The organism is Actinoplanes sp. NPDC020271, from assembly GCF_044388125.1.
Classification (GTDB): domain Bacteria; phylum Actinomycetota; class Actinomycetes; order Mycobacteriales; family Micromonosporaceae; genus Actinoplanes.
Map to the genome: position 1 here is coordinate 1 of NZ_JBIRWQ010000011.1, position 55,987 is coordinate 55,987.

General features: G+C 70.4%; 57 protein-coding genes (1 of these 57 cut by a window edge). 39 read left to right on the forward strand and 18 right to left on the reverse strand.

Going from position 1 to position 55,987, the window contains the following annotated elements; genetic code table 11:
- Positions 1 to 79: 79 nt before the first annotated feature.
- The gene (locus ACH442_RS23770) at positions 80 to 250 is read right to left on the reverse strand and encodes a hypothetical protein (protein WP_396340285.1); all 171 of its coding nucleotides are present in this window, start codon (positions 248 to 250) and stop codon (positions 80 to 82) included.
- A gap of 322 nt (positions 251 to 572) precedes the next feature.
- On the opposite strand from ACH442_RS23770, the gene ACH442_RS23775 reads away from it, so the two are divergent.
- The 7 genes from ACH442_RS23775 (at position 573) to ACH442_RS23805 (ending at position 7,841) form a co-directional block, all read left to right on the forward strand.
- Entirely contained in the window at positions 573 to 1,268 is a 696-nt protein-coding gene (locus ACH442_RS23775) for a response regulator transcription factor (RefSeq protein ID WP_396340286.1), read from the forward strand.
- Positions 1,265 to 2,299, forward strand: coding sequence for an ATP-binding protein (locus tag ACH442_RS23780; RefSeq protein WP_396340287.1), 1,035 nt, complete (start codon positions 1,265 to 1,267; stop codon positions 2,297 to 2,299). The genes ACH442_RS23775 and ACH442_RS23780 overlap by 4 nt, the downstream gene beginning before the upstream one ends.
- A 48-nt stretch (positions 2,300 to 2,347) precedes the next feature.
- Complete coding sequence (locus tag ACH442_RS23785) at positions 2,348 to 2,731, forward strand: hypothetical protein (protein WP_396340519.1); 384 nt, start codon at positions 2,348 to 2,350, stop codon at positions 2,729 to 2,731.
- Complete coding sequence (locus tag ACH442_RS23790; RefSeq protein ID WP_396340288.1) at positions 2,728 to 4,353, forward strand: cation acetate symporter; 1,626 nt, start codon at positions 2,728 to 2,730, stop codon at positions 4,351 to 4,353. The genes ACH442_RS23785 and ACH442_RS23790 overlap by 4 nt, the downstream gene beginning before the upstream one ends.
- 65 nt (positions 4,354 to 4,418) lie before the next feature.
- Entirely contained in the window at positions 4,419 to 5,102 is a 684-nt protein-coding gene (locus tag ACH442_RS23795; RefSeq protein ID WP_396340289.1) for a hypothetical protein, read from the forward strand.
- Positions 5,103 to 5,478: 376 nt separating this feature from the next.
- Positions 5,479 to 6,258: an ABC transporter ATP-binding protein gene (locus ACH442_RS23800; protein WP_396340290.1), complete on the forward strand. Its 780-nt coding sequence runs from the start codon at positions 5,479 to 5,481 to the stop codon at positions 6,256 to 6,258.
- Positions 6,249 to 7,841: an ABC transporter permease gene (locus ACH442_RS23805; RefSeq protein ID WP_396340291.1), complete on the forward strand. Its 1,593-nt coding sequence runs from the start codon at positions 6,249 to 6,251 to the stop codon at positions 7,839 to 7,841. The genes ACH442_RS23800 and ACH442_RS23805 overlap by 10 nt, the downstream gene beginning before the upstream one ends.
- A gap of 368 nt (positions 7,842 to 8,209) precedes the next feature.
- Here the strand turns inward: ACH442_RS23805 and ACH442_RS23810 are convergent, their stop codons facing one another.
- Positions 8,210 to 8,491 (reverse strand): hypothetical protein, encoded by a 282-nt coding sequence (locus tag ACH442_RS23810; protein ID WP_396340292.1) that lies wholly within the window; start codon positions 8,489 to 8,491, stop codon positions 8,210 to 8,212.
- A gap of 100 nt (positions 8,492 to 8,591) precedes the next feature.
- On the opposite strand from ACH442_RS23810, the gene ACH442_RS23815 reads away from it, so the two are divergent.
- From ACH442_RS23815 to ACH442_RS23850, 8 genes are all read left to right on the forward strand, one after another.
- Complete coding sequence (locus ACH442_RS23815; protein WP_396340293.1) at positions 8,592 to 9,098, forward strand: flavin reductase family protein; 507 nt, start codon at positions 8,592 to 8,594, stop codon at positions 9,096 to 9,098.
- Between the two features lie 109 nt (positions 9,099 to 9,207).
- Positions 9,208 to 9,564 (forward strand): DUF485 domain-containing protein, encoded by a 357-nt coding sequence (locus ACH442_RS23820; protein WP_396340294.1) that lies wholly within the window; start codon positions 9,208 to 9,210, stop codon positions 9,562 to 9,564.
- Positions 9,564 to 11,231: a cation acetate symporter gene (locus ACH442_RS23825; RefSeq protein WP_396340296.1), complete on the forward strand. Its 1,668-nt coding sequence runs from the start codon at positions 9,564 to 9,566 to the stop codon at positions 11,229 to 11,231. Before ACH442_RS23820 ends, ACH442_RS23825 begins: the two co-directional genes overlap by 1 nt.
- A gap of 132 nt (positions 11,232 to 11,363) precedes the next feature.
- A complete protein-coding gene (locus ACH442_RS23830) occupies positions 11,364 to 12,497 on the forward strand; it encodes an LCP family protein (protein WP_396340297.1) in 1,134 nt (377 codons plus the stop codon).
- A gap of 28 nt (positions 12,498 to 12,525) precedes the next feature.
- Positions 12,526 to 12,861 carry a rhodanese-like domain-containing protein gene (locus tag ACH442_RS23835; RefSeq protein WP_396340298.1) on the forward strand — a complete coding sequence of 112 codons (336 nt, stop codon included), beginning with the start codon at positions 12,526 to 12,528 and terminating at the stop codon, positions 12,859 to 12,861.
- A complete protein-coding gene (locus tag ACH442_RS23840; protein WP_396340299.1) occupies positions 12,858 to 13,646 on the forward strand; it encodes a glycerophosphodiester phosphodiesterase in 789 nt (262 codons plus the stop codon). Before ACH442_RS23835 ends, ACH442_RS23840 begins: the two co-directional genes overlap by 4 nt.
- A gap of 48 nt (positions 13,647 to 13,694) precedes the next feature.
- Positions 13,695 to 14,876 (forward strand): sensor histidine kinase, encoded by a 1,182-nt coding sequence (locus tag ACH442_RS23845; protein WP_396340300.1) that lies wholly within the window; start codon positions 13,695 to 13,697, stop codon positions 14,874 to 14,876.
- A gap of 49 nt (positions 14,877 to 14,925) precedes the next feature.
- A complete protein-coding gene (locus tag ACH442_RS23850; RefSeq protein ID WP_396340301.1) occupies positions 14,926 to 15,798 on the forward strand; it encodes a DUF5926 family protein in 873 nt (290 codons plus the stop codon).
- Positions 15,799 to 16,020: 222 nt separating this feature from the next.
- Here the strand turns inward: ACH442_RS23850 and ACH442_RS23855 are convergent, their stop codons facing one another.
- Positions 16,021 to 17,217: an arginine deiminase gene (locus ACH442_RS23855; protein WP_396340302.1), complete on the reverse strand. Its 1,197-nt coding sequence runs from the start codon at positions 17,215 to 17,217 to the stop codon at positions 16,021 to 16,023.
- Positions 17,218 to 17,508: 291 nt separating this feature from the next.
- Here ACH442_RS23855 and ACH442_RS23860 point away from each other — a divergent pair, with 291 nt between their 5' ends.
- The 5 genes from ACH442_RS23860 to pheA all read left to right on the forward strand — a co-directional run bounded on the left by ACH442_RS23860 (position 17,509) and on the right by pheA (position 20,911).
- Positions 17,509 to 18,246 (forward strand): hypothetical protein, encoded by a 738-nt coding sequence (locus ACH442_RS23860; RefSeq protein WP_396340303.1) that lies wholly within the window; start codon positions 17,509 to 17,511, stop codon positions 18,244 to 18,246.
- 83 nt (positions 18,247 to 18,329) lie between these two features.
- Positions 18,330 to 18,791 (forward strand): hypothetical protein, encoded by a 462-nt coding sequence (locus ACH442_RS23865; protein WP_396340304.1) that lies wholly within the window; start codon positions 18,330 to 18,332, stop codon positions 18,789 to 18,791.
- A gap of 83 nt (positions 18,792 to 18,874) precedes the next feature.
- Positions 18,875 to 19,264 (forward strand): ACT domain-containing protein, encoded by a 390-nt coding sequence (locus ACH442_RS23870; protein ID WP_396340305.1) that lies wholly within the window; start codon positions 18,875 to 18,877, stop codon positions 19,262 to 19,264.
- Between the two features lie 37 nt (positions 19,265 to 19,301).
- Complete coding sequence (locus ACH442_RS23875; RefSeq protein WP_396340306.1) at positions 19,302 to 19,907, forward strand: hypothetical protein; 606 nt, start codon at positions 19,302 to 19,304, stop codon at positions 19,905 to 19,907.
- Positions 19,908 to 19,963: 56 nt separating this feature from the next.
- Positions 19,964 to 20,911, forward strand: a complete 948-nt coding sequence (gene pheA / locus ACH442_RS23880) for a prephenate dehydratase (protein ID WP_396340307.1) — start codon at positions 19,964 to 19,966, stop codon at positions 20,909 to 20,911.
- Positions 20,912 to 21,180: 269 nt separating this feature from the next.
- Here pheA and ACH442_RS23885 read toward each other — a convergent pair whose 3' ends face one another.
- Together ACH442_RS23885 and ACH442_RS23890 are read right to left on the reverse strand one after the other, a co-directional pair.
- Positions 21,181 to 21,528, reverse strand: a complete 348-nt coding sequence (locus ACH442_RS23885) for a metallopeptidase family protein (protein ID WP_396340520.1) — start codon at positions 21,526 to 21,528, stop codon at positions 21,181 to 21,183.
- An 80-nt stretch (positions 21,529 to 21,608) separates the two neighbouring features.
- Positions 21,609 to 22,037 carry an OsmC family protein gene (locus tag ACH442_RS23890; protein ID WP_396340308.1) on the reverse strand — a complete coding sequence of 143 codons (429 nt, stop codon included), beginning with the start codon at positions 22,035 to 22,037 and terminating at the stop codon, positions 21,609 to 21,611.
- Between the two features lie 45 nt (positions 22,038 to 22,082).
- Between ACH442_RS23890 and ACH442_RS23895 the strand changes: the two genes are divergently transcribed.
- The 4 genes from ACH442_RS23895 to ACH442_RS23910 all read left to right on the forward strand — a co-directional run bounded on the left by ACH442_RS23895 (position 22,083) and on the right by ACH442_RS23910 (position 25,748).
- Positions 22,083 to 22,718 (forward strand): hypothetical protein, encoded by a 636-nt coding sequence (locus tag ACH442_RS23895; RefSeq protein ID WP_396340309.1) that lies wholly within the window; start codon positions 22,083 to 22,085, stop codon positions 22,716 to 22,718.
- 54 nt (positions 22,719 to 22,772) lie between these two features.
- Entirely contained in the window at positions 22,773 to 24,035 is a 1,263-nt protein-coding gene (serS, locus tag ACH442_RS23900; RefSeq protein ID WP_396340310.1) for a serine--tRNA ligase, read from the forward strand.
- A 109-nt stretch (positions 24,036 to 24,144) separates the two neighbouring features.
- Entirely contained in the window at positions 24,145 to 24,957 is an 813-nt protein-coding gene (locus ACH442_RS23905; protein WP_396340311.1) for a Cof-type HAD-IIB family hydrolase, read from the forward strand.
- The gene (locus ACH442_RS23910; protein WP_396340312.1) at positions 24,957 to 25,748 is read left to right on the forward strand and encodes a Cof-type HAD-IIB family hydrolase; all 792 of its coding nucleotides are present in this window, start codon (positions 24,957 to 24,959) and stop codon (positions 25,746 to 25,748) included. Before ACH442_RS23905 ends, ACH442_RS23910 begins: the two co-directional genes overlap by 1 nt.
- A gap of 233 nt (positions 25,749 to 25,981) precedes the next feature.
- Here the strand turns inward: ACH442_RS23910 and ACH442_RS23915 are convergent, their stop codons facing one another.
- Positions 25,982 to 26,521, reverse strand: coding sequence for a bacterial proteasome activator family protein (locus tag ACH442_RS23915; protein WP_396340313.1), 540 nt, complete (start codon positions 26,519 to 26,521; stop codon positions 25,982 to 25,984).
- Positions 26,522 to 26,563: 42 nt separating this feature from the next.
- Positions 26,564 to 27,403, reverse strand: a complete 840-nt coding sequence (ddaH, locus tag ACH442_RS23920; RefSeq protein ID WP_396340314.1) for a dimethylargininase — start codon at positions 27,401 to 27,403, stop codon at positions 26,564 to 26,566.
- 68 nt (positions 27,404 to 27,471) lie between these two features.
- On the opposite strand from ddaH, the gene ACH442_RS23925 reads away from it, so the two are divergent.
- Entirely contained in the window at positions 27,472 to 27,936 is a 465-nt protein-coding gene (locus tag ACH442_RS23925; RefSeq protein ID WP_396340315.1) for an Lrp/AsnC family transcriptional regulator, read from the forward strand.
- A 233-nt stretch (positions 27,937 to 28,169) separates the two neighbouring features.
- On the opposite strand, the gene ACH442_RS23930 is transcribed toward ACH442_RS23925, so the two are convergent.
- From ACH442_RS23930 to ACH442_RS23940, 3 genes are all read right to left on the reverse strand, one after another.
- Positions 28,170 to 29,243 carry a T3SS (YopN, CesT) and YbjN peptide-binding chaperone 1 gene (locus tag ACH442_RS23930; protein ID WP_396340316.1) on the reverse strand — a complete coding sequence of 358 codons (1,074 nt, stop codon included), beginning with the start codon at positions 29,241 to 29,243 and terminating at the stop codon, positions 28,170 to 28,172.
- A 63-nt stretch (positions 29,244 to 29,306) separates the two neighbouring features.
- Positions 29,307 to 29,552 (reverse strand): DUF6457 domain-containing protein, encoded by a 246-nt coding sequence (locus tag ACH442_RS23935; protein ID WP_396340317.1) that lies wholly within the window; start codon positions 29,550 to 29,552, stop codon positions 29,307 to 29,309.
- The gene (locus ACH442_RS23940) at positions 29,549 to 30,130 is read right to left on the reverse strand and encodes a molybdenum cofactor guanylyltransferase (protein ID WP_396340521.1); all 582 of its coding nucleotides are present in this window, start codon (positions 30,128 to 30,130) and stop codon (positions 29,549 to 29,551) included. Before ACH442_RS23940 ends, ACH442_RS23935 begins: the two co-directional genes overlap by 4 nt.
- 261 nt (positions 30,131 to 30,391) lie before the next feature.
- On the opposite strand from ACH442_RS23940, the gene fdhD reads away from it, so the two are divergent.
- The gene (gene fdhD / locus ACH442_RS23945; RefSeq protein WP_396340318.1) at positions 30,392 to 31,222 is read left to right on the forward strand and encodes a formate dehydrogenase accessory sulfurtransferase FdhD; all 831 of its coding nucleotides are present in this window, start codon (positions 30,392 to 30,394) and stop codon (positions 31,220 to 31,222) included.
- Positions 31,223 to 31,372: 150 nt separating this feature from the next.
- On the opposite strand, the gene ACH442_RS23950 is transcribed toward fdhD, so the two are convergent.
- Both ACH442_RS23950 and ACH442_RS23955 read right to left on the reverse strand, forming a co-directional pair.
- Complete coding sequence (locus ACH442_RS23950) at positions 31,373 to 32,374, reverse strand: DUF4192 domain-containing protein (protein WP_396340319.1); 1,002 nt, start codon at positions 32,372 to 32,374, stop codon at positions 31,373 to 31,375.
- 89 nt (positions 32,375 to 32,463) lie between these two features.
- The gene (locus ACH442_RS23955; protein ID WP_396340320.1) at positions 32,464 to 32,967 is read right to left on the reverse strand and encodes a GNAT family N-acetyltransferase; all 504 of its coding nucleotides are present in this window, start codon (positions 32,965 to 32,967) and stop codon (positions 32,464 to 32,466) included.
- Between the two features lie 56 nt (positions 32,968 to 33,023).
- Here ACH442_RS23955 and ACH442_RS23960 point away from each other — a divergent pair, with 56 nt between their 5' ends.
- The 5 genes from ACH442_RS23960 to ACH442_RS23980 all read left to right on the forward strand — a co-directional run bounded on the left by ACH442_RS23960 (position 33,024) and on the right by ACH442_RS23980 (position 40,428).
- On the forward strand, positions 33,024 to 33,899 hold the full coding sequence (locus ACH442_RS23960) for a fructosamine kinase family protein (RefSeq protein ID WP_396340321.1): 876 nt from the start codon (positions 33,024 to 33,026) through the stop codon (positions 33,897 to 33,899).
- 165 nt (positions 33,900 to 34,064) lie between these two features.
- Positions 34,065 to 35,066, forward strand: a complete 1,002-nt coding sequence (gene moaA, locus ACH442_RS23965; RefSeq protein WP_396340522.1) for a GTP 3',8-cyclase MoaA — start codon at positions 34,065 to 34,067, stop codon at positions 35,064 to 35,066.
- Positions 35,067 to 35,087: 21 nt separating this feature from the next.
- Positions 35,088 to 35,330 carry a MoaD/ThiS family protein gene (locus ACH442_RS23970; RefSeq protein WP_396340322.1) on the forward strand — a complete coding sequence of 81 codons (243 nt, stop codon included), beginning with the start codon at positions 35,088 to 35,090 and terminating at the stop codon, positions 35,328 to 35,330.
- A 578-nt stretch (positions 35,331 to 35,908) separates the two neighbouring features.
- Positions 35,909 to 37,237: a metallophosphoesterase gene (locus ACH442_RS23975; protein ID WP_396340323.1), complete on the forward strand. Its 1,329-nt coding sequence runs from the start codon at positions 35,909 to 35,911 to the stop codon at positions 37,235 to 37,237.
- Positions 37,238 to 37,302: 65 nt separating this feature from the next.
- Complete coding sequence (locus tag ACH442_RS23980) at positions 37,303 to 40,428, forward strand: UvrD-helicase domain-containing protein (RefSeq protein WP_396340324.1); 3,126 nt, start codon at positions 37,303 to 37,305, stop codon at positions 40,426 to 40,428.
- On the opposite strand, the gene ACH442_RS23985 is transcribed toward ACH442_RS23980, so the two are convergent.
- Positions 40,415 to 40,861, reverse strand: coding sequence for a prepilin peptidase (locus ACH442_RS23985; RefSeq protein ID WP_396340325.1), 447 nt, complete (start codon positions 40,859 to 40,861; stop codon positions 40,415 to 40,417). The genes ACH442_RS23980 and ACH442_RS23985 overlap by 14 nt on opposite strands.
- 127 nt (positions 40,862 to 40,988) lie before the next feature.
- Between ACH442_RS23985 and ACH442_RS23990 the strand changes: the two genes are divergently transcribed.
- The 4 genes from ACH442_RS23990 to ACH442_RS24005 all read left to right on the forward strand — a co-directional run bounded on the left by ACH442_RS23990 (position 40,989) and on the right by ACH442_RS24005 (position 45,093).
- Positions 40,989 to 41,597 (forward strand): hypothetical protein, encoded by a 609-nt coding sequence (locus ACH442_RS23990; RefSeq protein WP_396340326.1) that lies wholly within the window; start codon positions 40,989 to 40,991, stop codon positions 41,595 to 41,597.
- A gap of 107 nt (positions 41,598 to 41,704) precedes the next feature.
- Entirely contained in the window at positions 41,705 to 42,910 is a 1,206-nt protein-coding gene (locus ACH442_RS23995; RefSeq protein WP_396340327.1) for an AAA family ATPase, read from the forward strand.
- A 27-nt stretch (positions 42,911 to 42,937) separates the two neighbouring features.
- Positions 42,938 to 43,546, forward strand: coding sequence for a DoxX family membrane protein (locus tag ACH442_RS24000; protein WP_396340328.1), 609 nt, complete (start codon positions 42,938 to 42,940; stop codon positions 43,544 to 43,546).
- Positions 43,547 to 43,680: 134 nt separating this feature from the next.
- The gene (locus ACH442_RS24005) at positions 43,681 to 45,093 is read left to right on the forward strand and encodes a glycosyltransferase family 87 protein (RefSeq protein WP_396340329.1); all 1,413 of its coding nucleotides are present in this window, start codon (positions 43,681 to 43,683) and stop codon (positions 45,091 to 45,093) included.
- Positions 45,094 to 45,667: 574 nt separating this feature from the next.
- On the opposite strand, the gene ACH442_RS24010 is transcribed toward ACH442_RS24005, so the two are convergent.
- Genes ACH442_RS24010 through moaC form a run of 4 tightly spaced genes read right to left on the reverse strand, consistent with a single transcriptional unit; the run spans position 45,668 to position 48,287 of the window.
- The gene (locus ACH442_RS24010; RefSeq protein WP_396340330.1) at positions 45,668 to 46,093 is read right to left on the reverse strand and encodes a molybdenum cofactor biosynthesis protein MoaE; all 426 of its coding nucleotides are present in this window, start codon (positions 46,091 to 46,093) and stop codon (positions 45,668 to 45,670) included.
- A complete protein-coding gene (locus tag ACH442_RS24015) occupies positions 46,090 to 47,316 on the reverse strand; it encodes a molybdopterin molybdotransferase MoeA (RefSeq protein ID WP_396340331.1) in 1,227 nt (408 codons plus the stop codon). Before ACH442_RS24015 ends, ACH442_RS24010 begins: the two co-directional genes overlap by 4 nt.
- Positions 47,317 to 47,325: 9 nt before the next feature.
- On the reverse strand, positions 47,326 to 47,823 hold the full coding sequence (locus tag ACH442_RS24020; RefSeq protein WP_396340332.1) for a molybdenum cofactor biosynthesis protein B: 498 nt from the start codon (positions 47,821 to 47,823) through the stop codon (positions 47,326 to 47,328).
- Positions 47,796 to 48,287 carry a cyclic pyranopterin monophosphate synthase MoaC gene (gene moaC, locus ACH442_RS24025; protein WP_396340333.1) on the reverse strand — a complete coding sequence of 164 codons (492 nt, stop codon included), beginning with the start codon at positions 48,285 to 48,287 and terminating at the stop codon, positions 47,796 to 47,798. The genes ACH442_RS24020 and moaC overlap by 28 nt, the downstream gene beginning before the upstream one ends.
- Before the next feature lie 428 nt (positions 48,288 to 48,715).
- Between moaC and ACH442_RS24030 the strand changes: the two genes are divergently transcribed.
- The 4 genes from ACH442_RS24030 (at position 48,716) to ACH442_RS24045 (ending at position 53,952) form a co-directional block, all read left to right on the forward strand.
- The gene (locus ACH442_RS24030) at positions 48,716 to 51,244 is read left to right on the forward strand and encodes a putative bifunctional diguanylate cyclase/phosphodiesterase (RefSeq protein WP_396340334.1); all 2,529 of its coding nucleotides are present in this window, start codon (positions 48,716 to 48,718) and stop codon (positions 51,242 to 51,244) included.
- Positions 51,241 to 52,470 (forward strand): glycosyltransferase 87 family protein, encoded by a 1,230-nt coding sequence (locus ACH442_RS24035; protein ID WP_396340335.1) that lies wholly within the window; start codon positions 51,241 to 51,243, stop codon positions 52,468 to 52,470. The genes ACH442_RS24030 and ACH442_RS24035 overlap by 4 nt, the downstream gene beginning before the upstream one ends.
- 29 nt (positions 52,471 to 52,499) lie before the next feature.
- Entirely contained in the window at positions 52,500 to 52,898 is a 399-nt protein-coding gene (locus ACH442_RS24040; protein WP_396340336.1) for a zf-TFIIB domain-containing protein, read from the forward strand.
- Between the two features lie 688 nt (positions 52,899 to 53,586).
- Positions 53,587 to 53,952, forward strand: coding sequence for a YbaB/EbfC family nucleoid-associated protein (locus tag ACH442_RS24045; RefSeq protein ID WP_396340337.1), 366 nt, complete (start codon positions 53,587 to 53,589; stop codon positions 53,950 to 53,952).
- A 653-nt stretch (positions 53,953 to 54,605) separates the two neighbouring features.
- Here ACH442_RS24045 and dnaB read toward each other — a convergent pair.
- Positions 54,606 to 55,987, reverse strand: partial view of a replicative DNA helicase gene (gene dnaB, locus ACH442_RS24050; protein WP_396340338.1) — the 3' portion only. The gene runs 52 nt beyond the window's last position; 1,382 of the gene's 1,434 nt are visible here — the last part of the coding sequence; the start codon falls outside the window, past its right edge; its stop codon occupies positions 54,606 to 54,608.

Consider the following 55,987-nt stretch of genomic DNA (forward strand, 5'->3'; position numbering starts at 1 on the left):
TCTCGCCCGCCGGCTGACGGACGAAAACACCCCAACCTGGCGAGACCCTCAAATCGCATAACACCACAAAATACGTTAATCAGACGTCCTCTAAGAACCACCCCCGGTCGGTCAACTGCTCGTCGTCGAAGGTGATCCCGACTCTGAGCACGACCGGAACACTCGCACCGGCGGGCAGGGCGGAACGGACCGCGGCTTGCAGCCCTTGGCGGGCCTCGAAGCGCCGCTCGACTTCGACGGTGTACGGCATCCCGCGATCATCTCCACAGTTCGTTCACATTTCGACCCCAAGCCCTCCGCGACCGATCAATAAGCTGCTGCCTGCACGACGCGGGCCGGTGAGTCACGGGGGCGCACCGACCGGCGTCGCGCGGCAATGCGGCAGGCTGGGCATGTCAGCACGGCGGCCGACCCGAGGCGCGGTGACCATCCACGAGGCACGGCGGCCAACCACAAGGCACGGCGGCCAACCACAGGGGCGGCGGCCAACGGCAAGGGACGGCGGCCAACCGCAAGGACGGCGAGGGGCAGCGGCCCACCGCAACGGCCGCAAGGACCGCGAAGGGGCGACGATGGAGACGACGGCGGAGCGGCGAGTTCTCGTCGTGGAGGACGACCGGGCCATCGCCGACGCCGTGGCCGCCCGGCTGCGAGCCGAGGGCTTCCTGGTCCAGGTCGTCGGGGACGGGCCGAGTGCGGTCGAGTCGGCCCGGCAGGACCCGCCCGACGCGATCGTGCTGGACGTCATGCTGCCCGGCTTCGACGGCCTCGAGGTGTGCCGCCGCATCCAGGCGGAACGGCCGACCCCGGTGCTGATGCTGACGGCCCGCGGTGAGGAGACGGATCTGCTGGTCGGGCTCGCGGTCGGCGCCGACGACTACATGGCCAAGCCGTTCTCGATGCGGGAGCTGGCGGCCCGCGTCCATGCCCTGCTGCGCCGGGTGAACAAGGTGGCGGTGGCGCCGAAGGCCGGTCCGCCGACGCTCCGCCTCGGGGACTTGGAGATCAATCAGGCCGAGCGGCGGGTGCTGCGGGCCGGGGCGGAGAAGCATCTCACGCCGACCGAGTTCGACCTGCTGGTTCACCTGGCCCGGGCGCCGCGCACGGTGCTGCCCCGGGAGCGGCTGCTGGCCGAGGTGTGGGGCTGGGCGGACGCGTCGGGCACCCGTACGGTCGACAGTCACATCAAGGGGCTGCGGCGCAAGCTGGGGGCGGACCTCATCCGTACCGTCCATGGGGTGGGTTATGCCCTGGAAGTTGATCGATGAACGTCCACGAGGTGGCCGCGAAGTTGTTCCGGTGGCTGCCGCGTCCCCTGGACCCGGTGCGGTCGATCAAGGCGAAGCTGTCGCTGGCGCTCGGGTTCGCGGGCGGGATCGGTCTGCTGGTCTTCCTGTGGAGCATCGACTTCTACCGCGTCGACGTGCTGTGGATCGGGATCGCAGCCGCGCTGGGCCTGGTCACACTGCAGGTGATGGCGCATGGCGCGACGATTCCGTTGCGCGAGATGACGGTCGCGGCCCGGCAGATGGCCCGCGGCGACTACACCCATCGGATCGAGACCCGTTCCCAGGACGAGGTCGGTGAGCTGGCCGAGGCCTTCAATCAGATGGCCGCGGATCTGGCTGCCGCGGACCGGCGGCGGCGCGAGCTGATCGCGAACGTGTCGCACGAACTCCGTACGCCGATCACCGCTCTTCGCGGCCTGCTGGAGAACATCGTCGACGGGGTGGCCGACACCGATCCGGAGACGATGCGCACCGCTCTGATCCAGACCGAGCGGCTCAGCCGGCTTGTCGCTGACCTGCTGGATCTGTCGCGCCTGGACGCCGGGGTGGTGCCGATGCGGCGTGAGCTGATCGACGTCCCGGAGTTCCTGGACGAGGTGGCCCGGGAGGCGAAGGTCAACGCCGACGGCATCGGCCAGGACGTACGGTTCGACATCGCCGCCCCCGCCCTGGTGCTTCCCGGCGACCGCGAGCGCCTGCACCAGGTCTTCGCGAACCTGCTGGACAACGCGACCCGGCACAGCCCGCCGGGCGGCCTGGTCACGTTGCGGGCCGAGCGCCGCGACGAGCATGTGCTGCTCGTCGTCACCGATCAGGGCGACGGCATTCCGGTGGCGGACCGGGAGCGGGTCTTCGAGCGGTTCACCCGTGGTGAGCGGCCGACCGGCGGCGGCACCGGCCTGGGCCTGGCCATCGCGCGCTGGGTGGTGCAGCTCCACAACGGAACGATCGCCGTGGTCGAGCCGTCCGAGCGACGCGGCTGTCACATCCACGTACGTCTACCGCTGTGAAGTCAGTCAGCTCTTGACATTCGGGCCGTGACGGCGAGACTGCCGGACATGGCCGACAATCCGCCGCCTCCGCGTACCCGGGTGGTGCTGGGCGAAGCCACCGCCCACCGCCGTCCGGCCGATCCGGCCCGCACCGACCTCGCCGACCAGACCCCGATCAGTGAAGCTCTGGTGAAAGGCCTGGTCCGGGCCCAGTTGGCGCTCGCGTTGCGGCTGTCGCTGGTGGTGCTGGCCGGGCTGGGGGCGCTGCCGCTGCTGTTCGCGGTCGCTCCGGCGGTCGGCGGGTTCAAGGTCTTCGGGATGCACCTGCCGTGGCTGCTGCTCGGCGTGCTGTCGTTCCCGTTCCTGGTGCTGGTCGGAGTGGCCTACGTGCATTGGGCCGAACGCAACGAGCAGGATTTCGCCGCCGTGATCCGTCGTCCCGAGCGATGAACCCGTACCTGGTCCCGGGCCTGGTCGTGGTCGTCCTGGTGACGATCGCGATCGGGGTCTACGGTCTGCGGTTCGCCCGCACCACCTCGGATTTCCTGGTCGCCTCCCGCAGTGTCAGCCCGTCGTGGAACGCGGCCGCGATCAGCGGCGAGTACCTGTCGGCGGCGTCGTTCCTGGGTGTGGCCGGTCTGGTGCTGCGTTACGGCGCCGAGGTGCTCTGGTACCCGGTCGGGTTCGCCGCCGGTTACCTGGCGCTGCTGCTCTTCGTGGCTGCCCCGCTGCGCCGGTCGGGGGCGTTCACGCTGCCCGACTTCTGCGAGGTGCGACTGCGGTCGACCCGGTTGCGCCGGCTCGCCACCGCGTTCGTGCTGTTCATCGGCGCGCTCTACCTGCTGCCGCAGTTGCAGGGGGCGGGGCTGACGTTCGCCACGGTCACGGGTGGGTCGTACGCCTGGGGTGCTCTTCTGGTCGGCATCGTGGTGACCGCGAATGTGGCGTTCGGCGGGATGCGCGCGATCACTTTCGTGCAGGCGTTCCAGTACTGGCTGAAACTGACCGCGCTGGCCGTGCCGATCCTGTTCCTGATCTTCCAGTGGCAGTCCGACGGCCGTCCCGCGGTGACGCCACCGGCCGGTGCGGTGTTCCACGCGGCGACCAGCGTGGTGTTCGAGAAGGACGCGGTGCTGGACGGGGTCGGCCCGGTGCACGCCGGCGAGACGGTGCACTTCGCGGCCGGTGACCCGGTGCCGAAGGTGAGCACGGTCGACGCGACGTTCGGCGCGGACTGGCTGCAACCGGGTGGCGAGTCGGGCCTGTTCGGCACGTACTCCCTGATCCTGGCCACGTTTCTGGGAACGATGGGGCTGCCGCACGTGCTGGTGCGGTTCTACACGAACCCGGACGGCGCGTCGGCTCGGCGCACCACCCTCGTCGTGCTGGCCATGGTCGGCCTGTTCTATCTCCTTCCCACGTTGTACGGCGTTCTCGGGCGCATCTACACCCCTCAGCTGCTGATGACCGGCCGGACCGACGCCGTCGTGCTGCTGCTCCCGGAGGCCGCCCTGGGTGGCGGGCATCTCGGGCGGCTGCTCGGCGCCCTGGTCACCGCGGGTGCGCTGGCCGCGTTCCTGTCCACCTCGTCGGGCCTGCTGACCAGCATCGCCGGGGTGATCTTCACCGATGTGCTGCCGCCCGGACGGTCCGGCTCGGTGCGCGACTTCCGGGTGGCCACGGTGCTGGCGGCGGGCGTACCGACGACGATGGCGGTCTTCGTGTCCGACATGGACGTGTCCCGGGTGGTGGGGCTGGCTTTCGCGGTGGCCGCGTCGAGCTTCTGCCCCCTGCTCGTGCTGGGGATCTGGTGGCGCAAGCTGACCGACGCCGGTGCCATCGCGGGCATCCTGGTCGGCGGCGGATCCGCGGTGGTGGCCGTCTTCGTCACCGTGCTCGGCGCGGATCTGCCGAGCAACCTGGCCGAGTTCGTCGCGCAGCCGGCGGCTTGGACCGTGCCGCTCGCGTTCTTCGTCATGGTGGTGGTATCGCTGCTGACCAGCCGTCGTGTGCCGGCCGACGTCGGTGCGACGATGCTGCGCCTGCACGCACCCGAGTCGCTGAGGTCCTGACGCATTTAAGGATCTTTAAGGTACGGCCGTCAACCGCACCTGATCGGCGATCCGTAAACACGGGCATGAGGAGATCACGCAGCAGTGCATACAAGCGGCCCGGCAGCGGACTCAGCGGACGCAACCGCAAGATCGCGATCGGGGTGGCGATCGCCGCCCTCGCCGGTGGCGGGATCGCCGTCGGCACCGGGATGAGCAACGCGTCCACCACCTGTGACGGGCTCGACAACTCGCTGCGCGAGACCCTCTCCTTCATGGCCGACCAGCGGGCGCACCCCAACGCGCAGACCGACGCGGTGCTGGCGAACCGGCAGGCCGTGGTCGACCTGATCAACCTGCAGCGTCAGCAGGCGGGCTGCACCACGAACATCGCCGCGCCGCCGGCCGCGACCAAGCCGGCGACGACCGCTCCGGCCAAGGCCGCGACCACCGCCCCGACCAAGGCCGCGACCACGCCACCAGCGGCCGGTAACAATGGGGCCGCGAACGGGACCGGCGCCGGCGAGGTGGTGTGCAAGGGCTCGACCGTGACCCTCTCCGGCGAGGCGGGCGCGCCGTTCGCGTCCAGCGGCACGTTCCCGATCGGGACGAAGCTCAAGGTCACGAATCTGGACAACAACAAGAGCATCACCGTGACCGTGCAGACCACCTCGGGCAGCTGCGTGCTTCTCAACAACTCCGCGTTCGAGCAGGTCCGTGAGGCCGGCAAGTTCCTCGTCCGGCGCGCGGTGATCGAAAAGGTCGGCTGAACCGCGCTGACGTGATCGGGCCCGGGTCTTTCGCGTTTCCCCCGTTCTGCCGCGGAACACCCGGGCCCGTTCGTGCGCCGCGAAAAGCTCCGCCTATTTCCGTGACGCAGCAAGTAATCAGCAGATTTCGGGCGACCGCGCCAGATCTTGCGCCAATCACCGCCGGGTCAGCAACTCGGCGAAGCGCGGCTGTGAGAATGGCTACACCCGCATCAGAAATGTCAATTACCTCGGCCTATTGGCGACAATTCCTCCATTGTGGAAAGCGGCGTTTATCGGCCGAACCGGCAGGTCAGCGTGCCCGGGCAGCCATAACGCCGGCCGGCGCAGGTGAACGGTCTGGTCCCGGCCCCTGTGCCCGACTAGGTTGCAGAGCATGACGGTGCCGGCACCACGAACGGACGAGCCGGCCGCAGCGATGGCGTTGCGCGGGTTGGTCAAGCACTTCGACACGAAACTCGCCGTGGCCGGCGTCAGCCTGGACGTTCCGGCCGGCTCGTTCTTCGGCCTGCTCGGCCCCAACGGCGCCGGCAAGACCACCACCCTCTCCATGGCCGTCGGCCTGCTGCGGCCCGATGCCGGTCAGGCCTTCCTATTGGGGTACGACGTCTGGCAGTCCCCGATCGAGGCGAAATCGCTGGTCGGCGTCCTCCCCGACGCGATGCGCATGTTCGAGCGCCTGAGCGGCCCCGAGTTGCTGGCGTACCAGGGCCTGCTCCGGGGCATGCCGCCCGCCGTCGTCGACCAGCGCGCCCGTGACCTGCTCGACGTCCTCGAGCTCGGCGTCGGCAACCGCACCCTGGTGATCGACTACTCAGCCGGCATGAAGAAGAAGATCGGTCTGGCCTGTGCCCTGCTGCACGCGCCCCGGCTGCTGGTGCTGGACGAGCCGTTCGAGGCCGTCGACCCGGTGTCGGCCGCGCTGATCCGGGACATCCTGCAGCGGTACGTGGCCGGCGGCGGCACGGTGATCTTCTCCAGTCACGTGCTGGAGGTCGTCGAGCGGCTCTGCTCACACGTCGCGATCATGTCCGACGGCGTGCTGCGGTTGCAGGGCCCGATGGACACGGTCCGCGCCGGCCGCTCGTTGCAGGACGTTTTCGTGCAGGTGGTCGGCGGCCGGGTGGCGACCGGGTCGGAGCTGGCGTGGCTGTGAGCGTGTGGCCGTTCGTCCGGCTCAAGCTCCGCCTCACCGCGAACGGCCTGCGCGGCCGCCCGGGCCGGGTGGCGCTCTTCGTCGCCGGTGCGTTCGCCGCGACGATTCTCGCCGTCCTCGGGTACGCCGGGTTCGCGCTGCCCGGGCTGCTGGACGCACCGCACGCCGCCGAGATCCTGCTGCCGTTCGGCGGTGCGCTGCTGGTGCTCGGCTGGCTCTTCCTGCCGCTGCTCTTCTTCGGGGTCGACGAGACCCTGGATCCGGCCCGGTTCGCGCTGCTGCCGCTGCGCCGCCGCACGCTGATGGCCGGGCTCGCCACGTCCGCGCTGGTCGGGCTGCCGGCGCTGGCCACACTCGCGGCCACGGCCGGGACGGTGGACACCGCGGCCCGGCTCGGCGGGCCGCTCGCCGCGCCGGCGCAGGCCGTCGGCGTGCTCGGCGGCCTGCTGCTCTGTGTGCTGCTGAGCCGGGCGGTGACCAGCGCGTTCGCCACCGCGCTGCGGTCTCGGCGGGCGCGCGACCTGGCGACGATCATGCTGGCCGTGGTGGCCGCGTCGGTCGGGCCACTGCAGTTGCTGCTGCTGGGGCTGCTGGACCGGGCCGACTGGGACAGCGTCGCCGGGATCGCCGAGGTCGTCGGGTGGACCCCGCTCGGTGCGCCGTACTCGATGGGGCTGGACGTGGCGGCGGGGCGGGGCTGGGCCGTACCGCTGAAGCTGTTGATCGGTCTTGCCGCCGTCGGCGGCCTGCTGCTGTGGTGGAGCCGGACGCTGGAACGAGCGATGACCGGTTTGTCCACATCGGGCGGGCGCCGGATGGCCGCACGCGTCGATCGCACCCCGGTCGACCAGCTGATGTTCCGCTGGTGGCCGCGCACCCGGTTCGGCGCGCTGGTCGCCCGCGAGACGCGGTACTGGTGGCGGGAGAACCGTCGTCGCGCCGGCGTGGTCGCGATGCTGATGGCCGGGCTGTTCCTGCCGCTGGCCTCGACGTTCGGGCCGGGCTCGGGGGTGGCCGGCCCGCTGGCGTTCATCGTCGGCGCGATCGCTCCGGTCGCGCTGGCCAACCAGTTCGGGTACGACGGCAGCGCCTACGCCACCAACGTCGCGATCGGGATCCCCGGCCGACTGGAGATCCACTCGCGGGTGACGGCTCACGCGCTGATCACGCTTCCGCTGCTGGTGGTCGTGGCGACGGTGGCCGGGCTGCTCTCCGGCGAGCCGGCCGCGATCCCGGCGCAGCTCGGCACGCTGCTCGCGGTCTACGGCACCGGGCTGGCGGTGCTGCTGCCGATCTCGGTCCGTGGCGCCTACGCCCTGCCCGAGTCGACCGGGCCGTTCGCGGTCTCCTCCGGCGCCGGCCTGGCCAAGGGGCTGCCGAGCATCGCCGGCATGCTGGGCGGCATGATCGGGGCGCTGCCGGTCGTGCTCGCCGGTTCGATGCTCGGCCCGGCCTGGACCTGGGCGGGGTTGCCGATCGGCCTCGGTTACGGCGTCGCGGCGTACCTGATCGGCGCCGGAATTGCCGGGGACATGCTGGATCGCCGCATGCCGGAAGTGCTCGCCGCGGTCACCGCCCGCTAGCTTTTTTGCGGCTTCAGCCCCGCGATTCGCACAGCAGAACCTGGTCACCGCATTCTTCGAAGACCATCCCGGCGTACGAAAATCAGCCGCCGTTCCGTTGCCTCCCCGGACGGTCCCAACACATATCCGTCGATCCACAGCCAACCCGCATAGGTAGGCCTCGAATCGACACGAATCACGCGGAACGTCAACGCGCGATTGCCCGCGAACTGAACGCTCGCGGCGGCCCCGACGTGAAACACCTCACCTGCACGTGGCAGGTCGTCCGCCATTTCGCCGCACCCCTGTACGACATTACACAGAATGTGTAATGCACGGACATCCCCCGCATTGTCCACTTTCGAGGGACAATGCGGGTTCTATCGGGGCTACGGGCGATTGACCGTGCGGGGCCCGCCGTTGCGCGGCGCGGGAATCCGGCTCGCCCGGATCGGCCGCAACCCCTCCTGCCGGACGAAGATGCGCCGCCTCTGCAACGCGTTCCCGGCCGGCCCGACCACGTATCCGTCCAGCCAGATCCAGCCGTCGTAAGTCACCCGCGGGTCGACCCGGATGATCCGGAAGGTCAGCGCCCGGTCGCCGGAGAACTGCACACTCGCGTCGGCCCCGACGTGAACGACGTCGCCCGGCCGCAACACCACCTGGGGCATGCGCCGTCCCCTTCCCGCCGAAGGTCCCCAGAAGAAAATAGCCGTTGATCAATTAAAAGTGATAGGCGCGTGCACGATCTGTAATCGGGAGAATGTTCGTATGACGATCCACTCCACCGATCCGTTCGCCGTTCCCGATGGGGAGAAGTCGCCGGTGCGCCGGCTGCGCGGACGGCTGGCGTCCCCGGTGACGCTCTGGACCACACCGGGGCCGTCCGGCCTGACCGTCTCGTCCACCCTGGTCGCCGACGGGGATCCGGGGCGGGTGCTCGGGCTGATCGACGAGGAGAGCGACTTCTGGGACGCGGTGTCGCAGGCCGGCCGGTTCGCGATGACCCCGCTGACACCGGCCGACCGGCAACTCGCCGACCGGTTCGCCGGGCTGATGCCGTCACCGGGTGGACTGTTCGCCACCGGGGAGTGGCGGGAGACGCCGTACGGGCCGGTGCCCGCGCACGCCGGCGCGTGGGTCGGCTGCACCCTCGACACCAGCCGGCCGTGCGGCTGGGCGCTGCTGGTCGAGGGCGTCATCGCATCGGTTCAGTTGGATACCGCGACGGCGCCGCTCGTCCACTTCCGTGGCCGGTACGCCGAACTCGACCGCTGAGCGCAGTCAGACCGCCACTCAGCGCAGACGCCGACCGGTGGCGCGGGGCGGGCGGCTTTCCTTCGTACGGTCCCGGAAAAGTCCGCCCGCAAACGAAGGTGGTGACACCGTGCCGGCCACCCCCGAGAAGTATCTCGAGGTGCAGAACTCCGACGAATTCAGTTGGCTGCGCCATACCCTTCGCAGGTTCATCTTCCCGACGACCATCGCGTTCATCCTCTGGTACGCGCTGTACGTCCTGCTCACCGCGTACGCGCGGGACTTCATGGCGATCAAGCTGGTCGGCAACATCAACGTCGGCCTGCTCCTCGGTCTGCTGCAGTTCGTCTCGACGTTCGTGATCGCCTGGTACTACTCGCGGTTCGCCGCGCAGAAGGTCGACCCGCTCGCGGACGACATCTACAACAGCATCGACGGCGACACCCGCTCCACCACCACGGCCAGTGAAGAGGGGAGCGTGCGCTGATGTTCCTCGCGGCCGAAGCCTCGTCCAGCACCTCACGCACGCTGACCATCACGCTGTTCCTGATCTTCGTGGCGATCACCCTGGGCATCACGATCTGGGCGAGCCGGCAGACCAAGACGGCGACCGACTTCTACGCCGGTGGGCGCCAGTTCTCCGGCTTCCAGAACGGCATGGCGATCGGCGGCGACTACATGTCGGCGGCGTCGTTCCTCGGCATCGCCGGCCTGATCGCGCTCTACGGCTACGACGGTTTCCTCTACTCGATCGGCTTCCTGGTCGCCTGGCTGGTGGCGCTGCTGCTGGTCGCGGAGTTCCTGCGCAACTCGGGCCGGTACACGATGGCCGACGTGCTGGCGTTCCGGATGCGTCAGCGCCCGGTGCGTACGGCCGCCTCGGTCTCCACCGTCGTGGTGTCGATCTTCTACCTGATCGCGCAGATGGTCGGCGCCGGCGCGCTCGTCTCGCTGCTGCTCGGGATCACCGCGGACCAGAAGTTCCTGGGCATGGACGCGGCCACCGCCAAGGTGTTCACGATCATCCTGGTCGGCGCGCTGATGATCGTCTACGTGGTCGTCGGCGGCATGAAGGGCACCACGTACGTCCAGATCGTCAAGGCGTTCATGCTGATGACCGGCGCCCTGGTGATGACGATCATGGTGCTCGCCCACTACAAGTTCAACCTGTCGACGCTGCTCGGTGACGCGGCCGCGCAGTCCGGCAAGGGAGCCGCGTTCCTGGAACCCGGGCTGCGTTACGGCGTGGAGACGGCCGGCGACGCGACGAAGACGTTCTACAGCAAGATGGACCTGCTCTCGCTCGGCCTCGCGCTGGTGCTGGGCACGGCCGGTCTGCCGCACATCCTGACCCGGTTCTACACGGTGCCGACGGCTCGCATCGCCCGCAAGAGCGTGCTCTGGGCGATCGGCATCATCGGCGTCTTCTACCTGTTCACCCTGGCCCTGGGCTTCGGCGCGGCGGCTCTGGTGGGCGGCAAGGCGATCACCGCGCAGGACAAGGCCGGCAACACGGCCGCGCCGCAGCTGGCGCAGAAGCTGGGCATCGACTACCTGGGTGGGGAGACCGGCGGCGCGGTGCTGCTGGCGATCATCGCGGCGGTCGCGTTCGCCACGATCCTCGCGGTGGTGGCCGGCCTGACCCTGGCGTCGTCGTCGAGCATCGCGCACGACTTCTACGCCAGCGTGATCAAGAAGGGTCAGGCGTCCGAGCGCAACGAGGTCAACGTCGCCCGGATCTCCGCCCTGGGGATCGGCGCGATCGCGATCGCCCTGTCGATCTTCGCGCAGAGCCTGAACGTGGCGTTCCTGGTCGCGCTCGCCTTCGCGGTGGCCGCCTCGGCGAACCTGCCGGCGATCCTCTACAGCCTGTTCTGGAAGCGGTTCAACACCTCGGGCGCGCTCTGGTCGATCTACGGCGGCCTGCTCTCCGCGGTGATCCTGGTCTTCTTCTCGCCGGTGGTGTCCGGCTCGGCCACCGCGATGTTCCCGCACGACGACTGGCACTGGTTCCCGCTGTCCAACCCCGGCATCATCTCGATCCCGCTGGGCTTCTTCTTCGGCTGGCTGGGCACCGTGCTCACCAAGGAGACCGACGCCGAGAAGTACGCCGAGCTCGAGGTCCGGTCCCTGACCGGTCACGGCGCCCACTGATCCTTCCCCGCACAAACCCGGGCCGGTGTCGTCGCCGCGCCGGTCCGGGCCCAAAACCCGGCTTCTCCCACCTTCGTGCCGCACCACTCGCCGCACACCGGATCAGGGGTCATTCCGACCTAATGTGGTCTCATGTCTGCGACCACCTCTCCCAGCGGCAACTCCTCCGGACGGGCCTCCGTCCCGCCGTCCGGGCCGGCTTCCGGCCGGTCTGCGGGACCAGGCGACCGGGGACACACCTACGGCAAGGGTCCGGGCAACGGCCCGCGGGTCCGCCCGCGCTGGGGCCGCATCGCCCTCGTCGCCGGTGGCGTGGTGCTGATCCTGGCCATCGCCGGTGGCATCTTCGCGTTCAACTACGTGAGCGGGATCGACAAGGATCTCAAGCGCACCAACGCGTTCTCCGGGCTCAGCGCGGACCGGCCGGCCAAGGCGGTCGACGGCGCCGTCAACATCCTGCTGGTCGGCAGCGACTCGCGCGACCCGGACACCAAGGACGACGACGCCACCGGGTGGCGCGCGGACACGCTGATGGTCATGCACGTGCCGGCCGACCACAAGAGCGCGCAGCTCATCTCGATCCCGCGGGACCTGTGGGTGGTCGTGCCGCGCAGCAACGACGCGGCCTGCACCGACGGCTCCCGCGCCAAGATCAACGCGTCCTTCTCCTTCGGCGGCCTGCCCCGCGCGGTGCACACCGTCGAGTGCCTGACCGACGTGAAGATCGACAACGTGATGGCGATCGACTTCGGCGGTTTCAAGGAGGTCACCGACGCGCTCGGCGGTGTCGACCTGAAGGTGGACCAGACGATCACGTCGATCCACCCGCCGCACCGGGTGTTCAAGAAGGGCATGATGCACATGAACGGGGCTCAGGCCCTGGACTGGGTGCGTCAGCGCTATCAGTTCGCCCGCGGTGACTTCGCCCGCATGCAGCACCAGCAGGAGTTCCTCAAGGCGCTGATGGACAAGGCGGCCAGCAGCGGCACGCTGACCAGCCCGGGCAAGCTCGACGACTTCCTCAACGCGGTCGCCAAGGCGGTCACCGTCGACCAGGAGTTCTCGCTCAAGGACATGGTGTTGCAGTTCCGGAACCTGCGCGGGGAGAACCTGACGTTCCTGACCACGCCGAACAAGGGCAGCGAGACGATCGGCGGCCAGTCCGTGGTGGTCTCCGACCGGGAGAAGGCGCTGGCCCTGTTCAAGGCGGTCAAGGCCGACACGATGTCGCAGTGGCTGGCCGCGAACCCGGTCAAGAAGTCCTGACCGAGGCCGGGGTCGTACGCTGGGAGCCGTGTTCGGACCTCAGGTACCCAGCGTTACCCCCGATCAGGTCGGCCCCGGCGCCTACCTTCTCGACGTCCGCGAGCCGGACGAGTGGACCGGCGGCCACGCCCCCGGCGCCCACCACCTCCCGATGATGGAGGTCCCGGCCCGGATGGCCGAGGTGCCCACCGACGGCGAGGTCGTGGTGATCTGCCGCGCCGGCGGGCGCTCCGGCCAGGTGGTGAACTATCTGATGAACAACGGCTGGGACAACGTGCGCAACCTCGACGGCGGGATGAAGTCGTGGGCCGCCGCCGGCAAGGAGATGGTCAGCGAGGACGGGCAACCGGCGCGGGTGCTGTGACCGGCTACCGGCCACTCGTCTTCGCACACCGTGGGGGTGCTGACGCGCTGCCCGAGCACACCCTCGGGGCGTACCTTCGCGCCCTCGAAGAAGGTGTGGACGGCTTGGAGTGCGATGTGCGGCTCACCCGGGACGGGCACCTCGTCTGTGTCCACGACCGGAACCTGAGCCGCACCAGCAACGGCCGGGGCCTGGTCAGCCGGCGCACCCTCGCGCAGCTCGACGAGTTCAACTACGGCTCCTGGCACCCCGGTTACCCGGGGGACGAGGAGCCCTCCGACCTGAGCCGCCTGCTCACCCTGGAGCGGCTGCTGGAGGCGGTGCGCGGCTGCGGTCGCCGGGTGCGTCTGCTGATCGAGACCAAACACCCTTCGGTGTACGGGGCCGAGGTGGAGCGGCGGCTCGTCAAGATGCTCCGGCGGTTCGGGCTGGCCGAGCCGAAGCCGGACGATCCCGTACAGGTGACGGTGATGTCCTTCGCGGCGCTCGCCCTGCGACGCATCCGCGCCCAGGCGCCCGGCGTGCCGACCGTCTACCTGATGGAGCTGTTGCCGCCGATGGCCGGGAAGGCCCGCCTGCCGTTCGGGGCGCGGATCGCCGGCCCGAGCGTCGAGCTGATCCGCAACCGGCCGGGGCTGGTGCAGGCGATACGCGCGGCCGGCCACCGGACGTACGTGTGGACCGTCAACGAGCCGGAGGACGTGGAGATGGTGCTCCGCCATCAGGTGGACGGCGTGATCAGCGACCGGCCGAAGTTCGTCCTGGACCGCCTTGCGCATCTGTGACCGTGGTCACAGCTGCCGAACACTGAGGGGCGAGGCAGACTCGCAGACATGCCGGAAAGTCCCGACTACCCAGCGCTGACCCGGGGTCAGATCGCGGTCCTCGACCGCGTCAACGCCGGCGAGTCCGGCCTGCCCGTGCTGCAGCAACTGGTCCTGCTCGCGCAGGAGGTGCTCGGGGCGCGCGGGGCCGGCTTCGCGGAATATTCGGACGGCCACGGCCGGATCATCGCCGCCACCGGGGTGTGCGAGCCGGCCATCGGCCGCCGCGTCGAACGCCCCCTCCAAGTGCCCGGCCGCACCCTGCTGGTGTCGCTCAACTCGGTGAACGACGAGTTCGCCCGCCAGATCGAGGGCGGCGACCTGCGGCACATGCTGGGCGCGCGATGCGAGGCCGGTGGCACGTTCGCCGGGTCGTTGCACGTCTACTTCGGCGCCGACGCAGGCGAGCCCGGGGCGGAACACCACACCGTGCTGGAACTGCTCGCCGCGCAGATCGGCCGGCTCTACGGGATGGGCACGGGCCTGCCGGTGCACCCGGTGACCGCCCCCGCGCACGCCGACCGCGACCTCTGGGTGGCGGTCACCAGCCATGAGCTTCGTACCCCGGTCACCGTGATCAAGGGGTACGCGGACACGCTCACCAACCACTGGGAGACGCTCGGCGAACCCGGTCGCCGCGAGGCCGTGCGGGTCATCGGGAACCGCGCCGGCGAGCTGGCCCGGCTCGTCGACCGGCTGCTCTCGGCGGCCAGCGACGGGGTGCTCGGCTCCGCCCCGGCCGGGCCGTTCGACCTGGTCGAGGCGTTGCGGGCGGCGACCGAGGAACTGCCGGCCGACCTGCGACGGCGGTTGAAGCTCGCCCACATGCCGGGGGACCTGCCGAAGGCGTACGGGAATCGGGATTCGATCGTCATGATTCTCACCGAGCTGATGACGAACGCGGAGAAGTACTCACCGGCGGACACCGTCGTCGAGCTCTGCGCCGGCACCGACGACGACACGCTGCGCTTCCGCGTGTCCGACCGGGGCGCCGGCATCGCGCCCGAGCACGTCGAGCGCGCGTTCGAACGCTACTGGCAGGCCGACGGCGGCGACCGGCACCACCACCCGGGCGCCGGCCTCGGCCTCTACCTGGTGCGACGCATGGTCGAGCGCCAGCACGGCTGGGTCTCGCTGCGTCCCCGCGAGGGCGGCGGCACGGTCGCCGAGGTCCGGCTCCGCCGCGCCTAGGTGGCCCACGTCACGGGTTTCCGATGGGCACCGCCTACGCTGGTCCCTCGTGAGCAAGCGTCGTAAGTCCCAGTCCGAGCCCAAGACCAAGGTGCGCGACATCTTCGTCGCCCGCCCGTTCGAGGGTCTCACCGACGAGCCCGAGTGGGTCGCGCTGCGTGAGCTGGTCCCGGCCGCCTCGGCCAAGCTGACCCTCAAGCCGGAGATCATCGAGGAGTTCGGCGACCGCCCCGTCACCCTCTCCACGGTGCTCCCGATGGCCTGGCCGGCGATGTCGCGCCGCGACGGGCAGGTCTTCATCGGCCTGCAGCGGCATGTCCAGTCCGGTGACGTCTCCCGCGACCTGGCCGTCGCCATCCTCGCCGGCCTGCGGACCACGCCCGGCGACCCGGTCTCGGTGCCGGCGCTGCCCGGTGAGGGCCCGCGCCTGCAGGACGTGCTGGTCGACGGCCCGCTCGAGATCACCATGCAGGACGGCTTCGAGTACTGGCTGGACACCGACCAGCTGCAGGACGCCAGCGTGAAGGCGTCACTGGAGCGGGCGAACGCCTCGATCTACCCGACCGTGCGCCTGGCCGCCGCGAAGGCCGCCTACTGGTGCCGGATCGCGCCGGACAAGGGGCACGTCCGCTGGGTGCTCAGCGAGGGCGAGGACCAGGCGCTGGACGCTCTGGCCCGGCTCTCCGCCGCCGGTGAGCTGGTGCTGCGCGACGACACCAAGTTCGCCGGCATGTTCCGCGCGCACGGCTTGCTGGTGCCGGTCTGGGACATTCCGGGTGAGCCGGAGGCCGCGGACTGGGAGGCGCCGCTGGCCGACTTCGCCAAGCGCTACCAGGACACGCTGGCGATCACCGAGCCGCTCGACGCCGCCGGCCGCCGCGCCAAGCAGGGCCTCATCGGACGCCAGCTGACGCTCCGCTGAAGATCAACTTCAAGATCTTCATTGCCTGTCTCCGCTGTGGTCCAGATCGTCGCTCCCGCGGGGGCCCTTCCGGGCTGAGCAGGGCGCAGGGCGCCCAGAACGCTCAGCCCTCCAGGGCGGCCTCCGTGGGTGGGCACGGTCCGGGCAGCAAACCCGCCGACACACTCGAGCCGGCCGGTCAGTGCCGCGAGAGTCACGCCGATCCTGACCTCCCTGTCCGGTTCAGCGGGGCAGGGGGTCGCGCTGCACGGGGCAGCTCATGCAGCGTGGGCCGCCACGGCCGCTGCCGAGCTCCGAGCCGCGGATGGCGATCACCTCGATGCCGGCGTGCTCCAACTGGGCGTTCGTCTCGACGTTGCGCTCGTAGGCCACGCAGAGCCGGGGGGCGAGGGCGAGCGTGTTGTTGCCGTCGTCCCACTGCTCACGTTCGGCTGTGACCGGGTCCAGGCCGGTGTCGATGACGCGCAGCCGCTCGATGCCCATCGCCTCGGCCGCGGCTTCCAGGAACGGGCGCGGAGGCCGTACCCGCAAATGATCTTGATCGTCGCCGGCGCTGATCGTCCAGGCCTGCAAGGTGTCGGCGACGTTGGGGTACATGACGACCGCATCGACGTCGACCATCGTGCAGACCGTGTCCAGGTGCATCGTGGCGCGCTCCTGCGCGATCGGCACGGCCAGGACGGTGTGCGCGAGCCCGGCCGCCAGCACCCGGCGGGCCAGCCGCTCGGCGCCGGCCGGAGTGGTCCGCTCGCCGACGCCGATCGCCAGCACGGACGGCGCCAGCACGAGCACGTCACCGCCCTCGACGTGCTCGAGCGCCGGGTCGTAGAGCAGGTCGGCGCCGGCGAAACGCGGATGGAAGCGGTACACCGCGTGGGTGAGCGTGGTCTCCCGGCGCCGTGCCGGCATCGCGAGGCTGGTCACGGCCACGCGGTCACGGACCCAGACCGACGAGTCCCGGGTGAAGAGCAGGTTCGGCAGCGGGTCGATGAGGAAATCGTTCGGCAGGAGCATCTCGTAGACCAGGCTGCCCCCGGCCGGCTTCACCTCCTCGTGGGACAGGCCGGCGACGAGCACCTCGGCCAGCCGCTCCGGAGGCTGATCGGCGAGATAGTCCGCGATCCCGGCGCGCAGGCCGTCGCCCAGCCGTCGATCGGCGAGGACACCGGCGGTCAGCTCGGCCCGCGCCTGCGGCACGGCGAGGGTCTCGGCGAGCAACTGAGAGAGATAGAGCACTTCGACGCCACGGGAGCGGAGTGCCTCGGCGAACTGATCATGCTCTTCCTGAGCGCGGCCGACCCAGGGGATGCCGTCGAAGAGCAGTGAGCCACTGTTCCGCGGCGTGAGCCTGGCCAGCTCTTTTCCCGGTCGATGGAGCAGGACGGTGCGCAGGCGGCTGACTTCGGAGTCGACGTACACCAGGCCGACGTTAGTCCGTACCGAACGCTATCGCCCGGTCACGTTCTGATCTAGATCCTGAGACAAGCATGCACCGATCGGGCGACGGGGATAACTTGGCACCGTGCGACGAAACCCCGGACCGCAAGTGCGGAGTAGCACCATCCGCAAGAAGACGTTGTCCGTGAATGCGGTATTCATCCACACTTCTTTCTCTTTCTTTCCACTCCGCCACCCTTCTCCGTGAGGGTCTGAGCACGTACGGTGATTGGAAAGAGAGCCAGCCCGATAGACCTTTTGCCGGAGGTCGCAGTGACTGTCTTCCCCGCCCGCCCTGCACTGCCCGTGCCCTCAGCCAACCGCGCACTGACGCCGGTCGGCCATGCGGCGCCTCCCGCAGCTCTCGAGCCGCGGTTGACGCCCATGGAGTGGGCCCGGCGCCGTCGCGCTGATCGTGACGCCCGTCGCATGGAAGCAGCCGGCGCACGTGCGCTGACCCGCCTCGACCGACTCGGGTCGGCCTGGCACATCGTGGACTGGCCGCGCGGCGACCTGTCCCAGTCGTACTACGAGCCCGACCCCGCCGATGAGCGGGCCGGATTCCTCGCCATCGGCCCCGGTGGCGTCTACGCCGTGACCGTCGCCGACCACGGCCGGTCCCGTGTCCTGATCGCCGGTGACGTCGTGCAGATCAACGGCAAGCGCCCGCAGTACGTGGCCGAGGCGCGTCGTGACGCGCGGCGCGCCGCGAAAGCGCTCTCCGCCGCGGTCGGCCTGAACGTGCCGGTCACCCCGGTCCTGACGTTCGTCGGTTCCGGCGTGATCAGCGTCCACGGCCTGCCGAAGGACTGCCTGGTCGCCACCGACAAAGAGCTCGACCGGCTGCTGCTCGCCGGAGGGGCTCGTATCTCCGCGGCCACGGCGAGCAAACTCTCAGCCGTAGCCAGCAATCCGGCCACCTGGGCGAACGCACCCTATCGGCCGGCCGGCGACTACCGTTGGTACAGCAACGGACAGACGGCCGCTGACAAGCGGCCGACCCGCCGGTAACGTTCCTTGCGACGCCGTCGTCGGTGACGCCCCGGTTTCCCGGGGCGTCACCCGGACGACGCGACGGAAGCGAGGAGGAGCGGGTGGCGCATGTTGAGCTCTCCCTCTCGGGAGCGTTCGTCCCCCAGGCACGCACACCGGCCGAGGCCGAATTCGTCACCAGCATCGAGCGCTGGGCAGGCACCGTGGCAATCGCCGACGAGCCATGCCTGATCGTCGACGCGGGTGGGGCGATCCTGGCCGTCTCCCCGTCCGGCAGTGACCTGCTCGGGCTGGGCAAGCCGACCGACGCGATCGGGAAAAGGCTGACCGCGACGCTGCAGCTGATCGACTTCACGGCCGGCGCCGGGCCGCTCGAGGGCCAGGAGGCGGAGAACATTCCGCCGCTGCTCGCGGTCCGCAGCGAGCGGCTGGCCCGGGGTCTGATGCGCGTGGTGCCGGATGCCGAGAAGCCGCCGCTGACGGTCGACGCCGTCGCCACACCGCTGCTGGCCGGTGACCGGGTCGCCGGTTCGCTGACCTTTCTCTCCCTGGTTCACTACTGACGTCCGGTTTGCCCGTGGCGGTGTGGTGTTCACCGCATCAGGTAACCATTGGGTGTTACCGATCCGTAACGTAGTCTGCCGTCATGCTCGATCTAGACCTGTTACCAGGGGAATACGCGGTGTGCCGCCTGTCGGCCGGTTCGTCCTTGCCCGCTTCCCTGACCTCGGGTCCGGACGACAAGAGCGTCATCTCGGTGACCTGGGGTGTCGACGAGATCTCGATCATCTGCCCGTCCGACCGGATACCGGACGGGGCCGAGACGGACACGGCGTGGCGATGTCTGCGCGTGGCCGGCCTGACCACCGCGATGACCGGGATCCTGGCCTCGCTCGTGGGGCCACTCGCGGATGCCCGAGTCAACATCGTCACGTTCTCCACGTATGACACGGACTATCTGCTGGTGCCGACGGTGCGACTGACCGAGGCGGTCAACACGCTCACCGCGGCCGGGCACCGCATCGCTCGTTCCTGATCTGGCACTGTCCGGGTAAGGCTCCTACCATGACCGGGTGTCCCCGCACACCCGCTTCATCCCCCTCGCTGTCGGCGCTCTCCTGCTGACGGCGGCCTGCGGTGCGCACGACGAGACCCCGCCCGTCGCGCTGCCCTCCGCCGCACTGCCCTCCGCCCCGAGCCCGCTGCCCTCGTTCGCCCTGCCGCCGCCGACGTTCACACCGGTCTCACCGGGTGGCGTGCCGACGACGACCTGGGTGCCGCCGACGTATGCGTATCCGACCGGCACGACGCCGACGGCCACGGCCACGAGCTCTCCGACCGCGGCCCCGCTGACCAAGTCGCCGACGCCGACGCCGGCGCACGCGGCCAAGTGCAGCGGTGAGCCGACCGGAGCGCAGATCCTGACACTGGTCAAAGGGCACGACGGCATCCCGAACAAGACGTTGCAGGTGCAGGACGGGCCGTTCTGCGCGGACACGTGGTCGTTCACGGTGCTGAGACTGGCCGGGGCCGGGACCGACGATCAGGAGCCGCTCAACGTGGTGGCCAGCGGGGCCGGCAGTTCGCTGACGTTCATCACGGCCGGGTCGGATGTGTGCAATCCGCAGGTGCAGACGAGCGCGCCGGCCGGCATCCGCGTCCTCGCCTGCGGCTTCTGAACAGGCGCAAGCGACAGCGTCACGCTGGGGGGACGGTTCGCCCCTAGACTGACGGGATGCCCGGAACGCCGCCCACCCGCTTCACCTTCCTCGGCCCTGAGGGGACGTTCACCGAGGCGGCCCTGCGCACCATCCCGGCCGCCGAGCACGGCGTGCGCCTGCCCGCCCGCAGTGTGCCGGAGGCGCTGGAGGCGGTCCGTTCCGGCGAGGCCGACGCCGCCCTGGTCCCGCTGGAGAACTCGGTCGGCGGCGCGATCCCGGTCACCCTGGACGAGCTGGTCACCGGCACCCCGCTGATGATCGCTCGGGAGGTGCTGCTGCCGGTCGAGTTCGTGCTCGCCGCCGATGTGCTGAAGCCGCTGGCCGGGCTCCGGACGATCGCGGCGCACCCGCAGGCCTCCGCGCAGTGCCGGCACTGGCTGCAGGCGAACGTGCCGGACGCGACCGTCGTCGACGTGCTCTCCAACGCCGCCGCCGCGCTCAGCGCAGCCGCCGGGGAGTACGACGCCGCCCTTTGCGCCCCGATCGGCGTCCCCCGCAACCGGCTCACCGTGCTCGCCGAGAAGGTGGCCGACCGCGCCGAGGCGGTCACCCGGTTCGCGCTGCTGACCCGGCCCGGCTCGCCGCCGCCACCGACCGGGGACGATGTGACCTCGCTGGCCGTGTCGGTCCGGCACGACCAGGTGGGCGCGCTGCTGGCGGTGCTGACCGAGCTGGCGGTCCGCGGGGTGAACCTGTCCCGGATCGAGTCGCGGCCGACCGGGGAGCAGCTCGGGACGTACTTCTTCTTCCTCGACTGCACCGGCCACGTCGCCGAGGCGCGTCTCGGGGAGGCGTTGCAGGGGTTGCGGCGGATCTGCGCGGAGGTGCGGTTCCTGGGCAGTTACGCCCGGCACCGCCTGCAGCCGGAGCCGCCGGTGCAGGCGCCGGCCGGGCTCTCCGACACCGACTTCGCGGACTCGTCGGCATGGTTGGCGCGCCTGCGCTCCGGCGAACCGGGCTGACCGCCCTCGGCCGGTTCTCGTGGGCGTTATTCGTCCCTCGTAACACCCATGGAAACCAGCTGGGACCCGCAGGCGCGGGCCTTCCGGGACCAACCGCGGACCTCGCGGCCGGGGTGACCGTGCCCACCCACGGACGTCGCCCTTCCGGGCTGAGCGTTCAGGGGCGCCCCGCGCCCCTGCTCAGCCCGGAAGGGTCCCCGCGGGAGCGACGGTCTTGACCACAGCGGAGACCGGCAATGACGATCTTGAAGTTGATCTTCGGATGAGGCTCAGCCCCAGCCCAGCTCGTGCAGGCGACGGTCGTCGATGCCGAAGTGGTGGGCGATCTCGTGGACCACGGTGATCGCGACCTCCTCGACCACGTCGTCGTCGGAGTCGCAGACGCGCAGCGTGGGCAGGCGGTAGATGGTGATCCGGTCGGGGAGGACGCCGGCGTAGTCCCAGCCGCGGTCGGTCAGCGCGGTGCCCTCGTAGAGGCCGAGCAGGCCGTCGTCGCCGTCCGGCGGGGCGTCCTCGACCAGGAAGACCACGTTGTTCATCAGGGAGAGCAGCTCGACCGGGACCTCGTCGAGGGCCTCACCGACGAGTTCCTCGAAGCGCTCACGAGTCATGTCCACCGGCACGACAACCATTGTGCCGCGCGAAAGGAACGCCGGCGTGGCCCGAGTGGACCGCGCCGGCGTGGATGAGGCGAGGATCAGGCGAGCTTGGCGGAGAGGCTGATCGCCGCGCCGGGGCTGAGCAGACGCGAGATCGGGCAGTTCTCCTTGGCGTCGGCGGCGATCTTCTGGAACGTGGCCTCGTCGATGCCGGGCACGTTGCCGACCGTCTCCAGCTCGATGCGGGACACGCCGAAGCCGGCGTCGGTCTTGTCCATGTGCACCTTGGCGACGGTCTCGACCGAGGACGGCGTGAAGCCCGCGTCGGCGAGACCCTTCGAGAAGGCCATCGAGAAGCAGCCGGAGTGGGCCGCGGCGATGAGCTCCTCGGGGTTGGTCCCCTCACCCTCCTCGAAGCGCGACTTGAAGGAGTAGTTCCCCTGCAGGCCACCCTTACCAGTCTTTACCGTGCCGGAACCCTCGGTGAGGTTCCCTTCCCAGCGGGCCGTAGCAGAACGAATAGGCATGAACAGAACGCTAGCTCATCCGAGGGCCGGTGCATCATGGATCACATGTCGGAAACGGTCGTCGAGTTCGGCTCGAGTGACAGCGAGAGCGAACGCCCGGGGTTCTTCCGCGGACTGAGCAGCGATCATCGGGTGGCACCGCTGGTCGCCGGGCTGGGCGCGGTGGCGGCGTTCGGGTCGCTGATCTCGGAGTGGCAGGTGACCACGGTCGACGGCCTGCTCTACGGGTCGGACGAGGTCGCCGAGACGAAGATGCTGCCGACCGACCTGTTCGACCTCGGGGGCGTCGCCGGGGCGTATGTGGCCGGCCTGCTCCTCCTGGTCATGGCGGTGCTGCTGGCAATTCTCGGGCCGGAGCCGGGGCGGCGGTACGCGCGGCTGGCCGGATTCGGGGCCGGTGGGGTGCTGCTCGCCCTGCTGGCCGCCTCGATCCAGTTGCTCGGGACGCAGAGCCGGCAGATCACCAGCTTCTACTCGATCGCGCTGGACACTGAGCATCTGAAGGTCGGGCTCGGCCGCGGGTTGTGGTGCGCGATCGCCGGGGTGGTGGCCGCGCTGGTCGCGCTCTGGCTGGCCGGGCGCGGGCCGGCCGGGCCACGGCGTGAGCGGGCGCAGACCGCGCCGCCCGAGGTGGACCAGCCGATGGACCTGAGCGTCACCCCGGCTGAGCCGTTCGCCTGACCGTGCGTAATGCGCGTGCGCTCGGTGGGGTATCTGCCGGTAGGCTCCACAGTCGTGATTGACCTGCGTCTGCTTCGTGAAGATCCGGAACTGGTCCGTGCGAGCCAGCGGCTGCGCGGCGAGTCCGCCGGCCTGGTGGACGACCTGCTGCGCGCCGACGAGGAGCGCCGGGCCGCCACGCAGCGGTTCGAGGCGGTCCGGGCCGAGCAGAACTCCATCGGCAAGCAGGTGGCGAAGGCCTCCGGGGACGAGCGGGCCGCGCTGCTGGCGCGCACCAAGGAACTGGCCGCCGAGGTGAAGGCGGCCAGCACCGCGGCGACCGAGGCCGACGAGGCGCTCAAGCGCGCCCACCTGGCCGTGCCGAACCTGGTCGAGCCGGGTGTCCCGGCCGGCGGCGAGGACGACTTCGAGGTGCTGCGCGAGGTCGGCACGATCCCGCAGATCGACAAGCCGCTCGATCACCTGGAGATCGGTGAGGCGCTGCGGGCGATCGACACCGAGCGGGGCGCGAAGGTGTCCGGCTCGCGGTTCTACTTCCTGACCGGGGTCGGCGCACTGCTGCAGTTGGGCCTGCTCCAGCTCGCTGTTCAGCAGGCGGTCGAGCACGGCTTCACCCCGTCGATCACGCCGACTCTGGTCCGGCCGGAGTCGATGGAGGGCACCGGCTTCCTCGGCGCGCACGCCAGCGAGATCTACCGGCTCGAGGCGGACGACCTGTACCTGGTCGGCACGTCGGAGGTGGCGCTCGCGGCGTACCACTCGAACGAGATCATCGACCTGAGCAACGGCCCGTCGCGGTTCGCCGGCTGGTCGACGTGTTACCGGCGGGAGGCCGGCTCGCACGGCAAGGACGTGCGCGGCATCCTGCGGGTCCACCAGTTCGACAAGGTGGAGATGTTCTCCTTCTGCAAGCCGGAGGACGCGCTCGCCGAGCACCAGCGCCTGCTCGCCATGGAGGAGGAGATGCTGGCCAAGGTCGAGATTCCGTACCGGGTGATCGACGTGGCCGCCGGTGATCTGGGCAGCAGCGCCGCCCGGAAGTACGACTGCGAGGCCTGGGTGCCGTCGCAGCAGCGGTACCGCGAGGTCACCTCGACGTCGAACTGCACCACGTTCCAGGCGCGCCGGCTCAACATCCGCTACCGCGACGAGAACGGCAAGCCGCAGACCGCCGCGACGCTCAACGGCACGCTCGCCACCACCCGCTGGCTGATCCCGATCCTGGAGAACCACCAGCAGCCGGACGGTTCGGTGCGGGTGCCGAAGGCGCTGCAGCCCTTCCTCGGCGGTCGCGACGTGCTGGAACCCAGCCGCTAACGATCTCGACATCACCCGGTCACCAGTTGTCATGGTCGCTGGTGGCCGGGCAGGAGTACCGTTCTCCTTCCGCCCTCCGCGGGGGTTCGCCAAACCCACGGAGGTTCCGATGCTCAAGCCCGGGCTGCCCAAGCTCATCGCCACGGATCTCGACGGCACGCTCGTCCGCAGCGACGAGACGGTTTCGGCGTACACGCATGAGGTGCTGGAGCGGGTCCGCGCGGCCGGCATCCGGGTCGTCGCCGCGACCGGCCGCGGCCCCCGGCTCGCGTCGCTGACCCGGGACGACATCCGGCACGCCGACTACCTGGTGCTCGCCCAGGGTGGCTGGGTGCTCGACCAGGCCGAGGGTCGATATCTGCGCCAGGCACGCCTGTCGGGAACGGTGCTGGCCGACGTGCTGGCCCGGATCGAGTCGGCAGCCGGCCCGCTCTCGGTGATCTTCGAGGCGCTGGAGCACGACGATTCCCCGCTCTGGGGGGACTACGACCCGACCTGGCGATACCCGGTCGCCTTCGAGTCACGCGAGCGCGCCGACTGCCTGACCGGGGACGTGATCAAGGCGTTCGCCCGTTCGGCCAAGCTGGACGTGGACGAGCTGCTGGCGGTCGCCCGCCGGGTCGTCCCGGCCGACGTGGCCACCGTCACCCAGGCCGGTCTGGACTATCTGGAGATCTGCCCGGCGCACGTCGACAAGGGCACCGGTCTCGCCGTGGTCGCCGAGGCGGTCGGCGTCGACCCGGCGGACGTGCTGGTTTTCGGGGACATGCCCAACGACCTGTCGATGTTCGGCTGGGCCGGCTGGGGGCGGGTCGCGGTCGCCAACGCACACCCCGAGCTGCTCGCCCTCGCCGACGATGTGACGCTGACCAACGATCAGGACGGGGTGGCGGTGTATCTGGAGCGGCTATTGTCGAGGTGATGGCACCCTGGCGACTTGTAGCAACCGATATCGACGGCACCTTGATCGACGACGACCGCAAGCTCAGCCGGCGGACCATCGACGTGCTGACCGCCGTCCCGGCCCCGGTCGTGCTGGTCACCGGGCGGCCGCTGCGCTGGCTGGAGGATCTCTACGACCAGCTGCCGGAACGGTTGCCGGCGGTGTGCGCGAACGGTGCGGTGATCTACGACCCGCACGCCGACGAGGTGCTGCGCGCCGACCCGATCTCCTGCGAGGTGCTGCTCGACGTCACCGAGCGGCTGCGGGACGCGGTGCCCGACCTGTCGCTGGCGGTCGAGATCGAGGACGGGCGGACCTTCCGGCACGAGTCGACATGGCCGATCCGGTGGACCGATCATCGGGTCCGGGTGATCGCCACGCCCGAGGAGCTGACCGCCGAGCCCGCGGTAAAACTGCTGGCCCGGTCGGCCACGGCGGATCCGGACGATTTCCTCGAGCTGGTCAGCCAGGCCCTCGGCGGGGTGGCCGAGGCGACCCGATCGTCGTCGTCGGCGCTGGTGGAGATCTCCGCGGCCGGGGTGACGAAAGCCGCGGGGCTCGCGTGGTTCTGCGAGCGGGACGGCATCACCGCGGACCAGGTGGTCGCGTTCGGGGACATGCCCAACGACATTCCGATGCTGGCGTGGGCCGGGCGGGCGGTCGCGATGGGGAACGCGCACCCGGCGGTGCGCGCGGTCGCCGACGACGTGACGCTTACCAACGTCGAGGACGGCGTTGCGGTCTACCTGCAAAAAGCTTTCGACCTTTAAACCCGGTCCTCCCGTACGGCCGATGCCGCGCGCTTGCGTCGGATCCGTCGCGGGGTCCGCTTCCGGCGCGGTTGGTGCCGCTCACGTTCCCGGCGGGTTCTCACCATGGATCCAGGCCTTCTTTACCACGGTGAGAGCCAGCCGGGGGCGGTGACTCGCGGGGCGGGCCGGAGTGGCAGCGGCCTCGCGGGGTTCGCACGGGCGCCGCCACACGACGTACCGGAAAGCGGTTTTCAGAGGTATTGGCCGGTGGGGCGGTCCGGCTTGCCGGGGATGCCCATGGGGAGCGCCGGACGGCCCTGACCGCCGCGGATCTGCTCCAGCTGCAGGCGGGCGGCCATCTGCTGGGCGACGAGCGCGGCCTGGATGCCGTGGAACAGCCCCTCCAGCCAGCCGACCAGCTGCGCCTGGGCGATGCGCAACTCGGCCTCGCTCGGCGGAGTCTCGCCCTCGAACGGCAGGGACAGCCGCTCCAGCTCCTCGCGCAGCTCAGGGGCCAGACCGTCCTCCAACTCCTTGATCGAACGCTCGTGGATCTCCCGCAGCCGACCGCGGCTGGCCTCGTCGAGCGGAGCGGCCCGGACCTCCTCGAGCAGCTGCTTGATCATGCTGCCGACGCGCATGACCTTCGCCGGCTGCTCGATGAGGTTGCCCGGCTCCTCCGGGCTCATCGTGCCGTCCTCCTCGATGGTGCCCATCGGGCGACCGTCGGGGCCCATGACGATGACGGTGCCGTCGTCCTTGTGCTCGGTGGTGCGGGTTTCCTCGGTCATGCGAACCATCTTTGCGCACTGGTTCCAAAGGTGCTCGTGAGGTCAGGCCTGTCCGGGACGCAATTCCGCGACGGCACACTTGACGCTGCCGCCGCCGCGCTTGAGCTCGGAGAGATCCACGTGGACCGGCTGGTATCCGGCGGCGCGGACCTTACGGCCCATGGCGATCGCGTCGGTGTTCAGGATCACGTGCCGGCCGTCGCTGACCAGGTTCAGCCCGAACGCCTCGGCGTCGGAGCGGTCGGCGAGCACGGCGTCCGGGAAGAGCTGGGCCAGCACCCGGCGGGAGGCCTCCGAGAACGCCTCCGGGTAGTACGTGACATGGCGGTCGTCGAGCGCGGCCAGCGCGGTGTCCAGGTGATAGAAGGCCGGGTCGACCAGCCGCAGCGAGATCACCGGGCGGCCCAGCACCTCCTGCGCCTCGGCGTGCGCGGCCGGGTCGGTGCGGAAACCATAACCGGCAAGGACAATTCCCCCGTACGCCGCGGGAAGGTACGCGAAGTCGCCCTCGCCCTCGTTCACGTGCTCGGGAGCCACGAACCTCCAGGCGCCCGCGGTGTCGTAGAACGCCTGATGCGCCACGGCCTCGTCGGCGCGCTGCGGATAGCGGAAGCGGGCGCCGTAGACGGTGCCGTCGACGGAGAACGCGCCGTTCGCCGAGTAGACCATGTCCGGCAGGCCCGGACGGGCGTCCAGCACGTGCACCACGTGACCGAGATTGACCAGGGTGGTGCGGAGCGACTCCCACTGCCGCACGGCCCGGGCGGCGTCCACCGCGACGGAGGTGTCCATCCACGGGTTGATCGCGTACTCAACCGTGAAATGCTGCGGAGGACACATCAGATATGTCCGGGTTCGTGGCGATCGCTCCAACTGGCTCATGAGGTTTTAGCGTAGGTAGGCTGCGGTGCAGCAAACAGCTCGAAATCTTGCCTTCCGGAGGCGAATCGTTGCAGATGGACGCCGTCGACCAGCGAATCATTGCGTTGCTCGTGGCGGACGCCCGCGCTTCGTATGCCGAGATCGGCGCGAAGGTGTCGCTCTCCGCCCCAGCCGTCAAACGCCGGGTGGACCGGCTGCGGTCAGCCGGGGTGATCAAGGGATTCACCGCGGTGATCGAGCCGGCCGCGGTGGGGTGGACGACCGAGGCGTTCGTGGAGCTGTTTTGCACCGGGCGGACCACCCCGGCGCAGATCACCGTGGCTACGCGGCGACACCCCGAGGTGGTGGGGGCGTACACGGTATCCGGGCAGGCGGATGCGCTTGTGCACCTGCGCGCGGCCGATATCGGTCACCTGGAGCAGGCGCTGGAACGGCTGCGGGCCGAACCGTTCGTGACGTCGACCCGGAGCATGGTGGTGCTGTCCCGGTTGGTGGAGACGCCGACTGCGGTGCTGCCGTCGCTGCCGGACTGAGCACGGGCCGGATGCGCGCTCGTGCCCGCGGCGGCCGGGCGCGGCGGTGGGAGCGGCACGCGCTCGTGCCACGGTCGGCTGGGCGTCGCGGTCCGACCGGCACGCGCTCGTGCCACGGTCGGCTGGGCGTCGCGGTCCGACCGGCACGCGCTCGCACCCGGACGGGCCGGCGCCGTGCCCATGAAGTGCGCGGCTCCGGCCGTACCAGATCGGATTTCCGGTTTTTGTGATCGTCAGAGGTACATGCCGGTGCGGTGATCGCCGTCGCTCTTCGGGGCGGACGGCTTGTCCCCCTCGCCGAAGAAGCGCTTGCCACCGAACTCGCCGTGCAACCGATCGTCGAGCTCGTCGGCAAGACCGGTCATGACCTGCACCGCGAGCATCAGGTGGACGGCCTGGAAGTTGCGGCCGAAGACCGGGATCGACGCCCAGACCGTGTCCTGCGCGCAGTAGAGCCGGCCGATCGGCATCCGGTTGGTCAGCTCGGACAGCTTCACGTAGAGCTGCTCGGTCGGCTCGACCTCGGTCAGGATCGGCGAGAAGACGTCGACCAGCGGCGGGTTGTCCCGAACCCGGACGAACACCATCGCCGAGCCGGCCCGGATGCCGACATCCCCGTCCGCGTCGACCTGGAGCTGATCCACGGTGGTCTTCGACATGGTGGCGATGACCGTGCGGACCCGCTCGTCGAGCGGCACCTCGTCGCCGACGACCTCGGCCAGCAGCTCTTCCTCGGTCAGCTCGGTGCCGTCGGCGCCCACCAGCTCCAGCCCGGCCTCGAGCCGCGCGGTGGCCAGCGGGGCGGTCTCGATCGGCTCGTCCTCCTCGTCGTGCACGAGGTAGACCAGGAACGCCGGGTGCGGCGCGCCGTAGATGTCCCGCAGAGTGCGGGAGATCGTCGCGGCCAGAGCGATCGCCTTGGACTGCTCCGAACGCAAGCCGAACGCATCCCGCGAACCGGCCAGCACGCCGGGCGGGGACCAGCCGAGCGCCACCATGTCGGCGACCGTGGCCCGATCCATCCGGAACTCGGCCGGCAGCGCGGCATTGCCCACGGCGAGCGCCTCGATCACACCGGCCGGGAGGACCCGGGCGCTGACCGAGTAGACCGCGGTGCCGGTGCCGGACGCCGTCGGGTCCAGCGTCAGATCGATCTGAGCACCGGACGGCAGGCTGGACAGCAAGCCGGCCAGGGCGCCGGCGAACTCCCGCCACGCCTCGGTGACCTTGGCCCGTAGATCTGCCGTGGTCGGTTCGTCGAGCAACACGCTTTCGGGCGTGTCGCCCGCCGGGCTCTCTGCCGTCATGATCGCACCTCCGTCCCCGTCACCCTATCGAGAGCGGCTGCACTGTAAACGCCCGTCTCGCGTTCACTTCTCGGCCGGAGACTTCTCCCAGCTCAGGGCAAGGGCGACGACTCGCTCGGCGACATCCGCCGGATCCGCCCCACGACCCACGGCGAGGCCCATGAGGTACGCCGTGACGGGCGCCCCGGGCCGCACCACGTTGTGAGCGACGTCCCGCGCCATGTCCAGCACCGTCGTGACGGCCACGTCGTCGCGCGGGACACCCAGCTCGGCGCTCGCCGCGGTGACCCAGCGGTCCAGCTCGCTCATCGTGCCCACTCCTCGGCCGTACGCAAGTCGTCGTCGGTGTCGCAGTCGAACCAGGGCGGCGGGCCGGGACGGCGCCACGACACCTCGGCGACGCGCAACTCGGCGATCAGCTCCCGGACGGGCGCGCCGTGCAGGCCGCCCCGCTTGGCGGCGAGCCGCTCGATCGCCGCGCGCAGCGCCGTCGTCCGCCACACGCCGCACAGGATCTGCAGCCGCCCGTCGGTGTCCCGGTAGACCGCGCCCTCCATCGGCGCCGACTCCATCGTCAGCCGCAGCACGTCGATCGCCTCACCGGTCAGGAACGGCAAGTCGGCGGCGAGCAGCGCGGTGTAGGCGATGGTCGACGGCACCAGCGCGAGACCGGCCGCAGCCGCCGCGACCGGGCCGCCACCGGGTGGCTCCTCACGGGTCACGTGCACCGGAACGGGCAGGTCGGAGGTGACCCGGCCGACGACGACACGCGGGTCGGCGTCGTGCACGGCGGCCAGGACCCGGGTCAGCATCGACTGGCCGGCGACAGCCAGCGTCGGCTTGTCCGCACCACCCATTCGCCGCGCCGCACCACCGGCCAGGACCACCGCCGCAAATCCCCCCACGTGAGTACCGTATCCCGAGCGGCTGCCGGGCGTGTCCACGCGCCTTGGTTGTGCCCGGTGGCACGGCGTGTACTTTCTCTCGGACCGCGCCGTCAGCTCCGCCTGTGGGGCTTCGCCGGACCGCCGCGAACTCCGGCCGGGGGGGTTCCGCCGGACCGCCGTGAACTCCAGCCGTGGGATTTCGCCGGACCGCCGTGAACTCCAGCCGTGGGGGTTTTCGCCGGACCGCCGTAAGCTCCGGCCATGGGGAGGAGCACGACACGTCGCCCGGTGGTCCGGATCGATCTCGGCGTGCCCCCGGGCACCAGCCGGCGACGACCCGACGAGCTCGCCGCCGAGGAGCCGCTGGAGATCCGCGTGCGCAAGCAGCCGCTCGCGGTGACCATGCGTACTCCCGGGCACGACATCGACCTGGCGATGGGTTTCCTGCTCAGCGAGGGCATGATCGCGGCCGCCGAGGACGTGACGACCGCGCAGCTGTGCGCCGGCACGGACACGCCCAACACCTACAACGTGGTGGACATCGTGCTCGGCGCGCACGTGCCGCCGCCGGTGACCGACGTGAGCCGGAACTTCTACACCACCAGCTCGTGCGGGGTCTGCGGCAAGGCCAGCATCGACGCGGTGCGGACCAGGTCGCGCTACGACGTGACCGCCGATCCACTGCGGGTCCCGGCCACGCGGCTGGCCGAGCTGCCCGAGCGGCTGCGGGCCGCGCAGCGCACCTTCGACCGGACCGGTGGCCTGCACGCGGCCGGGCTCTTCACCGCGGCGGGGGAACTGCTCGTGCTGCGGGAGGACGTGGGCCGGCACAACGCGGTGGACAAGGTGCTCGGCTGGGCCCTGCGGGAGGGACGCCTGCCGCTGACCGGGCACGTGCTGATGGTTTCCGGGCGGGCCAGTTTCGAGCTCACTCAGAAGGCGTGGATGGCCGGGCTGCCGATGCTGGCCGCGGTCTCCGCACCGAGCACTCTCGCGGTCGAGCTGGCCGACGAGTCCGGGATGACGCTGGTCGGCTTCCTGCGCGGGACGACCATGAACGTTTACGCCGGTGCGGAGCGCGTCACGGTCTGAGCCAAGACCTTCCCCTTTCGGCCACCTGTCTCGTACATCGATGGGAAGGGGCTCCACCAGGTCGCGGACGTGCCGACGACCGTCCCGGGGCAGGCCCGGCCGCTCCTGATCGGGTGAGGTCGCCGGTCGGCCGGAGGGCGGTCGCCGACCTCATCGGACCCTTCCCGCCTTGCGCAGCATCCGTGGCGGGAGCCCGAAACCCAGCACGTCATGCAGCAACGCGGCCAGGTGGTGCCGCGGCTCCTCGGCGAGGGCCCGGTCCACCGCGACCCGGGCCAGCGCCCCGAGCCCGGCCTGCCAGGCGGTGAACGCCAGCAGGCAGCCGGCCGGCGCGACACAGGGCGGCTCGACCCGCCGGAGCACGTCGGTCCAGAGACGGACCTGCCACTGGCGTGCGGAGACGGACCGGTCGAGCGCGTAATCCTCCACCGAGCGGTCCACGATCAGCACCCCGAGCCAGGCGATCTCGTCCGCGTCGAGGGAACGGCCGGAGCGGTAGCACTTCTCCGCTGCGCGGAGCGCGAGCTGGCCCTGCCTGCGGACGATCCGCCCGTAGCGCTCGGCCGGCAGATCCCCGGCGATCAGGTCGTTGAAGCGGCGCCGGGCCCGCTCGGTGGCCTGGACCATCTCGACGCGCTCCAGCCCGTCGACCGGGGCGACCTGGGCGACCAGCTCCTTGCGGCTCGGCAGGGCGACCCGGCCGTGGAACGTCGCCTCGGCCGCGATCACGCTGTCGGCAGGCAGGCAGGGAGTGCCCTCCGGTGGGCAGCACTCCCGGTCCGGGCAGGTGTAGGACCACCAGCGACCGTCCTCGACCCGCATCACGTCGAACACCTCGACGCCGCGGCGACGCACCGCCTCGGCACTGCGGAGCAGGGTCGGCATGGCGCGCTGGGCCGGCCCGTAACCGACGAGGATCACCCGCCGCGACTGCTGGCGGACCACAGCGTCGGCGACCACGCCGGTCAGAAGCTCGGCATCGGCGTCGCTCACGTCCGGTGGGGGCAGGTCGTGGCAGGCGGCGAACTCGACCTGCGAGCCGCTCAGCCCGACCAGGGCGACGCTGTTGTGCGGGTGATAGCCCAACACGAACGGCACCACGGCGATGAGCTCGGCCGGATTACGGATGGCGAGGCTGCAGTTGGCTGTCATGCCGGGCAGCTTGGCCCGATTCGCACGGCGGTCGCGTGCCGATCACGGCCGCTGTGGACAACTTGTCCACAAGCCGGGCGGTCCGCGCGTCAGTTACGGAACGGCAGGCCCTGCAACTCCAGGCCCTCCTGCTGCCAGGCGTGCGGATGCCGATCCAGGTCCATGGTGAGCTCGATCGAGGAGACCACGTCGTACCCGGCCGCGTGCAGGCTGCGGATCGCCTCGACGTTGCGCGACGACGGCGAGATGGTCAGCGACGTCATGCTGCGCTTCTTGGCCTCGGCCGCGACGTGTTGCAGCAGCTTGCGACCCACACCCTTGTGACGGTGGGTGATCGTGACGACGACCGGCTCGACGACCCCGGCCCGGTTCCGCATGATCAGCCCGACCATCCCGATCACCCCGTCGTCGGCGTGGTCGGCCACCCACAGGCCACTCAGATCGAGCCTGGTCAGATATTCCTCGAAACCGGCACCGCCGTCGTCGTCGGTCTCGCCGTACATCTCGTTCTGCTGACGGGTCAGCTCCGCCCACAGCCGCCGGCCCGCGGAGTGGTCACTCGGGCGGTATGAACGCACTGCGACAGGGGCCATGCCGACAGTTTGCCTCTGAAATGGGATGTCCGTCACCCGAAGCGCAAGATAACCGGGTGGACATGGCGTATCTGCGCGCGCACCCGGAGCACCTCCCGACATTTCTGACGCACCAGCGCATCCGGGAGACTCCGGTGCGGGCGAACATCTCGCGGTTGACCCTGGACGACGGAGTGTCGTTGTTCGCCAAATCGTGGCCGGAGTCCTCCGGGGCGGCGCCGGACGGGTACTTCGCGGCGGAGGCGGCGGGTTTGCGTTGGCTGCGGGCGGCCGGAGCGGTGCCCGTACCGGAAATGATCGTTGCTCTTCCGCATGTGATCGCGACCGAGTGGGTCGACGAGGGCGAGGCTGACCGGCATGCGGCCGAGAACTTCGGGCGTGGGCTCGCGGCGTTGCACCGCAGCGGCGCGGAACAGTTCGGCGCGCCGTGGCCGGGATGGATCGGACCGTTACCGCTCGACAACACGCCGTCCGACGGGCCGTGGAGCACCTGGTTCGCCGAGCGCCGACTGCTTCCCTACCTGCGGATCTCCGCCGATCGCGGCGCGCTTTCCGGCGCCGACATCGCTGTGGTCGAGGAGATCATCAAGACGATTGAGGCGTACGCCGTGGAAGAACCACCGGCTCGGATCCATGGCGATCTGTGGCCGGGGAACCTGCTGTGGGGTGCCGACGGGCGGGGATGGCTCGTCGATCCGGCGGCGCATGGTGGTCATCGGGAGACCGATCTCGCCACGTTGTCGCTGTTCGGCGGGGTTGCACAGCTCGACGTGATCATCGCGGCGTACCGGGCGGAGTGGCCACTCGCGGAGGGGTGGGAGCGCCGGGTGCCGCTGCATCAGCTGCATCTTCTGCTGGTGCACACGGCGGCGTTCGGGGCGGGCTTCCGGGCCGGAGTGATGGCTGCCGCTTCCGCCGTCCTCCGCGGATGAGGGCACCTTTCCGGCACGGTCGGAGCGTTGCCCACCGGGCCGGGATGGTCAGCCCGTTGTCCACAGGCCGATATGCCAAGCGGCAACTTGGCCGGCGAGCGGCTAGATTCGATTCGTGAGCGAGAAGTCGAGATCAGCCGGGCGGCAGCGGTGGCAGCCGTGATCATGCTCGCCGATCGTTTCGGCCGGGTCGCCACCGATCTACGGGTCTCGCTCACCGACCGGTGCAACCTCCGCTGTACGTATTGCATGCCGGCCGAGGGCCTCGCCTGGATGCCACAGCCCGACCAGCTCACCGACGACGAGGTGAGCCGCCTGGTCCGGATCGCGGTGGAGCGGCTCGGGGTGACCGAGGTGCGGTTCACCGGCGGGGAGCCGTTGATCAGGCGCGGCCTGGTCGGCATCGTCGCGGAGGCGGCACGGCTGGATCCGCGGCCCCGGCTGTCGGTGACCACGAACGGGATCGGGCTCGATCGGCTCGCTCCGGCCCTGCGGGACGCCGGGCTCGACCGGGTCAACGTCTCGCTCGACACGCTCGATCCGGGCCGATTCCACACCTTGACCCGCCGTGACCGGCATGCCGATGTCCTGAGCGGTCTCCGCGCCGCGGCGGAAGCCGGGCTGACCCCCGTGAAGATCAACACGGTCCTGATGCGCGGGGTGAACGACGACGAGGCACCGGCGTTGCTGCGGTTCGCGCTGGAGCACGGCTATCAGTTGCGGTTCATCGAGCAGATGCCGCTGGACGCCCAGCACCAGTGGGATCGGCACACGATGGTCACCGCCGAGGAGATCCTCGCCGCGCTCAAGCCCTTCGATCTTCAGCCCGACGATGTTTCACGTGGAACGGCTCCGGCCGAGACCTGGCTGGTCCCGGGGCACGTCGACGCGGCCGGCGAGCCGGCCCGGGTGGGCGTGATCGGGAGCGTGACCCGGCCGTTCTGCGGTGACTGCGACCGGACCCGGCTCACCGCCGACGGTCAGGTGCGGAACTGTCTCTTCGCCACCGACGAGAGCGACCTGCGGAAGCTGCTGCGGGACGGCGCCCCGGACACCGAGGTCGCCGAGGCCTGGCGGGCGGCGATGTGGGGCAAGCGGGCCGGGCACGGGATCGACGATCCGGCCTTCCTGCAGCCGGCCCGGCCGATGTCGGCCATCGGGGGTTGACCACCTGTGGGGAGCTGAGCATTGCTGACCGTCCGCTACTTCGCCGGCGCGCGTGCCGCGGCGGGGGGAGTCTCGTCCGAGGAAGTCTCTGCCGGGTCGCTGGAAGAGCTTGACGGGGTTCTCACCGGTCGGCACGGGGAGCGGCTCGGGGTGGTCCTGAAGGCCGCCAGCTTCCTGGTGGACGGGCTGGTCTGCCATGACCGGGGGGCGGCACTTCCGGCGGGGGCGACGGTCGACGTTCTGCCGCCCTTCGCCGGCGGCTGATCGGACCGGCCGGGGGCGGCCGGCGAGCCGCTTTGCCCGCCGCACACCTTGCCGGGCTGCTTTTCTTGCTCCGCCGGGCTGCTTCATTGCTCCGTCCGGGCTGCTTTCTTGCTCCGCCGAGCTGCCTGATGCTCCGCCGAGCTGCCTGATGCTCCGCCCGGCTCCTTGTTGCGGCCGCGTTCGGGTTCCGCGCGGGCGATCGGCGGCGTTCGGACGGGCTCTGACGGCGCGGACAAGTTTTTGTCGTACCCCTCGGGCAGGATTCAGGCCGGCCCGGGAAGCGGAGACGCTTTCGGGACGGCTCGCATCGGTTCGGGGGTGATGCGCGCTGCTCGTCAGCGTTTCGGCGATCCGGTTGCGCTCCTGGCCCGCCATCCGGGCGACGTCTCCTCGGTGCGGCAACACCGGGGAGACGACGTCGAGGAGCACAGCGCGGCAGGGCACGACGCCGTCGGAGGGGGTGGCGTCGTGCGCGCCGGGGCATCATCGGGTCGTTGGGGAGCCGAGGGTGCTGTGAGAAGCCGGCGCGAGCGTCGGGGAGACTTGGCTCGGCTCGACAGCGGTGGGGGGAGGACGACTTGGTCGCGTTGGTCGCGGTGATCCTGTTGGTGGTCATCGGCCTGGTCTATGGCTACCTGTGGAAGCGGCTCGTCGCCGACACGCTGCGCTCGCGCTGGGCTCGGCGGGTGGGTGCGGCGATCGGTCTCGTGCTCGGGCTGCTCGGGCCGGCGACGCTCATCGGCGTACGCAGTGGGCATCTCAAGTGGCTGGCCTGGCCGGGCTACCTGTGGATCGCGCTGCTGTTCTACCTGCTGGTCAGCCTGATCGTGCTGGAGATCCCGCGACTTGTTCTGCGGCTGTCGTGGGCAGCCCGTGGGCGTAACGACCCTCGCGCGGAAGCGCCGCAGGGCCGCGACACCGCGGCGGAGCCCGAGTTGCAGCCGGCCGTCGTTGCGGGAGAGGCCGGTGGCGGCGCGCCCGCCGAGCCCACCGGAAGCGACTCCGCCGGCCCGGCCGGCTCGGATGGCAAGCCGGATGAAGGCGTGCGGGGTGCCGGGTCGGATGCGGGGGACTCGGCGGGGCCGGGGATGGATCGGCGGCTGGTGCTGGCGCGCGGGGCGGCGATCTTCGCGGGGCTGACCGCGGCGGGCGTGACCGGCTACGGCGTCCGGACGGCGACCAGCGCGCCGCGGATCGATCGGGTGCGGATCCCGATCGCGAAGCTGCCGCGGGCGATGGACGGCACCCGGCTCGCGGTCGTCTCCGACATCCACCTCGGCCCGCTGACCGGCATCGGGCACGCCCAGCGCATCACCCGGGTGATCAATTCGGTGAACGCGGACGTCGTGTGCGTCGTCGGTGACCTTGTCGACGGCACTGTCGCGGAACTGGGGCGGCTCGCCGAGCCGCTGCGTGGGATCGAGTCGCGGAGGGGCTCCTACTTCGTGACCGGCAACCACGAGTACTACTCCGGCTTCGAACCGTGGATCGACGAGGTCACCGAGCTCGGCATGCGCCCGCTGCGCAACCAGCGGGTGGAGATCGACGGGCTGGACCTGGCCGGCGTCAACGACCTGGGCGGCGATCAGTACGGCGACGCGGCCGACTTCGGCAAGGCGCTCGGCGACCGGGACCGGGACCGCCCGGTGGTGCTGATGGCGCACCAGCCGCTGGCCGCGAAGGACGCCGCGCCCTACGGTGTCGATCTGCAGGTTTCCGGGCACACCCACGGCGGCCAGATGGCGCCGTTCAACCTTCTCGTCAAGTTGCAGCAACCGGTAGTCTCCGGCTTCGGGCGGGTCGACGGAGTGCCGGTTTACGTGACCAACGGCGCGGGCTTCTGGGGCCCTCCGGTGCGTGTTGGCGCGCCGCCGCAGGTCACGGTGGTCGAACTCCGCATGGCGTAACTCATCAAGATCGGTAAGTGTGTTTGAGCGTGGCGATTCGTGGCGGAACCGACGACCGTGACAGGATGCGAGACGTGGAGGTCAGCTCGGACACATACGTCGCCGACCTACACATCCACTCGCGGTTCTCGCGTGCCTGCAGTCGCGATCTGACCCTTCCGAACCTGGCCTGGTGGTCCCGGCGCAAGGGCATCGCCCTGCTCGGCACCGGTGACTTCACCCATCCGGCGTGGTTCGAGCACCTCCGGGAGAGCCTGGAGCCGGCCGAGACCGGTCTCTATCGGCTGAACGACGAGGATCCGGTCACCGAGCGGCTGCCCGGCTCGCTGAGGGGCACGACCCCGGCGCGGTTCATGCTGAGCGTGGAGATCTCCACGATCTACAAGCGCGACGACCGCACCCGCAAGGTCCACCACCTGCTCTACGCCCCGGATTTCGAGTCCGCCGCGAAGATCAACACCGCGCTGAGCCGGATCGGCAACCTGACCGCGGACGGCCGCCCCATTCTCGGCCTGGACTCACGCGACCTGCTGGAGATCACTCTCGAGGCCGGGGGTTACCTGATCCCGGCGCACATCTGGACGCCGTGGTTCTCGGCGCTCGGCTCGAAGTCGGGCTTCGACGCGATCGCCGACTGCTACGCCGACCTGGCCGAGCACATCACCGCGGTGGAGACCGGCCTGTCCAGCGACCCGGCGATGAACTGGCGCGTCTCCAGCCTCGACCGCTACCGCCTGGTGTCGAACTCGGACGCGCACTCGCCCGGCGCACTGGCCCGCGAGGCCACGCTCTTCACCGGCGCCCCGGACTACTTCGCGGTCAAGGACGGGGTGGGCCTGGCCGGCACCCTGGAGTTCTTCCCGGAAGAGGGGAAGTACCACGCCGACGGCCACCGGGCGTGCGGCGTCAACTGGGAGCCGGAACGCACCCGCGAGGCCGGCGGTCGCTGCCCGGAGTGCGGTCGTCCGCTGACCGTGGGCGTACTGAGCCGGGTTGAGGATCTGGCTGATCGGCCGGAGGGCTTCACCAAGGACGTGCACGTCGAGCACCTGATCCAGCTGCACGAGATCCTCGGCGAGATCCACGGCGTCGGCCCGAAGTCGAAGACCGTCGAGTCGCAGCTCAACCACCTGGTGGCGACGCTCGGCGCGGAACTGGACATCCTGCGCAAGGTGCCGGTCGAGGAGATCGGCAGGGCCGGTGGCGACGAGCTGCGCGAGGCGATCACGCGGCTGCGGCGCGGCGACGTCCGGCGTGTCCCGGGCTACGACGGTGAGTACGGCGTGATCACCCTCTTCGAGCCCGGTGAACTGCGCAATCGCAACAGCGCGCCCCAGGTCGAGACCCTGTTCGACATGTTCCCGGAGGCACCGCCGGCCAAGGTCGCGAAGGCTCCCAAGAAGGAGTCCAAGCCAAAGACGGTCAAGGAGAAACCGGCTCCGCCGCCGCTCGCCCCGCCGCCGAGCCCGCACGAGCCTTTCGAGCCGATGCTGGCCGGTATGGAGGAGGTCGGCACCGGGCTGCTGGACCGGCTCGACGCGATGCAGCGGGTGGCCGCGTCCGCGCCGGGTGGCCCGCTGTTGATCGTGGCCGGCCCGGGCACCGGCAAGACCCGCACGCTGACCCACCGGATTGCGTATCTCTGCGCTGAGCTGGGCGTCTTTCCGGAGCGCTGCTTGGCGATCACGTTCACCCGGCGGGCCGCGGCCGAGCTTCGGGAACGTCTGGAGAGCCTGCTCGGGGACGTGGCCGAGGACATCACCGTCGGCACGTTCCACTCGCTGGGCCTGACCGTGCTGAAGGAGAACGCCAAGGCCGCTGGGCTGGGCGCCGGCTGGCGGATCGCCGAGGAGCCGGAGCAGAAGGCGGCCCGGGAACAGGCGGGCGACGACGACCTGGCGTACCGGAAGTTGCTCCGCCAGCAGGACCTGGTGGACCTGGACGACCTGATCAGCGTCCCGGTCGAGTTGCTGCGCGAAGACCCGGCACTGGTCGAGAAGTACCGCCGCCGCTGGCAGTGGATCTTCGTCGACGAGTACCAGGACGTCGACGAGCTGCAGTATGAACTGCTGCGCCTGCTGTCCCCGGCCGACGGCAACCTGTGTGCGATCGGCGACCCGGACCAGGCGATCTACTCGTTCCGCGGTGCCGACGTGCGCTACTTCCTCCGCTTCAACCAGGACTTCGTCGACGCGCGCCTGGTCCGATTGACCCGCAACTACCGTTCGTCGGCACCGATCCTGGCCGCCGCGGTGCAGGCCATCGCGCCGTCGTCGCTGGTCAGCGGCCGCCGGCTGGACCCGGCCCGGCTGGACCCGGAGGCCGCGCTGGTCGGGCGCTACCCGGCCCGCAGCGTCGCCGACGAGGCCGACTTCGTGGTCCGCACCGTCGACGAGCTGGTCGGCGGGCTTTCGCACCGGTCCCACGATTCGGGTCGGGTCGACTCCCGCGGGGCCACCGCCGGGACGTTGTCGTTCTCGGACATCGCGGTGCTCTACCGCACCGACGCCCAGTCCCGCCCGATCCTGGAGGCGCTGTCCCGGGCCGGTGTGCCGGTGCAGAAGCGCTCGCACAACCGGCTGCGGGACCGGCCCGGCGTCGAGATCATCGCCCGCGAACTGCGGCACGCGGACGGGCAGGGCGGCACGCTCGCGGCGCGGGTCCGGCAGTGCGCGCAGGGGCTGGCCCAGCGGTACGCGGCGCCGACGCTGGACGGCGGTCAGGTCGCTCCGGAGGACATCTGGGCCGCGGCTGACCTGCTCACCCCGCTGGCCGAGCGGGTCGGCGACGACCTGCCGCAGTTCCTGCAGCAGTTGGAGACGGGTGCCGAGGTGGATGCGCTGGACCCGCGCGCCGAGGCGGTGAACCTGCTCACCCTGCACGCCGCCAAGGGCCTGGAGTTCCCGGTGGTGTTCCTGGTCGGCTGTGAGGACGGGCTGCTGCCGCTGCGCTGGCCCGGTTCGCAGCCGACCGACGAGGAGATCGCCGAGGAGCGGCGGTTGTTCTTCGTCGGGCTGACCCGGGCGCAGGACCGGCTCTACGTGAGCTACTCGGTGAAGCGGGCGCGGCACGGGAGCGAGCGGGAGCAGCAGCCGACGCCGTTCCTGGACGTGATCGACTCGGGCCTGTTCGAGCGGTTGGGCGAGGCCGCCCGGTCGAAGCCCAAGGATCGCCAGCTCAGGCTGTTGTAACGACGCCGATCAGGGCGCCGAGCAACAGCGCCGGGCCGAACGGGAAGATCCGGCGTCGCCGGGTGGCCAGCAGGAACACGGCCGTCCCGGCGCCGATCAGATGTGCTGCGAACAGGCCGAGCAGCACCGCCGGCCATCCTCCGACCAGCCCGAGCAGCACGGCCAGGACCGCCCCGAGCTTCACGTCGCCGAGCCCGAGCCCGTCCCCGGGCAGCAGTGCGATCAGCAGATAGGCGGCGCCGACGAGCACACCGGCCAGGAGTGCGAGCCGGATCCGCCCCGGCGCGAGCAACGCCATCGGGATCCCCGCGCCGAGGGCCAGCGCGGCAACCAGTGGATCGGGTAACCGCAGCGACCGCAGATCGATCAGCGCCAGCCGGACGGCCGAGGATCCGCCGAGCACCCACGCCATGATCACAAGTAGTGACGACATGGACGGGAAAGGTAACGGTCCGGAGCGACCGGCGCAGGTCGGGTTGTGGACAACGGGACAGAACCGTCCACAGCGCGCGACGCACGCTACCGTGACATCCGGCATGCAAGCCGAGGAGGATCCCCCGATGACGCACAACGGCCCGTATTCCGGACCGCCCTGGTCGGACGGGCAGCCCGAGGAGCCGTACGCGGAGCCCTCCGACCCGTGGGGTGACAGCCGCAGCGATCCCGGCTGGGAGGCGCCGCCCATCCCGCACCAGCAGTTCGCGTCCTATCCGGCGTCGGCCCCGTCGCCCGCGCCGGCACCGGTGAAGGGCCAGCGGGGTGTGGCCGTCGCGGTGCTGATCGCGGTGCTCAGCGTGCTGGTCGGCGGCGGGCTGGCGACCACGGTCTGGTTCCTGGTGGGCCGTGACGATCAGTCGAGGACACCGGCCGCCGATTCGTCCACCGGGGGGAACGCGGCCCGGCCGCAGACCAGCTCGGATGCGCGTTTCGCCAATCCGGGGCAGTGCGTGCACAACGGCGGCACGAACACCGAGCCGCAGCTGACCATCGTGGCGTGCTCCGAGAACACGTACGAGGTGTTGAAACGCTTCGACGGGCGGACCACCGGCGAGAAGGACGCGGTGGCGAAGTGCTCGAAGGTGCCCGGTTACACCAAGTGGTACTACTACGACACCGAGTATGACGACGTGGACTTCGTCCTCTGCCTGCGTGAGTACCCGGTCGGCTGACTATGACCGGCTCTAGCGCTTTCTAGCCAGAATCCTAGACAGCTTTAGAGCGACATATCGAGTGGACTCTAGCGTTCGTCCTAGATGGCCCGATACGGTGCTACGTCATGGATCCGGTGCGCAACCCGTATGCTCCCGGCGCCGGCCAGCGTCCCCCTGAGCTGGCCGGACGCAGCCGTGAGCTGGACGCCTTCGACGTCGTGCTGGAACGCGTGGCCCGCGGCCGCCCCGAGCGCAGCCTCGTCCTCACCGGCCTGCGCGGCGTCGGCAAGACGGTGCTGCTCAACACGCTGCGCTCGGCGGCGATCGGCCGGCTCTGGGGCACCGGCAAGATCGAGGCCCGGCCGGATCAGTCGCTGCGCCGCCCGGTCTCCGGCGCGCTGCACATGGCGATCCGCGAGCTGGCCCCGCACCACCGCGACCCGGAACGCGTCGACGACGTGCTCGCCGTGCTCAAGGCGTTCGCCCTGCGGGCCAACGACAGCAACTCGAAGCTGCGCGACCGGTGGGCGCCCGGGATCGACGTGCCGCCCGCCCGTGGTCGCGCCGACTCCGGTGACATCGAGATCGACCTGGTCGAGCTCTTCACCGACGCCGCCTCGCTCGCCACCGACGTGGGCACCGGGATCGCGCTGTTCATCGACGAGATGCAGGACCTCAGCGCCACCGACGTCTCCGCGCTCTGCGCCGCCTGCCACGAGCTCTCCCAGCTCGGCGCGCCGCTGATCGTGGTCGGGGCCGGGCTGCCGCACCTTCCGGCGGTGCTGTCCGCGGCCAAGTCGTACTCCGAGCGGCTCTTCCGGTACCAGCGCATCGACCGTCTCGACCGGGATGCGGCCGATCTGGCGCTCGGGGTCCCGGCCGAGCGGGAGGGCGTCGACTACGACCAGGAGGCGCTCGATCTGCTCTACGAGAAGTCGGGTGGGTATCCGTACTTCGTGCAGGCGTACGGGAAGGCGACCTGGGATCACGCGCCGCAGTCGCCGATCACGGCCGACGACGTACGGGTGGCCGCGCCGGAGGCGGAGAGCGAGCTGGCCGTCGGCTTCTTCGGCTCGCGCTTCGAACGGGCCACCCCCGCCGAGCGGGAGTACATGCGCGCGATGGCCGCGCTCTCCAACGACCCCGGCAACGACATGGACGCCGCGGTGCCGACCTCGGACATCGCGGTGGCGCTCGGCCGCAAGCCGGCCAGCCTGTCCCCGGCCCGGGACGCACTGATCAAAAAGGGACTCATCTACTCCGGGGAGCGGGGCACGGTCGCGTTCACCGTGCCGCACTTCGGCCGCTACCTTCGCACCCAGCCGGTGTGATCCCCGCAGGACGGGTATAAGGAATTCATGAAGCCCGTCCGCGCCGCCGCCCGCGCCATGCTTGCCTCGATCTTCGTGATCAGCGGAGCCCGTGTACTGATCAAACCCGGTGAGGCTCGGGTGCAGGCCGCCCGCCGGGTCACCGATCGGATCACCCCGCTGCTGGAGAAGGCCGACCCGCGCCTGCCCACCGACCCGGAGACGCTGGTCCGGCTCAAGGCCGGGGCCGACGTGCTGGCCGGGTTGGCCCTGGCCACCGGCCGATTCACCCGGCCGGCCGCCGCGGTGCTGGCCGCCGGCCTGCTGCCGACCACCTTCGCCGGGCACCCGTTCTGGGCCGTGCCGAAGGATCGGCGCCCGGATCAGCAGATCCACTTCCTGAAGAATCTGGGCCTGCTCGGCGGGCTGCTGCTGGCGGCCGTCGACACCGAGGGCGAGCCGGGTCTGCGCTACCGGACCACGCACGCGGTCGATCGCGGTCAGCGCTCGCTGAGCCACGCGGTCGACCGGTCCCAGCGGTCGCTCACCCATGCGGTGGATCGCTCGCGCCGCGACATCCGGCGGGCCGTGCGCACCGCGAAGCGGGAGGCGAAGATCGCCGCGGTGTCCGCGACCGCCGCTCGGAAGCTGCCCTGACGCACCCTCTGTGCGCGACCGGAATGCACTAATTGTCCGAATAACAACCTCCGCGCGGCCCTGGCGTTAAAGCCGACGAAAGGCCGCACTAGCTCGTTCCGCACGGCACCGAACCTGCCGCCAAACCCGTGCTGGTGGCAGCCGTGCCGTACCAGCAGGACGAGACGGGGGTCGAGCCATTGCCGGTCGTCGAGAGCCGCGCGCTCCGCGCCACGCGAGCCAGGTCCGCGCTGGTCACCGTCGGCGGTCTGGTCACCCTCGCGCTGATTGCGATAACCCTTTCCCGGTACGGCCTGAGCACGCTCGCCGTCACCCACGCGGCCGTGCGGGAATGGTTGCACGGGGCTGAGCTGTACTCGTACCGCGAACCGTTCACGCAGGCCGGGGCCGCCCTGCCACCCGCACTCGCCATCTTCCTGGCGCCCCTGGCCCTGCTGCCGTTGAAAGCGGCCGGGTGGATCCTCGCCCTCGCCGGACTGGCCGCTCTATTGCTCTCAGCGGCCGCGCTGACCGCCCCGATCGCCCGCCGGTACGGCCGCCGCCGCGCCCCGCTCGCCCTGGTCGCCACCGCACTGGCCCTGCTCACCGAGCCGGTCCGGGCCAGCCTCGGCGAAGGCCGGCCGGAGTTGCTGCTGTTCGGCCTGATCGTGGCGGACCTCGTCGCCCTGCGCCGCTCATTGCGGCAGGAGGTAACACCGCGCCGCCCGGCACTCACCCGGCACCCCGATCCGGCGACTCCCGTTCGATGGCCCCTGTGGCGGCCCGACAGCCCCGTGGTTCCGCTACGGGACCGGCTCCGGCAGGGCTGGCTCGACGGCTCGTGGGCCGGCCTCGGCATCGGCCTGGCCTCAGGGTTCGCCGTTACACCGCTGTTCTTCCTGGCCGGCCTCTTCGTGCTGCGCCGCTGCCGGGCCGCCCTGACCGCACTCACCACCTGCGTCACCGTGACCCTGGCCGGCCTGCTGTTCGCCCCGCGGGAGACGATGACCTGGTTCGGCAGCACCCTGTGGGAACTCAACCGCATCGAATCCCTCAACGCCTCCGGGAACCAGGCCCTGGCCGGGGTACTCGCCCGCCTCTACGGCATCCCGGTGCCCCCGGTGCTGGTCTGGCTCTCGCTCGGGGTGCTGTTGCTCGCGGTCGGCCTGATCCGGGCGCGGTCCGCGAGCCTTGCCGGTGACGAGGTGACAGCGTTCGTCCTGATCGGGCTGGCCGCTGCCGCCTTCGGCCCGATGACCACGCCGGCCGAACTGATCTGGCTGGTCCCGGCGCTGCTGGTACTCGCCGACAGCACGATGCGCCGCCGCGCGCCGACCCGAAGTCCGCTGCACTCCCGGTTCGTCGACACGTTCCTGGCCGTCTCCGCAATTTGCGGGTACGCCCTACTGCTCGCCGCCCCTACGACTCTGCTCCCGTGGAACGGCTACGCCTTCGCCCTGATCGTCCTGATCATCGCGCTGCCGTGGCGCCCGGCTCCGCCGCCCACCCCGCCCCCAGCCCACCGACGTCCCGCCGCCATCCCGGTCCCCCGAGCATCCCGCCCCTGACCCAGCCCCTCCGGGCACCGCCCGTCACCAGCACCCGTCACACGACATCCGTCACGTGCTCCCGGGCCCGGGCCCCGATCCCACTCCAGCCCAGCGCATCCCACCCGGAGCGAAACCCCACAACGCACCGGCCCCGCGTGAATCCGGCGACGCGCCACCCCGCGCGAACCCCACAACGCACCGATCCCGCGTGAATCCGGCGACGCGCCACCCCGCGCAAACCCCACAACGCACCGGCCCCGCGTGAATCCGGCGACGCGCCGCCCCACGCGAACCCCACGCGAGATCCAGCCCCTCCAGCCCTTGCCGCGACTTACACGGCCGGCTGGTTCTCATGGGCGTTATGAGGCACGAACAAGGCCCATGAGGATCGGCCGGGACCCGGTGGCGCGTAGCGACCCGGACCGATAGCCGGCGTCGCGCCCGGGGTAACCGCGCCCACCCACGGAGGCCGCCCTGGAGGGCTGAGCGTTCTGGGCGCCCCGCGCCCTGCTCGGCCCGGAAGGGCCCCCGCGGGAGCGACGATCTGGACCACAGCGGACCTGGGACATGAGGATCTTGAATTTGATCTTGGTCAGGGGCAGTTGACCCATTCTTCTTCGCCGTCGGTGAAGACCTGACGTTTCCAGATGGGGAGGCGGGCCTTGGCCTCGTCGACCAGGCGGCCGCACGCTTCGAAGGCGGCGGCACGGTGGGCCGTGCTGACCGCGGCGACCAGGGCGACGTCGCCGATCTGGAGTGTTCCGACGCGGTGGGAGACGGCGACGGCGTAAACCGCGGGGTCGGCGGCGATCTCCGCGGCGACCTCGTGGAGGATCTTGGCGGCGGTGGGGTGGCCCTCGTATTCGAGCAGGGTGACGCCGCGACCGTGGTCGTGGTCACGGACCACGCCCTGGAAGGAGACGACGGCACCGGCGCGGGGGTCGGCGACCGCGGCCTCGTGAGCGGCCAGGTCCAGCGGACTGTCCAGGACCTCGGCCAGTGCGACCACACCAGTCATGCGCGCTCCCCGGGTAGCAGCGGAAGGGGCAGGAACGGAACCTTGTCACCGGCGGCGACCGTGGCGCCGGGGCGGACGACCGCGAAGCCGTGAGCTTTCGCCAGGCCGCGGAGCATGGCCGAACCGACGTGACCGACCGGAGTGGCGGTGCGGCCGGTCGGGTCGAGCGCGGCAAGGGCGAGGTGGGTGTCGCGGCCGCGACCGTGGATGCCGGTGGCCGCCTCGACATGCGGCAGGTCGGCACGGAACGGACGGCCGGTGAGGCCGGCGAGCAGCGGCGCGACGAGGCTGACCAGGGCGATCACTGCGGACTGGGGATTGCCGGGCAGACCGGCGATGAAGCGGTCCCGACCGTCCGGCCCGGGGACGCGGGCCAGGAGCATGGGGAAGCCGGGGCGGACGCCGACGGTGTTCACCACGTAGTCCGCACCGAGCTCGGCCAGGGACGGGTGCAGATGGTCGACCGGGCCGTGCATGGTGCCGCCGGTGGTGCAGACCACGTCGGCGGTCTCCAGCGCGGTGCGGATCGCGTCGAGGTGAGCGTCCAGAGTGTCCTTGACCGGGCCGGTGACCGAGGTCACGGTGGCGCCGTAGCGGCGCAGCCAGGAGGGGACCTGCGGGCCGAGCGAGTCACGGACCCGGCCGGCGCCGGGCGAACCCTCGGTGAGCAGCTCGTCGCCGAAGATCAGTAACGCCGCGCGGGGCTGCGGCCGGACGGTCAGGAACTCATAGCCACAGGTTGCGGCGACACCGATGACGGCCGGGTCGACCGGGGTGCCGGCCGGGAACAGCTCCTCGCCCAGCGTGGCCTCCTCGCCCGGCAGACGCCACTCCGGGTGTGGCCGCGGGATGCCGGTGACCAGCCCGTTCACGTCGGTGGTGGACTCCTCGACGCGGATCAGCGCGGCGGCGCTCTCGGGGACCATGGCGCCGGTGGCGATCTCGACGCACGTGCCGTCCTCGGCGAGCGGCGGTGGGGTGCCACCGGCCAGCACCTGGCCGACTCGGCGCCACGGACCGTCGCCGCGGACCGCCCAGCCGTCGATGCTCGAGGTGGGGAACGCCGGCAGGGCGGTGAGGGCGCGCAACGGCTCGGCCAGGGTCCGGCCGTCACCGTCGGGAAGCGGGACCCGCTCGGCGCCCGCGCAGGCCACGACACCGGCCTGGTAGGCCAGCTCACGGGCCTGTTCCCAGCCGATCGGAAGGTTCTGGTCAGCGCTCACCGGTCGAGCCTAATGGTCGCCGCCGCGGATCTGGTCGACCGTGTGGGAGAGCAGTGGTCCCAGGACCGCGAGTCCGTCCTTCGCACCGCCGGTGGAGCCCGGCAGGTTGACGATCAGGGTGCGGCCGGCGACCCCGGCCAGGCCGCGGGACAGGGCGGCGGCGGGGACCTTGTCGCGACTGTACGCACGGATCGCCTCGGCGATGCCGGGGATCTCGAAGTCGAACAGGCCGCGGGTCGCCTCCGGGGTGCGGTCGGTCGGGGTGACGCCGGTTCCGCCGCTGGTCAGGACGACATCGACCCCGTCGGCGACGGCGGCCCGGAGAGCGTCGGCGACCGGGTCACCGTCGGGGACGACGATCGGATCGTCCACGTCGCACCCGAGGTCGCGCAGGCCGGCGACGAGGCGGGGACCACTGGTGTCGGCGTAGACCCCGGCGGCGGCGCGGTTCGACGCGACGACGACTCGTGCTCGGATGGTCACGGCCGGTCCTCCGGGCGTACCCAATCGCCGGTTTTTCCGCCTTCTTTTCGCAGCACCCGCACCGCTTCGAGGCTCGCCGCCGGGTCCACCGCCTTGATCATGTCGATCATCGCCAGGCCGGCCGTCGCGACCGCGGTCAGCGCCTCCATCTCGACGCCGGTGCGGTCTGCGGTCTTCGTGACCGCCGTGATTTCCACCACGTCGTGGCCGAGCTCAAGATCGACCTTCACGCCGTGCAGCCCGATCGGGTGGCAGAGCGGGATCAGGTCCGGGGTCCGCTTGGCGCCCATGATCCCGGCGAGGCGCGCCACCGCGAGCGCATCGCCCTTGGGCAGGTCGTTCGCCCGGAGCAGCGCGATCACCTCGGGGACGGTGCGGACGGTGCCGGCAGCGACCGCGCGCCGGTCGCTCACCGCCTTCGCGGACACGTCGACCATCCGCGCGGCGCCGGTCTCGTCGACATGCGTCAGATGCATTTCCTGGGGCATACCGGGAGCTTATAGAGCGATCGGGGGAACCGCGTTCGCATCCGGGCCGGATCCGCTTCACACTTCGTCCATACCGGGTTCGTAAGGTTCCGACACTGGCCAGAGCCGTTGCACTGACAATGAAAATTGTATTCGGGACCGCATTCTTCATTGCATTCAGTTGCCATTCGGAAACTGTCCGTAAGCGCCCCTGAGGCTCTCATCGCAATCTGCGCATACCGACACGATATGCTGGAAAACGGCATGATCGACGCCTAACGTTCTGCCCTGTCGCGACGGACACGGAACATCTTCGACAACCCCGGTGAGGAGAACTGCGATGCGCGGCAACGACTGGTCCTGAAAAAGACAGGGATGCGCGTAACGGCGCAAATGAATAGCCTTGAACCCTGAGCTACCGCTCAGTTGCGTTCGGCGACGAGGACATCATGTCTGAGACCGGCACCAACGACGACGCGACCGATCAGCGGCTTCGGCTGCTCATCGGTCTCGTCGTCATGTTGGCGGCCGGTGTCGCTGTTCTCTGGACGTTCTACGCCTTCCACGTGCACGAGCCCCGCCCGTCGGCACTGGTGCTCGTTCTGCTCTGCGCCGCAATGATCGTCACCAACCGGCTGCGGGTCAGCGTCCGGATCAAGTCCAGCTTCTTCGGCACCACCTGGATCGAAGTGCCGGTGCTGGTCGGCCTGGCCCTCCTGCCACCCGTCTGGGTGTTGCTCTGCGCGGCGGTCGCTCAGGCGATCTTCCGGACAGCGACCCGGGCCGGCATCTGGAAGACCGCGTTCGCGGTGTCCAAGGAGACCCTGACGGTCAGCGCCGCGGCGGCCACCTTCCTCGCGTTCGGCGTCCAGCCACACCTGACCTCGCCCGACCTGCCGATCATCGTCCTGGTCGCCGGCCTGCTGGCCTACGTGTTCGTCGACGACCTCGTCTTCGCGCCGGTCCTGGCGACGAACTCGCAAGCCACGATCTGGCGGGCCGCCCGGCAGAACCTGACCGGCAAGGTCATCAGCCACCTCGGCCAGCTGATCGCCTGCCTGATCGTGCTCTGGGTGCTCTCCACCGACGCGAACGTGATGCTTCTGCTCGTCGTTCCGCTCGTTGTGGCTTGCATGCACCTCTGGCAGTCGCGCACCACTCGCACGATGCAGGAGCGCGAGTCCTGGCAACGCCTGGCCAAGGCCACCGACGAGCTGAACGCCGTCGACCTCGATCGGGTGCTGCACTCCGCGACGACGCGCGCAGCGCAGATCTTCTCGGCCGCCGAGGCCGCGATCGACCTCACCGCCGGCGGCGCCGACCGGACGGTCCGGGCCACCGAGGCCGAGGTGCTCTCCGACAGTGCCCTGGTCCGGGGCACGACACGACCCGGCGAGACCACTGTGGACCTGGTCGCGCACGACGGCGGCGTGCGGGTCGGCGTGCTGCGGCTGCGGTTCGGCGGGGCGATCCGGCTCACCGAGGTGGAGCAGTACAAACTGCGGACCTTCGCGTCGGCGGTCTGCACGGCGATCCGCAACGCACAGGCGTACGCGGAACTCGCGCGCATCGCCGCGGAGAACGAGCACGCCGCCACCCACGATCCGCTCACCGGCCTGCCGAACCGGCGCCAGCTGTATGAACGAGCCGGTCGCCTGTTCACCGACACCGGCCACGACGGCCTGGTGGCGTTGCTTCTCATCGACCTGAACCACTTCAAGGAAGTGAACGACACCCTCGGGCACGCGGCCGGCGACGACGTGCTGCGCGAGGTGGCGCGCCGGCTCAGCGGTTCGGCAGAATCCGGCGACCTGGTCGCCCGGCTCGGCGGCGACGAGTTCGCGGTGCTGCTCACCGGCCTGCCCACCCCGGCGCTGGCCGGGCACCGGGCGTCCACGATGCTCAGCGCCCTGGAGCCGGAGATCGACGTCGACGGCATGCTGATCACCGTCGAGGCGGCCGGCGGCATCGCGCTGGCGGCCGGCGCGGGCAGCGTCGAAGAGCTGATGCGGCGCGCTGACATCGCCATGTACCAGGCGAAACGCGCCGGCGAGCCGACCACGATCTACGCACACGCGCGGGACACCGCCGACGTCGACCGGCTGATGCTCACCGGTGAACTGCGTCGCGCGATCAACGAGCACGAGTTCGCCGTGGACTTCCAGCCGATCGTCGACCTGGCCAGCGGCGAGGTGATCGCGGCCGAGGCGCTGGCCCGATGGAAGCACCCGGATCAGGACGATCTGACCCCGGTGCAGTTCCTCGAGGCGGTAGAACGCTCCGGACAACTGCCGGCCTTCGCCGACGCGGTGCTGGAGGAGTCGCTGCTCGCCATGAAGACCTGGCGGGAGGCCGGCTTCGAGCTGCCGGTGGCGGTCAACGTGTCGCCGCGCAGCCTGCTCGACCCGAGCTTCCCGGCCGCGGTCCTGGCTCGGCTGGAACGCCACGACGTGTCCCCCGCGCAGCTGATTCTGGAGCTGACCGAGACGCTCACGATCAGTCAGATCGACGTCGTCGAGCAGACCCTCGCCGAGCTGCGTGACGCCGGGATCCGGCTCGCCGTCGACGACTTCGGGACCGGGGTCTCCTCGCTCTCCGTGCTCTCCCGGATCCCGGTGCACGAACTCAAGATCGATCGGGAGTTCGTCGCCGCGGTGGAGACGTCGGCGGAAGCCGCAGCCGTGGTCCGGACCACCGTCGACCTGGCCCGCAACCTGCACCTGACGGTGGTGGCCGAGGGGGTGGAGAGCGAGCCGCAACGACGGGCGTTGTGGGAGCTCGGATGCGTCGCCGGGCAGGGCCGGCTGTTCGCCCGGCCGCTGTCCGCGGCCCGCTTCGTCGGCTCGCTGCAACGCGGCTCCGGCGGCCGGCCCGGGATGCTCGCGGCGGCCCTGCACGAGGTCGGTGCCGTGGTGCGGATGCCGACCCGGCGGGCCACCGGAGCAGGGAGATCTTCTCTGCCACACTTGCCCGCGTGACCAAACCCGCCGGCAGACTCGCGGTCGATCTCGGGCTGTACCTGATCTCCGCGGCGTTCGCGCTGGTGACCGGGCTGACCTCGACGCTGCTGCCGCACCGGGCGTGGGGCCTGATCGCCTGGTGGGGCTACCTCGCGGCCACGCTCCTGGTGCTCGTCCAGCTTTTCGCCCGGCACGTCTCCGGCGATCGTTTCCGGGCTTGGCTGGCCTGGCTCACGTGGGCCGCCGTCGCCCTGGTTCCCCTGGTGGTGGAGGCGGTGCAACGCGCCGGTGGCCGCACCGACCGTGCCCAGGAGGAGGTCCTCGTCGTCGAGGCGATGGGGAAATCGCTGTTCGAGCACGGGACGCCGTATCTGAGCCGCGCCGACATCGCGGCGCTTCCGCTTGACGAGCGGCTGATGGGCTACCGGCCGTACCAGCCCGGCATGGCGATCTTCGGGCTTCCACGGGCGCTCGCTGGTGATCATTGGTGGACAGATGCGCGGGTCTGGTTCGCGATCACGGCGGTGCTCGCGGTGGGCTCGGCGGTCGCTCTCCTGCGTGCTTCACACCCCTTTCCCGTACGGGCGATCCAGGCAGCCACCGTGCTACCCGTGACCGCGTTGACGCTGGCGACGGGCGGGGACGACATTCCGGTCCTGGCGCTGTGCCTGCTGGCCCTGGCCCTCGCCGCCACCGGACGGTACGGCTGGTCCGGCGTCGCGGTCGGGGTCGCCGCGGCCGCGAAACTGTTCGCCTTCCCGGTCGTCGCCGTCCTCGCCGTCCTGGCCCTGTTCACCGGGAACGGCCGCCGATACCTGCCGTTCGCGGTCGGGTTGCCGGTGCTGGTGCTCCTGCCGCCGCTGCTGGTGAACGCGGACTCGCTCGTCGAGAACGTGCTGCGGTTCCCGCTCGGGCACGGCCTGGTCACCAGCCCGGCGCAGTCGCCGTTCCCCGGTTACCTGGTCGCCCAGAACCTGCCCGGCGGACACCTGGTGGCCTCCGGGCTGCTCGGCGCGGCGGCCCTGGTCATCGGCTGGCTGCTGCTGCGCCGTCCGCCCCGTGACGCCGGAACCGCGGCGCAGTACTGCGGTTGGGGGCTGCTCGCCGCGATCCTGCTGATGCCGACCACCCGGTTCGGGTACCTGCTCTATCCCGCTGCGTTCCTGGTCTGGGCGCCGGCCCTGCGGGCACACCTTCCCCACCCGGCTCAGCAGATGCACAGGTTCTTCCGCCCCACGGCATGACATGGCCTTGTACCGTCAATGAGATGCAGATGACCTGTCCCAAGTGCCACGGTGAGATGCGGGTCTACGAGCGCAGCGGCGTCACGATCGACCAGTGCACAGAGTGCCGCGGCATCTTCCTTGACCGTGGTGAGCTGGAAAAACTCTTCGCGGCCGAGGCCAACTACAACCGTTCCCCGTCGGCGCCGGGGCCTGCCGCCCACACGCCGCCGCCCCCGCCCCCGCCCGCCCCGCACGGTGGGCACGGATACGTTCCGCCGCCCCCGCCGCCGCCGGCCTACGGGGCTCCGGTGCATCACGCTCCGGCCGCTCACTATCCGCCGCCGGCCGCGCATTACCCGCCGGCGCCGCACTACGGGCACCACGGGCACTACCGGCACCACGGGCACTACCGTCGGCGCGGGTTCCTGCACGACCTCTTCGACTGATCGTTCACCCATCGCCTTCGGTGATCGCTGGGCGGTCGGACCTTCCGTCTGACGGCTCGTTCATTCGCTGATGATCCGCGGGGTTCGCCGCGACCGGCTTCGCGCCGGCCGGGGTGGACCCCGCGTGCCGTCTCAGCTGTTCGCCGGCGTCTCCGGGTGAAGGTCGGGTCCTCCTCGCTGCGGATGCGTTCCCGGCGTACCGGTGGCAACGTGATCGCATGGACCTGCCGTCTGCGGTCCTGCACCGTCTGGACCTCGTCGTCGGCCGGTCGGCAGCGCCACAACCAGCCGATTCGGCGATGGACGTGGCGCTCGCCACTTTTGCCGGTCTACTCGGTGATACTCGGCCGCCCGCGAGGTGGGACGGCCGCGAGACGTTACTGAAGTGCACCGGCCGGGTGCCGCTGACCGAGAGCGACCATGTGTACCTCGGTTCGCGAGCAACTGACTTTCCGCTCTTCGGCACCGCTAGCAGCGGTAACCGATCTTTGTCAGCTCCTCGCCGGACACCCGGCAGTGGCGTTGATCACGCTCAGTGACCACCATTCGGAGTCGATCCGTCACTTTCAAGTGAACTATTTCGATAGGGCTCTCTTTTCGTTCGCGTTACGAAGTCGTCGGAATACGCAACGTCGCCGATCTTGGGTATTGTCACGTCGCCCCCTGTCGCGGCGAACGGAGGAAAAACGTGACTGAAACTGCTGATCGCGCGGCGAATCAGGCGCTGCGCAACGATCTTGAAGACGTTTACGGCCGCTATGAGGAACTACGCTCCGGAGTGGACGAACTACAGCGCAGCCTGGCCACGATGCAGGTGAGCGCAGCATCCGCGGACGGTGCCGTCCACGCCACCGTAAACGCCGACGGCGACCTCGTCGGTCTGCGTCTCGACCAGCAGGCATGCCGACAGTGGAACGTCGACACCCTGGCCCGCGTGATCGTCGAAACGGTCCAGCACGCGGCCGCCGGCAAGCACCGCCAGGTCGAGCAGTTGGTCACCACGCACCAACAGCCGAACGAAGCGCCCGCCCCGATCCACCACGAGGCCGCCTGACCACGTAGTTCGACCATTCCGACGCTGCCTGAGCCGCCTTGCCGGACGAACGCTCTGACCCGTTCGCCGCAAGCCGCCCGCCGCGGCAACGTCGGCTCGAAGCCCAGGTCACGCCGGACGGGGGCCGCGGCCACAAGCTGCGACCCGGCGTGCCAACCGTTTCTCAGCAGCACCGCCCAACCGCTTCGCAACAGCAATGCCCAATTCAGCAGCACGGCCCAACCGCTTCTCAACAGCAACGCCGACTCAGCAGCACCGCCCGAACCGTTTCTCAGCAGCACCGCCCGACAAGGCGACCAGCGCAGGCGCACGAGCACAAGCAGGCAGCCCAGCACGCCAAGCGAGCGGGCAACCGCTCAGGCAGGCAGCCAGACCGCCAAGCGAGCGGGCAACCGCTCAGGCAGGCAGCCAGACCGCTAACCGTTCAAGCAGCCCGCCGACAGAGCAGGCAGCCAGCGCAGGCAACAGACCGCCAGCACGTCCGACTGAGCAGCTGGCGCAGGCAAGCAGACAGCAAGCCGGATCACCCGCGGCCCATCGCCGCTCGTGTGATCGCCGCCCGGCCCTGCGTGCCGTTCCCCAGCCGCGTTCCGGACTCGCCTCGAACGGACGAGCCCTCCCCGCCGCTCCTTCTAGATGGCCATGTCGACGAACTAGATGGCCATGTCGACGAAGCGGGACAGGTGCAGCTGCGCCGCCACCGTGATCGTGTCGGTCGGGCCGTTACGGTGCTTGGCCACGATGAAGTCGGCCTCACCCGCCCGCGGCGACTCCTTGTCGTAGTAGTCGTCACGGTGCAGCAGGATCACGACGTCGGCGTCCTGCTCGATGGAGCCGGACTCACGCAGGTCAGACAGCTGGGGCCGTTTGTCGGTGCGCTGCTCGGGGCCACGGTTCAGCTGGCTGACGCCGATCACCGGGCACTCGATCTCTTTCGCCAGAAGCTTGAGACCACGGGACAGCTCGGAGACCTCCTGCTGCCGGCTCTCCGTCTTCTTGGGCGAGGACATCAGCTGGAGGTAGTCGATGACCAGCATCTTCAGGTTGTGCCGCTGCTTGAGACGGCGAGCTTTGGCTCGGATCTCCATGAGGTTCATGTTCGGCGTGTCGTCGACGAAGATCGGCGCTTCGCTGATCTCGCCCATCCGCCGGGCCAGCTTGGTCCAGTCGTCGTCGGACAGCTGGCCGGACCGGAGGGTGTGCAGCGGAACCCGCGCCTCGGCGGAGAGCAGCCGCATCACCATCTCGATCTTGCTCATTTCCAGGGAGAAGATGGCGCTGGCGCACCCGTGCCGGATCGCCGCGTTGCGGGCGAAGTCCATGCTCGCGGTCGACTTACCGAGACCGGGTCGACCGGCCACGATGATCAGCTGACCCGGGTGCAGGCCGTTGAGCAGCCGGTCCAGGTCGGCGAAGCCGGTCGGGACGCCGCTCATCACGCCGCCGGCCGCGCCGACCGCCTCGATCTCGTCCAGCGTCGGCTGGAGCATGTCGCCGAGGGCCGCGAAGTCCTCGCTGACCCGCTTCTCGGTGACGTCGTAGATGGCCTGCTGGGCCAGGTCGACGATGTCGTCGACGTCCCGCCCGCCGTTGCCACCGGCACCGTAGCCCAATTGCGTGATCTTGGTGCCGGCCTCGACCAGGCGGCGCAGGATGGCCCGCTCGGAGACGATGCGCGCGTAGTAGGAGGCGTTGGCCGCGGTGGGCACGCTTTCGATCAGGGTGTGCAGGTAGGGCACACCGCCGACGCGCTGCAGGTCGCCGCTGTCGGCCAGGGCGGCCGCCACGGTCAGGGCGTCGGCCGGCTCACCGCGGCCGTAGAGGTCGAGGATGACGTCGTAGACCGTGGAGTGGATCGGCCGGTAGAAGTCGTTGGTCTTGAGGATCTCGACGACGTCGGCGATCGCGTCCTTGGACAGCAGCATGCCGCCCAGCACGCCCTGCTCAGCCGCCACATCCTGCGGGGGCGTCTTGTCGAACTGACCCCCGTTCGGCCCCTCGGAGCGGGCGAACCCGCCGCTCGGGGGTCCCCCGG

Bases quoted from the DNA above. Each gene is read 5' to 3' on its own strand.
- ACH442_RS23770 (WP_396340285.1), bottom strand. From the start codon at position 250: ATGCCGTACACCGTCGAAGTCGAGCGGCGCTTCGAGGCCCGCCAAGGG.
- ACH442_RS23775 (WP_396340286.1), top strand. From the start codon at position 573: ATGGAGACGACGGCGGAGCGGCGAGTTCTCGTCGTGGAGGACGACCGG.
- ACH442_RS23780 (WP_396340287.1), top strand. From the start codon at position 1,265: ATGAACGTCCACGAGGTGGCCGCGAAGTTGTTCCGGTGGCTGCCGCGT.
- ACH442_RS23785 (WP_396340519.1), top strand. From the start codon at position 2,348: ATGGCCGACAATCCGCCGCCTCCGCGTACCCGGGTGGTGCTGGGCGAA.
- ACH442_RS23790 (WP_396340288.1), top strand. From the start codon at position 2,728: ATGAACCCGTACCTGGTCCCGGGCCTGGTCGTGGTCGTCCTGGTGACG.
- ACH442_RS23795 (WP_396340289.1), top strand. From the start codon at position 4,419: ATGAGGAGATCACGCAGCAGTGCATACAAGCGGCCCGGCAGCGGACTC.
- ACH442_RS23800 (WP_396340290.1), top strand. From the start codon at position 5,479: ATGACGGTGCCGGCACCACGAACGGACGAGCCGGCCGCAGCGATGGCG.
- ACH442_RS23810 (WP_396340292.1), bottom strand. From the start codon at position 8,491: ATGCCCCAGGTGGTGTTGCGGCCGGGCGACGTCGTTCACGTCGGGGCC.
- ACH442_RS23815 (WP_396340293.1), top strand. From the start codon at position 8,592: ATGACGATCCACTCCACCGATCCGTTCGCCGTTCCCGATGGGGAGAAG.
- ACH442_RS23825 (WP_396340296.1), top strand. From the start codon at position 9,564: ATGTTCCTCGCGGCCGAAGCCTCGTCCAGCACCTCACGCACGCTGACC.
- ACH442_RS23830 (WP_396340297.1), top strand. From the start codon at position 11,364: ATGTCTGCGACCACCTCTCCCAGCGGCAACTCCTCCGGACGGGCCTCC.
- ACH442_RS23845 (WP_396340300.1), top strand. From the start codon at position 13,695: ATGCCGGAAAGTCCCGACTACCCAGCGCTGACCCGGGGTCAGATCGCG.
- ACH442_RS23870 (WP_396340305.1), top strand. From the start codon at position 18,875: ATGCTCGATCTAGACCTGTTACCAGGGGAATACGCGGTGTGCCGCCTG.
- pheA (WP_396340307.1), top strand. From the start codon at position 19,964: ATGCCCGGAACGCCGCCCACCCGCTTCACCTTCCTCGGCCCTGAGGGG.
- ACH442_RS23890 (WP_396340308.1), bottom strand. From the start codon at position 22,037: ATGCCTATTCGTTCTGCTACGGCCCGCTGGGAAGGGAACCTCACCGAG.
- ACH442_RS23895 (WP_396340309.1), top strand. From the start codon at position 22,083: ATGTCGGAAACGGTCGTCGAGTTCGGCTCGAGTGACAGCGAGAGCGAA.
- ACH442_RS23905 (WP_396340311.1), top strand. From the start codon at position 24,145: ATGCTCAAGCCCGGGCTGCCCAAGCTCATCGCCACGGATCTCGACGGC.
- ACH442_RS23910 (WP_396340312.1), top strand. From the start codon at position 24,957: ATGGCACCCTGGCGACTTGTAGCAACCGATATCGACGGCACCTTGATC.
- ACH442_RS23915 (WP_396340313.1), bottom strand. From the start codon at position 26,521: ATGACCGAGGAAACCCGCACCACCGAGCACAAGGACGACGGCACCGTC.
- ddaH (WP_396340314.1), bottom strand. From the start codon at position 27,403: ATGAGCCAGTTGGAGCGATCGCCACGAACCCGGACATATCTGATGTGT.
- ACH442_RS23930 (WP_396340316.1), bottom strand. From the start codon at position 29,243: ATGACGGCAGAGAGCCCGGCGGGCGACACGCCCGAAAGCGTGTTGCTC.
- ACH442_RS23935 (WP_396340317.1), bottom strand. From the start codon at position 29,552: ATGAGCGAGCTGGACCGCTGGGTCACCGCGGCGAGCGCCGAGCTGGGT.
- fdhD (WP_396340318.1), top strand. From the start codon at position 30,392: ATGGGGAGGAGCACGACACGTCGCCCGGTGGTCCGGATCGATCTCGGC.
- ACH442_RS23950 (WP_396340319.1), bottom strand. From the start codon at position 32,374: ATGACAGCCAACTGCAGCCTCGCCATCCGTAATCCGGCCGAGCTCATC.
- ACH442_RS23955 (WP_396340320.1), bottom strand. From the start codon at position 32,967: ATGGCCCCTGTCGCAGTGCGTTCATACCGCCCGAGTGACCACTCCGCG.
- moaA (WP_396340522.1), top strand. From the start codon at position 34,065: ATGCTCGCCGATCGTTTCGGCCGGGTCGCCACCGATCTACGGGTCTCG.
- ACH442_RS23980 (WP_396340324.1), top strand. From the start codon at position 37,303: ATGCGAGACGTGGAGGTCAGCTCGGACACATACGTCGCCGACCTACAC.
- ACH442_RS23985 (WP_396340325.1), bottom strand. From the start codon at position 40,861: ATGTCGTCACTACTTGTGATCATGGCGTGGGTGCTCGGCGGATCCTCG.
- ACH442_RS23990 (WP_396340326.1), top strand. From the start codon at position 40,989: ATGACGCACAACGGCCCGTATTCCGGACCGCCCTGGTCGGACGGGCAG.
- ACH442_RS23995 (WP_396340327.1), top strand. From the start codon at position 41,705: ATGGATCCGGTGCGCAACCCGTATGCTCCCGGCGCCGGCCAGCGTCCC.
- ACH442_RS24000 (WP_396340328.1), top strand. From the start codon at position 42,938: ATGAAGCCCGTCCGCGCCGCCGCCCGCGCCATGCTTGCCTCGATCTTC.
- ACH442_RS24010 (WP_396340330.1), bottom strand. From the start codon at position 46,093: ATGACTGGTGTGGTCGCACTGGCCGAGGTCCTGGACAGTCCGCTGGAC.
- moaC (WP_396340333.1), bottom strand. From the start codon at position 48,287: ATGCCCCAGGAAATGCATCTGACGCATGTCGACGAGACCGGCGCCGCG.
- ACH442_RS24030 (WP_396340334.1), top strand. From the start codon at position 48,716: ATGTCTGAGACCGGCACCAACGACGACGCGACCGATCAGCGGCTTCGG.
- ACH442_RS24040 (WP_396340336.1), top strand. From the start codon at position 52,500: ATGACCTGTCCCAAGTGCCACGGTGAGATGCGGGTCTACGAGCGCAGC.